Genomic DNA, 53,845 nt, shown 5'->3' on the forward strand with positions numbered 1-53,845 from the left:
GACTGGATCGAGGATTATTGCGAGGTCCACCCGCACTCAGGATTAAAGTTCCGCTCGCCGCGCGAGTTCATCAGGCTCAGTGCCTAAACCCAACCGCCGCTTGTCCGGCGAAATGGGGTGCACTCCAGGCCTTTTTTGCGATGATCCGTGCCACCGACTCAAGTCGTAGCATCAACCTAAGGAATAGCCAAAGCATTTCCTTGTGTATAAATCTGACCGTAGCCGTCTTCAGTAGGCCCCAGAGACGTGATTGGTTTTTACGCTTACGCTAGTGCGGACACTGTATTCAAGGCGCACAGCGGCCGTGGTCTCTCGGTCACAAGAGAAATCCTTAATACCAAACGCTGGAAAGGTACTGCTAGACATGGCCGATACTCGAGACGCCTGGTCGGCATTTTTAAGCCCAGACGTAGTTCGCTTGAAGCTTATCTCCGCCGGCCTGTTCCTGATTGGCCACGAAATGCTGGTCGACTCGATACAACGCCACCTTCGATCCTTCTATGCAGACGAATGGACAAAGGAGGGGCCAATTCCGGGCCCTGAATACGAGACCAAGGTGCTCGCTTTGGATCCGAGAGGGAAGAAAAATCCCGTGCGCGGGTCCATCGCTTGGCTGCGCCAAAGGGAAGCGATCAACAGTGACGACGAGGCCGCCCTACGAAAGGTGACCGACGCTCGGAACAACATCGCTCACGAGATGTCGTCAATGGTCAGTGCAGCGGACATGCCTGACTTCCTTGGCGAGTTTCAGACAATGATGTCACTTCTCAACAAGATCGAGCGTTGGTGGATCGTCAATGTCGAACTTCCGACCGACCCCGACTTCTGCGACAAGGAAATTGACGAAGATGGCATCGTTCCAGGTCCAGCGTGGATCATGCACATGCTATCGCAGGTCGCGTTGGGTGAAAAAGATGAGGCATGGGAGCTCCACCGTTTGTTTACGGAACAATGGCCAAGTCAAAATGGACGCTAGTTGTTTGTCTCACGGTGCCTCTTAAGAACGGCGGCATGACTTCCGAAGTGTCCTATCCGGTTGGGGCGACCTCGCACTGCCCAGCGCCGCCAGCGCTCCCACCTTCCGCCCCCACCGCCGAACCTGCTATGCCCCGGCGATGACCACCCCCGCCCCCCGCAGCGCCGTCTATGGCGCGCCGCCCGTTGATCTCGTGGAGGTGGCCGAGGGCGCCGTGCAGCTGTCGCCGCTGCGGCCCGGCGCCGAGGCGCTGGAGGCGCTGCCGGATGCCGCCGGGTCGTAGGCGAGCGTCTTCCAGTCGCTAACGAGTTGCGCCGCCCGCCCCGCAGGCGCCCCTCCTGCCACCCCTCAGTGCCTCACCGGCGCGTGGGCCGAGCCCTGCGCTGTCACCGAGCGGTCGATGCGTTCGCGGTCGAGGACGCCCGAGCGGCGCAGCTCGGCCTTCAGCTTGTCGATCGGCGGGGCGTAGAGGAAGCCGAAGGAGACGCAGTGGTCGCGCCCCTCGACGGCGTGATGCAGCCGGTGCGCCTGCACGAGGCGCTTGGCGTAGCCGCGATGCGGCACGTAGCGGAACGGCCAGCGCTGGTGCACCAGCCCGTCATGGGCGACGAAATAGAGCAGCCCGTAGAGCGTGATGCCCCAGGCGACCGCGAGGATCACCGGCGACAGCGCCTCGCCCACGAAGAACAGCGCGATGGCCATCAGGCTGAACACCACGGCGTAGAGATCGTTCTTCTCGAAGAAGCCCTCGGTCTCCTCGTGGTGGGATTTGTGCCAGCCCCAGCCGCTCTGCCCGTGCATGACGAATTTATGCATCGTCCAGGCGAACCCCTCCATCAGCACCACGGTGCCGAGGACGATCAGGGCGTAGAGGATGATCTGAAATAACATGGCGGCCCTGCAGGTTGCGGCACGCGCTGCGGCGCGTCCCAATCCGTTCCAATATGGCGACGACGACGGGGACTGCCAAGCGCCGCGGGGCGCGTGCAATCGGCGCAAGCAGGCGCCGGACCGGCTCAGACCAGGCGGAGCACCCGCAGCGTGCCGAGCAGCAGGCCGTCGTTGATCGACCAGAGTAGCACGATCTCGATCACGGCGGCGGCCAGCAGCGTGAGGCGCCAGCCGAGCAGCCGGGCGAGGAAGAAGCCTATGACGACGAAGGCGGTATCGCTCAGGGAGTTGACGATGCTGTCGCCGGCGTAGGCGCCCGGCTGGCTGGTTTCGTTGAACAGGGCGATCACCGGCGGCGTGTTCTCGACGATCTCCCACGCGGCGCTGCCGAGGACGACGACCACCAGCTTGGACCGGGCCGGCCAGAACGGCTTCAGCCAGTCGACGAAGACGAAGAGACCCGCGCCGAACAGCAGATGCATGAGGGAATAGGGATCGGCCAAATGCTGGGAGTTCGACACGAGCTCGAAGCTCGTGCTCCACAGCCGCAACGGTTCGTGGGGCGGCACGAAAGGCCGGCCGAACAGCCAGAGCGTGCCCACCACCAGGCCATTGGCCGCAAGGCAGATCAGCAGGCACAAGGCGAGCGACGGCCCGCCGGCTCTCGCGGACCCCTTGGTCGCGAGCGTGTCGAGCGGGTCGAGCGCAGGAGTGTCGGACGGCGTCTGGGTCATGCGTGGATGAATATGGGAGGATCGGCGAAATGTTCATGCGCGATGCCGCCGCCGATCCGCAAGCCGTCAACAGAAATTGCCGGAGCCGATGGCTGCGGGCAGCCGGCAGGGCGGACGAAACGCCGCATGCGGCTTTCCGGAAGGGCGCCCGGGTTTAAGTCTCGGCGCATGAGTGTCGACATCGTCTCCAGCGGCCCCGCTTCCCGACCCGCCGTCAGGCCCGCCGGGCCGCGCCTGCGCCCGTTCCAGGCAGCCATCGGCCTGACGCTGGCCGCCTGCGTGCTGCTCGCCTGGGCCGCGATCCATGTCGGCGGCGTGTTCTTCTTCGACGTTCGGTGGTCGACCATCGTCTTCGTGCCGATCCTCGTCGCGGTCCAGTGCTGGCTCACCGTCGGAATGTTCATCGTCGCGCACGATGCCATGCACGGATCGCTGGCGCCCGGATGGCCGCGGCTGAACGCCGCCATCGGCGCGTTCATCCTGACCATCTACGCGGGCTTTGCCTGGCGCCGGGTGCGCGACGCGCACATGGCCCATCACGACAAGCCGGGCACGGCCGAGGATCCGGACTTCTTCGTCGACGAGCCCGATCGCTTCCTGCCCTGGTACCGCGCCTTCTTCCTGCGCTATTTCGGCCGGCGCTCGATCGTCTTCGTGTTCACGGTGGTGGGTGCCTACATCCTGCTGCTGGGCGCCCCGGTGCTCAACGTCGTCCTGTTCTACGGGGTGCCGTCGCTGCTGTCGTCGCTGCAGCTGTTCTATTTCGGCACGTTCCGGCCGCACCGGCACGAGGAGGAGGGCTTCGTCGACCGGCACAATGCAAGGTCGAACGAGTTCGGCTACCTCGCCTCGCTCCTCACCTGCTTTCACTTCGGCTACCACCACGAACACCACGACGAGCCGTGGGTGCCCTGGTGGGGCCTGCCGGCGCAGTGGCGGCAGGCCCGGTCGTCCTGACGCGCACTACAAGCCGGCCGATCGTGACGACCTGACGCCCACTGGCCTTCATCCTCCCCGCGCCACCCGCGGCACGTCTGCGGCCGCGATAGCCTCACTTCCCGCCGGGCGACCGGCTGGCGGCGATCCGACCATCGGCCCGGCAGTAGCGGCGTCGCATGCGCGTCGCATGCGCGTCGGGCGCGATGGCACGGCCGGCGACCTGTCGCCGCCCGCCTTCCTCCCCCACCGCCAAAGCTGCTATGTCCCGCCGATGACATCCCCCACCCCCCGCAGCGGCGTCTATGGCGCGCCGCCCGTTGATCTCGTCGATGTGCCCGAGGGCGCCGTGCAGCTGTCGCCGCTGCGGCCCGGCGCCGAGGCGCTGGAGGCGCTGCCCGATGCCGCGCTGGAGGACATCGTCGTCGCCGCGCCGCCCGGCTCGATCGAGCGGCGCTTCGTGCTGGCGCAGGCGCTGCGGGCGCTGGTCCCAGGCGGCGCGCTGACCGTGCTGGCGGCCAACGACAAGGGTGGCCAGCGCCTGCGCGGCGAGCTCGAAGCCTTCGGCTGCAGCGTCGCCGAGCGGTCCAAGGCCCGCCAGCGCATCTGCACCGTCACTCGGCCGGACGCGCCGACAGGGCTCGACGAAGCGCTCGCGGCGGGCGGGCCGGTCATGGTCGAGGGGCTCTGGTCGCAGCCGGGAATCTTCTCGTGGAACCGGGTTGATCCCGGAACGTCCCTGCTGCTCGCCCATCTGCCGAAGCTCGCGGGCCGCGGCGCCGATCTCGGCGCCGGGATCGGCATCATCGCCGCGGCCGTGCTCGCCGCCCCGGCCGTCACGGAACTGACGCTGGTCGAGATCGACCGCCGCGCCGTCGAAGCCGCAAAGGCGAACATCGCCGACGAGCGCGCCCGGTTTCTCTGGGCCGACACCCGCGAGGCGGCGCTTGCCGATCTCGACTTCGTCGTCTCCAACCCGCCCTTCCATGCCGAGGGCATCGAGGATCGCGGCCTCGGCCAGGCCTTCATCGCGGCCGCCGCCGGGATGCTGCGCCGCTCCGGCACGCTGCATCTCGTCGCCAACCGCCACATGCCCTACGAGGCGGTGCTGCGGGCGAAGTTCAAGAGCGTGAAGACCGTGGCGGACGTCTCCGGCTACAAGATCTTCGAGGCCCACAAATGACCAAGGTGCCGACCGCCCGGCTCGACCGGCTGCTGGCCAATCTGGGCTATGCCTCGCGCCGCGAGATCCAGGCGCTGGCGAAGAACGGCCACATCACGCTCGACGGCGCCCCGCTCACGGCGGCCGACAGGCGGATCGCGCTCACGCCCGACCTCGAGACGCGGCTGGTGGTCGACGGCGAGGCGCTCGATCCGCTGCCGGGCTTTGCCCTGATGCTGAACAAGCCGCTCGGCGTCACCTGCTCGCGCAAGGAGGCGGGGCCGCTGGTCTACGATCTCCTGCCCGAGCGCTGGCGCCGGCGCGACCCGGCGATCTCGACGGTCGGCCGGCTGGACAAGGAGACCTCCGGCTTGCTTCTGATGACCGACGACGGCGCGCTGCTCCACCGGATCATCTCGCCGAAGCGGCATGTGGCCAAGCGCTACCGCGTCGGCCTCGCCCGGCCGCTCACCGGCGGCGAGGCCGACCTCTTCGCCGCCGGCACGCTGATGCTGGACGGCGAGGAGAAGCCGCTCGCCCCGGCGGAGCTGGAAGTCGTCGGCCCGCAGGAAGCGCTGCTCACGGTCCACGAGGGCCGCTACCACCAGGTGCGCCGGATGTTCGCCGCCGCCGGCAACCATGTCGAGACGCTGCACCGGGAATCCGTCGGCGGTCTCACCTTGCCGGCCGACCTCGCGCCCGGCGCCATCCGCCGCCTCGGCGAAGCCGATCTCGCCGCGATCTTCGCGTAGGCGGCCGACCGCCCCAGCCGTCAGCGGACGATGTCGGCCTCTTCCCGCGCCACAAGCGGCATCTTGCTCAGCCCGATCAGCCCGCCCTCCTTCTTGGCGACGCGCTGGTGGAGATGCACCATCAACGCCGCGGCGAAGAGCGGCGTCAAAAGGTTGAGCAGCGGCACGGCGAGGAAGCCGGCGATGACGAGGCCGGCGAAGAACACCGTGGTGCCGTAGCGGCCGCGCAGCGCCTTGGCCTCGGCTTCCGGTCGGTAGCGCAGCGCCGCGAACTCGAAATATTCCCGCCCGAGCAGATAGCCGTTGACCACGAAGAAGGCGGCGATGTTGATGCCCGGCACCAGCAGAAGGGCGAAGGCCAGCAGATTGCCGAGGATCACCACGCCGAAGAACTTCACCGACAAAACGAGGCCGGGCAGGATCGCCATCGCCTCGCCCTGCGGCGCCTCCGGATAGCTCTCGCGCTCCACCACCTCGGCGACGTCGTCGAGGAACAGGCTGGCGATCACCGCGCTGACCGGGCCGATCAGGAAGGCCAGCAGCAGCGCCAGCGCAAGCCCCGCGGCGAAGCCCGCCACGGTGCCGGCCTGGTCGACCCAGGGCGCGTCGGGAACGAGATCCGTGAGCAACGGCAGCGCCAGCCATTCGAACAGCCAGCCGACGCCGAACCACAGCGCGATCAGCACGACGGCGGCAAGGCCGAGCGTCTTCCACAGCGCCGCGCGAAACGGCGCCGAGAAGATGTCGCGAAAGGCGAGGGCGGCGGAAGTGAGGATCATCGAGGCATCTCTCCTGGCGTCCGCTCGCAGATAGGCGCCGCACCGCGCGCCCGCAACGCTGCCGGTTTCGGCGCTGGCCATGGACGCCCGCAGCCTCTAGAAGAGCCGGCAATTCACCAGTAACGGAACAGTTCATGGCCGACTACGACGTCCTGACGATCGGCAACGCCATCGTCGACATCATCTCCCGCACCGACGACGCCTTCCTCGAACGCGAAGCCATCCAGAAGGGCGGCATGACGCTGATCGACACGGCGCGCGCCGAGCATCTCTACGGCGCCATGGGCCCGGCCATCGAGACCTCCGGTGGCAGCGCCGGCAACACCGTCGCCGGCCTTGTCAGCCTCGGCGGCACCGGGGCGTATTTCGGCAAGGTCGCCAACGACCAGCTCGGCGACATCTTCAAGCACGACATCCGCTCGCTCGGCGTCCACTTCGCCACCACGCCGCTCGAGGGCCATCCGCCGACGGCGCGCTCGATGATCCTCGTCACGCCCGACGGCGAGCGCTCGATGAACACCTATCTCGGCGCCTGCGTCGAGCTCGGCCCCGAGGACATCGATCCCGCCATCGTGGCAGCCGCCAAGGTCACCTATTTCGAGGGCTATCTGTGGGACCCGCCGCGCGCCAAGCAGGCGATCGTCGAGGCCGCCGGCATCGCCCACGCCAACGGCCGGGAAGTCGCGATGACGCTGTCGGATTCCTTCTGCGTCCACCGCTACCGTGACGAGTTCCTCGAGCTGATGCGCTCGGGCACGGTCGACATCGTCTTCGCCAACGAGAGCGAGGCGATCGCGCTCTACGAGACCGAGACGCTCGAGCCGGCGCTCGATTTGCTGGCTGCGGACGTCAAGCGCTTCGCCGTCGTCACCCGCAGCGAAAAGGGCTGCATCGTCATCGATGGCGACAAGCGGATCGCGGTTGCCGCTACGCCGGTCGCCGACGTGGTCGACACGACCGGTGCCGGCGACCTCTTCGCCAGCGGCTTCCTCAGGGGCTACACGATGGGCCTCGACCACGAAAAGAGCGCCCGGCTCGGCGTCGCCGCCGCCGGCCACATCATCGGCCAGGTCGGCCCCCGCCCGCAGACCCCGCTCGACCGGCTGCCCGAAATCGCGGCGCTGCTCGCCGGCTGAGACTCGCCGCGCGGCATCGCCTGCCCACATTCCCCGTCGTCCGCATCCGGCCGCGCCTGGCCGGATGCCTGATCCCGGAGAAACGCGATGCTGAACTGGGGAATCCTCTCCACCGCCAAGATCGGGCGTGACCGCCTGATCCCGGCGATCGCCGGGTCGCGCAACGGCTCGCTGGCGGCGATCGCCAGCCGCGACGGCGAGCGCGCCTTCGAGGTGGCCGCGACCTATGGTATCCGCCAGGCACTCGGCAGCTACGAGGCGCTGCTGGAGTCGCCCGACGTCGAGGCGGTCTACATCCCGCTGCCCACCGCCCAGCACGCCGAATGGACCCTGAAGGCCATCGCCGCCGGCAAGCACGTGCTCTGCGAGAAGCCGATGGGCATGAACGCCGGCGAGATCGCCGAGATCGCGGCGGCAGCCGCGGCGGCCGGCCTCGTCGTCGCCGAAGCCTACATGGTCACCTACCACCCGCAATGGCTGATGGTGCGCGACCTTCTCGGCGCTGGCGCGATCGGCCGGCTGCGGCACGTCGAATCGACCTTCAGCTACCACAATGTCGACCCCGCCAACATGCGCAACCGGCCTGACCTCGGCGGCGGCGCGCTGCGCGACATCGGCGTCTATCCGCTCGTCGGGGCACGCTTCGCGACTGGCCTCGAGCCCCGGCGGGTCCGCGCGACCATCGCGGTCGACCCGGCCTTCGGCACCGACAGCTTCGTCACCGGCACGGTGGATTTCGGCGATTTCGCCATGAGCCTCACGCTCGGCACCGGCATGGCGCATCGCCAGACCATGGTCTTCCACGGCGAGGACGGCGTGATCGAGATCGCCGCGCCCTTCAATGCCGGCCTCTACGACGGCGACAGCGTCACGCTGCACGACCGCTCGCGCCGCCGCGCGGAGATCTTCCGCTTTCCCGGCGTCGACCAGTACGTCCTGCAGGTCGAGGCCTTTGTCGACAAAGTGCGCGGCCACGACGTTGCGGTCTTTCCGCTGGAATCCAGCCGCCGCAACCAGGCGGCGATCGACGCGCTGTTCGCCGCCGGCGAAAGCGGCGACTGGGTCGACGTCGCCGGCTGACGCCCCGCCTTCAAATCGGCTCATCGTCCCGGCAGGGTCTCGCCTCGGCCGCGGCAAACGCGGTCGCCGACAGATCGCGGCACGAGGCGCGCAAGGCTCGGACCATGAGCCTGCGCTAGCCTCGCCGCGAGAGACGACAGGGAAGAGCCGACATGATGGCGACAGGACGAAAAGCCGGGCGCTTGGCTGCCACGCTGCTGGCGCTCGCCCTTGCCACGGGCGCCGCCCATGCCGAACCGCCGGCCAAGGAACTCTTTGCCGCCAAGGGCAGTCCCGCGGCCCTCGCGCCGGAGAGCGTCGGCTTCTACTCTAAGGGCTGCCTCGCGGGCGCTGCAGAACTTGCGCCGGACGGGCCGCATTGGCAGGCGATGCGGCTGTCGCGCGAGCGACGCTTCGGCCATCCCGCCACCGTCGCCTTTCTCCAGCAACTGTCGGAGGAAGCCGCGCGGCGCGGCATCTGGCCAGGGCTGCTGGTCGGCGACATCTCCCAGGCCCGCGGCGGCCCGCTGCCCTACGGCCACGCCTCGCACCAGATCGGCCTCGACGCCGACATCTGGCTGCAGCCGATGCCGGCGCAGCGCCTCACCCAACAGGCGCGCGAGGATTTCGCCTTCCGCTCGGTGCTGCGGGAGGGAACGCTCACCGTCGACGACCGGGTCTGGACCGACAATTACCGCGACCTGATCCGCCTCGCCGCCGAGGATTCCAAGGTGCAGCGTGTCTTCGTCCATCCGGGCATCAAGAAGAAGCTCTGCGAGACCGCCGGAAGGGACCGCGCTTGGCTCAACAAGGTGCGGCCGATCTACGGCCACCACGAACACTTCCACGTCCGCCTGCGCTGCCAGCCGGGGTCGGACGGCTGCACGCCGCAGGAATCCACCGGCAGCGGCGACGGCTGCGGTGACCTCGGCTGGTGGTTCAACGTTGCGCTGAAGCCGCCACCGCCCAATGCCAAGCCGGGCAAGCCGAAGCCGCCGATGCGGCTCGCCGACCTGCCGAACCAGTGCCGCGTCGTCCTCAACGCCCCCGGCACCGGCGCGGGCAATCCCCTCCTCATGGCTGCGCCCCGCGACGCCGCCCCCGCCGCCCTCTCCTACGCCCCGATCGCGTCGGTGCCGATCCCCACCAGCCGCCCGATGCAGTAGACGCAGCTCTGCCGATTGTCGGCTCCGACGGTCAGTCGCTTCGCCCGATGCAGGTCCGATCTCCCCCCTTGTGGGGGAGATGTCCGGCAGGACAGAGGGGGGTCCTGCGGCCCCTCGGCCTGACAGAACAGGCACGGGACACCCTTTCGGCGAAAACCCGGCCACCCAGTAATCCCCGCTCCTCGCCACCGCCCCCATACTCCCCTCATCGCCGCCCGGGCGGGCACGGACGATCGCCGGGATCGGTCGGGGCGGCGAGCGGTGTCCGCGACGGACGCGCCTTCCGGAGGCGTGCCCGGCCCGGACGGTTTCGAGGTGCCGCCGGACCGTCTCCCACCACGAGGAGGCTGCGGATCGGTCCGCTTGACCGGGGACACCCGGGAAGAGCCGGCCGCCAGTGCCCCCTGCCAGCGTCGCGGTGGCGTCGCATCACGGCGGGGAAGCGCTCTTTCGGAACCGCAAAGACATCGCGCGGATCGCCGGGGGCGTGCCGCAATACTCATTCTTCCGAGGGCGCGCCCTCGGCGATCCGCTGCTCCGCGCGAGCAGCCAGCGTGGACGCAAACCGCCGGCCCGGCTGCCAGCCGGGCGCGGCGCCGCTCCGGCGCGTCCGGTCGCTGCCCCGGCTCGTGACACCGAATTTTTCCGAGCCGTGGAAATTTTGCGTCGGGCGCCGGGAAGCGCTATGGGACGAGCCTACCAACCCAGACAGGCGGGCACCATGGCGGAGCGACGCGGCGGCAACGACGCCCTGAAATTTCCGATCCTGATCGGCGATATCGGCGGCACCAACGCCCGTTTCGCCATCCTTCTCGACGCCTTCGCCGAGCCGAAGATGTTTCCGGTCGTCCAGACCGCCGACTTCGAAACCATCGACGAGGCGATCCAGGCGAGCGTGCTGGACAAGACTTCGGTGCAGCCGCAAACAGCGGTGCTCGCCGTCGCCGGGCCGGTCGACGGCGACGAGATCGACCTGACCAACTGCCCCTGGGTGGTGCGGCCGCGTCAGATGCTGACCGGCCTCGGACTCGGCGAGGTCATCGTCCTCAACGATTTCGAGGCGCAGGCGCTGGCGATCTCGTCGCTGCCGCCCGCCTCGCGCAGCCAGATTGGCGGCGGCGTCGTGCATGAAGGCGCCAGCCGCGCGGTGCTCGGGCCCGGCACCGGGCTCGGCGTCGCCGGCCTGGTGCGGGCCCGCAACATGTGGATCCCGGTCGCCGGCGAAGGCGGCCACATCGATCTCGGGCCCCGCACGGCGCGCGACCTCGCCATCTGGCCGCATCTGAAGACGATCGAGGGCCGGGTCTCCGCCGAGCAGGTGCTGTGCGGGCGCGGCCTGGTCAATCTCTACCAGGCGATCGCCACGGTGAACGGCAGCGAGCCGGCCCACACCACCCCCGCCGAGATCACCGACGCCGCCGTCCATCGCCGGGACGAGGCCTCGATCGAGGCCGTCGACCTGTTCGCCATGTATCTCGGCCGCGTCGCCGGCGACATCGCGCTGATCTTCATGGCGCGCGGCGGCGTGTTCATCGCCGGCGGCATCGTCCAGCGCATCATCCCGATCCTCAAGGCCGACCAGATCCGCGCCGCCTTCGAGGACAAGGCGCCGCACAGTGCGCTGCTGCGCGACATTCCGCTCTACGTGGTGACCGAGCCGCTGGCGGCGCTGGCGGGGCTCGCCGCCTTCGCCCGCACGCCGCGCTTCTTCGGGCTGGAGACCACCGGCCGCCGCTGGATCGCCGTCCCCGGCGGCTGAGCCTCGCGATGCCGCCGTTGCCGGATGGGCACGACGGCGCTACCTCAGGCGAAACCACCCCTCCCTCAGTCAAGGACTGCCGCCATGGCGCTCAAAGTCGCCGTCCAGATGGACCATGTTTCCTCGATCTCGATCAAGGGCGACTCCACCTTCGCGCTGTGCCTCGAGGCGCAGCAGCGCGGGCACTCGCTGTTCCACTACACGCCCGATCGGCTGTCGCTGCGCGACGGCCGCGTCACGGCGCGGGGCGAGGCGATGGAACTGCGCGAGGAGGAGGGCAACCACTTCACCCTCGGCGCCACCGAGAAGGTCGACCTCGCCGACATGGACGTCGTCCTGCTGCGCCAGGACCCGCCCTTCGACATGGCCTACATCACCTCGACGCACATCCTGGAACGGGTGCATCCGAAGACCCTGGTGGTCAACGACCCCGCCTCGGTCCGCAACGCGCCGGAGAAGATCTTCGTCACCGAGTTCGCCGACCTGATGCCGGAGACGCTGATCACCAAGGATCCGGAGGAGGTCGCGGCGTTCCGGGCGGAATTCGGCGAGATCATCATGAAGCCGCTCTACGGCAATGGCGGCGCCGGCGTCTTCCACATCACCCGCGAGGACCGCAACCTCACCTCGTTCCTCGAGACCTTCGCCCTGATGTTCCGCGAGCCGTTCATCGTCCAGCGCTATCTCAAGGACGTGCGCAAGGGCGACAAGCGGATCATCCTGATCGACGGCGAATATGCCGGGGCGATCAACCGCGTGCCGTCCGAGACTGATGCCCGCTCCAACATGCATGTCGGCGGGCGCGCCGAGGCGACCGAGCTGACGGAGCGCGAGCGGGAGATCTGCGCCCGCATCGGACCGGCGCTGAAGGAGCGCGGCCTGCTCTTCGTCGGGATCGACGTGATCGGCGACTACATGACCGAGATCAACGTCACCTCGCCCACCGGCATCCGCGAGATCAAGCGCTTCGGCGGGCCGGACATCGCCGCGCTGCTCTGGGACGCGATCGAGGCCAAGCGCCGGGATCGGCGAAGCTGAACCCCAGCTAACAGCCGCGTTCCGGAACCGTACGGGATACGTATGGCTTAGTGCTTCCAGAAACCGGACGGGTTTCGGATCATTCCGAGGAAAGCACATCATGAAAAAGATGCTCATCGCCGCGCTGGCTCTGGCGGGCGCATTCACCATCACCGCCGAGGCGCAGGCCCAGTCGCGCGCCATCGCCGTCACCGACGTCAATTTGCGCGCCGGGCCGTCGACGTCCTATCCCGCGGTCAACGTCGTCGGCGCCGGCCAGGGCGTGCGCGTCTTCGGCTGCCTCGACACCCGCTCGTGGTGCGACGTCGGCTTTCAGGGCCAGCGCGGCTGGATGTCGTCGAATTATCTCGCCGACGCCGGCGAGCGCCGCTACACCGGCCCGCGCTATGTCGAGCGCATCCAGGCACCGGTGATCAGCTTCTCGGTCGGCAGCTACTGGGACAACCACTATCGCGGCCGCTCCTTCTACAACCAGCGCAACCGCTTCGACGATCGCGGCGGCCGGCGCGTCGGGCGCCGCGAAGACCGTCGCGACTTCCGCGAGGATCGCCGCGACGACCGCCGGGATTTCCGCGAGGAGCGCCGTGACGATCGCCGCGACTTCCGAGACGACCGGCGTGACCGACGCGGGGATCGCGCCGAGCGCCGGGACGACCGGCGCGACGTGCGCGGCCCGGCCCGCGCCGAGCCGGTGGTGCCGCTCTACCGCGTCGACTAGGATCACCGCTTCATGAGACCGACGGCGCGGGCGGCAACGCCCGCGCCGTTTCTCGTTGCGGCTCTGAGACTGGTACAATCTTCAAGAAATCTTCATCTCCGGCCACGCCGAATCGGAGCCATCGATTCGTCGTGGATTTGTTCCGCTCCCGTTCTTGTTTCATTCCTCAGATCGTGCTTACCTAGGGGCACATTGGAGAGTGTGCTGCCATCATGGCGGCGGACGACAGGAGAGTGTCGGCATGGTCTCGCGCATCAAGACCGTCGCCTTCCAGGGGGTCGATGCGGTCCCCGTGGACGTGCAGGTGATGGTCGCCCCCGGCAAGGTCGGCATCCAGATCGTCGGCCTGCCCGACAAGGCGGTGGCCGAGAGCCGCGAGCGGGTGCAGGCCGCCCTGCACGCCTCCGGCCTGTCGATGCCGCCGAAGAAGGTGACGGTCAATCTCGCGCCGGCGGACCTGCCCAAGGAAGGCAGCCATTACGACCTGCCCATCGCGCTCGGCCTGATGGCAGCGCTGGGGGCAATCCCCTCCGATGCGCTGACCGGCTATCTCGTCCTCGGCGAGCTCTCCCTCGACGGCATGACCACGGCGGTGGCCGGCGTCCTGCCCGCCGCGATCGGGGCCAACGCCCTCGGGCTCGGGCTGATCTGCCCGGCCGAATGCGGCGCCGAGGCGGCCTGGGCGAGCGGCGACATGGACATCGTCGCGGCACGCAGCCTGATCCAGATCGCCAACCACTTTCGCGGCACGCAGCTGATCGCCCGCCCCGAGCCGTCGATCCGCGCCGCGCCCGCCAACCTGCCGGACCTCGCCGAGATCAAGGGTCAGACCGTCGCCAAGCGGGCGCTGGAGATCGCCGCCGCCGGCGGCCACAATCTTCTGATGGTCGGGCCGCCGGGCTCCGGCAAGTCGATGCTGGCGCAGCGCCTGCCCTCGGTGCTACCGGCGCTGGCGCCCCGGGAACTACTGGAAGTGTCGATGGTCGCCTCCATCGCCGGCGAGCTGTCCGGCGGCAAATTGTCGGACCGGCGGCCGTTCCGCGCGCCGCATCATTCGGCCTCGATGGCAGCGATGGTCGGCGGGGGCCTCAGGGCCCGGCCGGGCGAGGTGTCGCTGGCGCATCGCGGCGTCCTGTTCCTCGACGAGCTGCCGGAATTCTCGCCGGTGGCGCTCGATTCGCTGCGCCAGCCGCTGGAGAGCGGCGAGAGCGTCATCGCTCGCGCCAACCACCGGGTCACCTATCCCGCCAAGTTCCAGCTGGTCGCGGCGATGAACCCCTGTCGCTGCGGCATGGCCGGCGAGCCGGGGCGCAGCTGCGCCCGCGGCCCGCGCTGCGCCGCCGACTACCAGGCCCGGATCTCCGGGCCGCTGCTCGACCGGATCGATCTCAGGGTCGACGTCCCGGCGGTGACCGCGGCGGACATGATCCGCCCGCAGCCGGCCGAGACGTCGGAGACGGTCGCGGCCCGCGTCGCGGCGGCCCGGGCGCTGCAGGCCGAGCGCTATCGCGGATTGGGCCTGCCGGCGGAGACGCTCAACGCCCATTGCGCCGCGGCTTTGGTAGAGACGGTGGCGGAGCCCGACGCCGAAGGGCTGAAGCTGCTCCGCGACGCGGCCGAGCAGATGAAATTCTCCGCCCGCGCCTATCACCGCATCCTCAAGGTGGCGCGCACCCTCGCCGATCTCGACGGCGACGAGGCGGTCCGGCGCATCCACCTCGCCGAGGCGATCTCCTACCGCATGGCCGGCGAACGGCTGCCCGTCGCCGCATGACCGCGCGGGCGATGCCATCGCCGGAAGGAAGCGACCAGCACCCTGCCGTCGCCGGCTACGACGTCATCGCCGACGCCTTCGAGGCCGCCCGCAAGGTGAAACCCTGGGAACTCGCCTATTTCTCGGGGCTCGCCGAGCGTCTGGCGCCCGGCGATCATCTGCTCGACTGCGGCTGCGGAAACGGCCATGCCGGCCTTGCCGCTCTGGTCGAGGCGGGGCTGTCGATCACCGCCCTCGACGGCTCGGCCGGCATGCTCAGGCACTTTCGCCGGCGCTATCCCGGCATCGCGACGATCCGGTGCGACATGCTCGCCCATGATCCGGCCGAGCCCTTCGACGCGATCATCGCCTGGGACAGCTTCTTCCATCTCACGCATGACGAACAGGCGCGGATGATCCGGCATTTCGCCGCCTGGCTGCGACCGGGCGGCCTGCTGCTGTTCACCAGCGGGCCGGGCCACTCGACCATCGACGACGCGATGTTCGGCACGCGCTTCGCCTATGCCAGCTACAGCGACGCGGCCTATCGCGAAATGCTGGGCGCAAACGGCCTGTCGATACTCGCCAGCGACTTCGACGAACCCCACGCCGCGATCCACAAGGTCTGGCTGGCGCAGAAGGAGTGACGGCAGGGAGGACTGATGGGCGGAGGGACTCATGGGAGGAGCGACGGCGCAGCGGAGCATGCTGCCGAGAGACGGGGCGACGACATGCCCTCGCGCGGCCGTCGTCCTCGGGCCCCGTCCCGAGGATCCACCGTCCCGTGCTCGGCGCTATTCGAGAGGCCCTCGCAGCCCGATGGCCAGCCGACGAGCCAAGACACCCGCCGCCCTGGATCCTCGGGACGGGGCCCGAGGCTGACGACGCTCACATGCTGGCCGTCACGCGTCCGGTCGCGGGGCTGGCCTCAGCCCCGCAGCGTGCCGCCGGTGGCCTTTTCGACCTGCGCGACGATGGTGCGCGAGACGGCGTCGAGGTCCTCCTCGGTGAGGGTGCGATCCGACGGATTCAGCGTCACCTCGATCGCGACGGATTTCTTGCCCTCGCCGAGCGCCGCGCCGGTGAAGACGTCGAAGACCCGCACCTCGCCGACCAGCTTCTTGTCGGCGCCCTCGGCGGCCCGCACAATCTTCAGGGCCGCGACCGCCTCGTCGACCACGAAGGCGAAGTCGCGGCGCACCGGCTGGAACGGCGACAGGATGAGGATCGGCTTGGTGCGCGTCGGCTTGGCCTTCGGCTCCGGAATGGCGTCGAGGAACACCTCGAAGCCGCAGGCCGGGCCGGCGACGTCGAGGCGCTTCAGCGTCTGCGGGTGCAGTTCGCCGAACTCCGCCAGCACGATCTTCGGGCCGAGCTTGATCCTCCCCGACCGGCCGGGATGGTACCAGGCGCTGGTCGGCGCCTCGATCATCAGCTTGTCGACCGGCGCGCCAGCGGCTTCCAGCGCGGCGATGGCGTCGGCCTTGGCGTCGAACACCGAGACCGGGCCGGCGCTGCCGTCCCAGGCGCGGCCGGCACCGGCCAGGCCCGCCGTGCCGCGGCGGATGCCGCCGGCAACGCGCTTCTGCCCGTCCGGCTGGTCGCTCAGATAGATGCCGGCGACCTCGAACAGCGCCGTGTCGCCGTGCCCACGGGCGGCATTGCGGCCGGCGGCCGCGATGAGGCCCGGCAGCAGCGAGGGCCGCATGTCGGACATGTCGGCGGCGATCGGGTTCTCCAGCTTCAGCGCCTCGCTGCCGCCGCCGAAGGCTTCGGCGTGGGCGGCCGGGATGAAGCTGTAGGAGACCGTCTCGACCATGCCGCGGGCGGCCAGCGCCCGGCGCGCGGCGCGGTCGCGGTTCTGCGGCAGCGTCAGGATGCGCCCGTTCACGGTCGCCGCCGCGGGCAGCGGCTGCGGGGCGACGCGGTCGACGCCGACGAGGCGCATCACCTCCTCGACGAGATCGGCCTTGCCGTCGATGTCCGGGCGCCAGCTCGGCGGCGTGACCTCGGCCGTATCCGTGGCCGGCCGAACCGCGAAGCCGAGGCGCTCGAGGATTTCGACCTGGCGGTCGGTCTCGACGCCAAGGCCGGTCAGGCGCTCGACCTCGGTGAAGGGCAGGGTGATCGACCGCGCGTGGAACGGCCGCTCGGCGACGACGAGGCGCTCCGACGGCGTGCCGCCGCAGAGCTCCAGCACCAGGGCGGTCGCCAGATCGAGACCGGGCTCCATGAAGGCCGGATCGACGCCGCGCTCGAAACGGTAGCGGGCGTCGGTGACAATGCCGAGCGCGCGGCCGGTGCGGGCGATGTCGAGCGGCTCCCACAGGGCCGATTCGATCAGCACGTCGGTGGTCGTCTCGTCGCAGCCCGAATGCTCGCCGCCCATGATGCCGGCGATCGACTCGACGCCGTTATCGTCGGCGATGACGCACATGCCGTGGCTGAGCGTATAGGTCCGCCCGTCCAGCGCCAGCACCTCTTCGCCGGCCTTGGCGCCCCGCACGACGAGGTCGCCCGCGACCTTGGCGGCATCGAAGACATGCAGCGGGCGGCCGCGGTCGAAGGTGACGTAATTGGTGATGTCGACGAGCGCGTTGATCGGGCGAAGGCCGATCGCCCGGAGCCGCTTCTGCATCCAGGCCGGCGACGCGCCATTGGCGACGCCCGAGACGCGGCGCAGGGCGAATCCGGTGCAGGTTGGGCTCTCGACGCGCACGGCGACGGGGCAGGCGCCCTCGCCTTCGATCCGGGCCGGAGCCTTCGTAAGGAGCGTGCCCATGCCGGAGGCAGCGAGGTCGCGTGCGATGCCTGCAACGCCGGTCGCGTCCGGCCGGTTCGGCGTCAGGTTGATCTCGATCACCGGGTCGGCGAGATCGGCATAGTCGGCGAAGCGGGTGCCGACCGGCGCGTCTTCCGGCAGGTCGATGATCCCCTCATGCGCGTCGGAAAGCTGCAACTCGCGCTCGGAGACCATCATGCCGTGCGATTCGACGCCCCGGATGCGGCCGACCGACAGCGTCGTGTCGATCCCCGGCACGTAGGTGCCCGGCAGCGCCAGCACGCCGACCAGGCCGGCGCGGGCGTTGGGGGCGCCGCAGACCACCTGCACCGGCTTGCCATCGTTGACCGAAGGCCCGGCGTTGACCGTCAGCACCCGCAGCTTGTCGGCGTCGGGATGCTTCTCCGCGGTCAGGACGCGCGCGATGTGGAACGGTGCGAACACGGCACGATCGTCGACGGCTTCCACCTCGAGCCCGATCATCGTCAGGCGCTCGCAGATCTCGGCCAGCGTGGCGTCGGTGTCGAGATGGCTCTTCAGCCAGGAAAGCGTGAATTTCATCGGGCTCGATCTTGTTGCGGCGGGCACGCCCTGCCGGCGGGGCGTGACGATCTCAAACTACGGCGATGCCGTGCGGGAAAGCGGGTCGGGTCGGCCGTTTCGTAGGCCGTGCCGGGCAGCCGCGTCAATCGCGGCGGCCGCCTCCCCGGCCGTTCAGGACGGCGGGCCATCCCGGCCGGCGACGTCCGCGGCGACCTTGCGCACCGTGCCGTTGGCGTGGACGAAGCGATAGGTGGACAGCGCGACGAGGGCGAAGACCGCGTAGAGGAACAGGATGGTTCCCCAGGAGAACACCGTATCGAAGCCGAACTTCTCGATCACCGAAGGCAGGCCGACCCCGGTGAAGAACGAGGCGAGCGCCGCCGGCGTTGGCGGCATCGAGCGGTAGTAGAAGGCGAACAGCCCGACGGTGACGAGCGCGACCAGCAGCCTTCCGAGCGAAGCCAGCATGGTGAAGGCGGCGTTCTCGGCAAACACGAAGCTGAGAAGGTCGACGACCAGCGTGCCGATGACGGCACCGGCGACCACGGCGATGACTTCGATCACGAACTGGCGGGGCGACATGGCGGCTCTCCTCATCCCGATGCACGGGCGACTGTTTCAGGCCAGGCTAGTCAGGTCGCCTGACGCTGACACCTGGGAAGCTCGGCAATTCGTCGTTCAAATGCACGAACGGCAGGCGCTCCGATACGTACCCTTCGTGCGTCGGTGGATAGCGGCCCGGCTCGTCCATCGCCCCCAGAACGAAGAATATCTGGTCCGGCAGTTGCTCGTCCCGGTAGGCAATGGGCGTTCCGCACGTCGCACAGAAGGACCGGCGTACCGATCCTTCACCGTAAAGTTGCTCATCGCTACCGCTAAACGTCACGTCACGCCGATAAAAGCCGACGAAGGCCAGCATCGGCGCACCCGACGCCCGACGACAGTCATCGCAATGGCAGATGCTCGCGAAGTGCGGATCGGCCGACGCGCTGAACCGGATCGCCCCGCAGCGGCAACCGCCGGAATGCACCATTACGTCGACAGCCCCCCGAACAAGGTCGGCATGTCGAGCGGGCGGAAGCCGTAATGCTGCAGCCAGCGGATGTCGGCATCGAAGAAGGCGCGCAGGTCCGGCATGCCGTATTTCAGCATGGCGATGCGGTCGATGCCCATGCCCCAGGCAAAGCCCTGATACTCGTCCGGGTCGAGCCCGCCATGGCGCAGCACGTTCGGATGCACCATGCCGCAGCCGAGGATCTCCATCCAGTCGCTTCCCTGGCCGAAGCGCACTTCGCCCGGGTTGGAGCGGTCGCACTGGATGTCGACTTCGAGCGAGGGCTCGGTGAACGGGAAGAAGGACGGCCGGAACCGCATGTTCAGCGACGGCACCTCGAAGAACGCCTTGCAGAACTCCTCCAGCACCCACTTCATGTTGGCGACGTTCGCAGTCTTGTCGACCACCAGCCCTTCGAGCTGGTGGAACATCGGCGAGTGCGTGGCGTCGGAATCCTGCCGGTAGGTCTTGCCGGGAATGACGATGCGGATCGGCGGCTTCTGCGCCTCCATGGTGCGGATCTGCACCGGCGAGGTATGGGTGCGCAGCACCTTCCGCTCGCCGCTGGCGTCCGCCTTCAGGAAGAACGTGTCGTGCATCTCGCGCGCCGGATGGCCTTCGGGAAAATTCAGCGCGGTGAAATTGTAGTAGTCGGTCTCGATGTCCGGACCTTCGGCGATGGCGAAGCCCATGTCGGCGAAGATCGCGGTGATCTCGTCGATGACCTGACTGATCGGATGGATGCGGCCGCGGGCCGCTGGACTCGGGCGGACCGGCAGCGACACGTCAACGGTCTCGGCCGCGAGCCGCGCGGCGATGGCGATGTCCGCCAGCGCCTCGCGCTTGCCGGCAATTCGTTCCGCGACCCGGTCCCGGAGGCCGTTCAGCACCGGGCCGGCCTCGCGCCGCTCGTCCGGGCTCATCCGGCCGAGGCCCTTCAGGAGCTCGGACAGTTCGCCCTTCTTGCCGAGCGCGGCGACGCGGACGGCTTCCAGCGCCGCCTCGTCCGGCGCGTCGGCGATTGCGGCGGTCAGCCTTGTTTCGAGTGCATTGATGTCGCTCACCCTGTCACTCCCTGCTCATGCTGTCGTCCGGCTGCGGCAAACCGCTCCGCCGGAGCGCCGTTGCCGGCGCCGAACACAGAAAGGCCCGCGCGGCGGTGTGCCGGCGCGGGCCTTCGAGATCAAGCGGCCGACAGTGTCAGGCCGCGCGCTTCTCGCCGACGGCGCGCTCGTAGGCGCCCTCGAACTCGGATTCCTTCAGATAGGCGAGAGCCGCCTTGGCCTGCTCGACCAGCACCGCGAACGCTTCCGGCTCGTGGATGGCGATGTCGGACATGACCTTGCGGTCGACCTCGATCCCGGCCTTGGCCAGACCGTCGATGAACCGGCCATAGGTCAGGCCATGCTCGCGGACGGCGGCGTTGATGCGCTGGATCCAGAGGGCGCGGAAATTCCGCTTCTTCACCCGGCGATCGCGCGTCGCATACTGCTTCGAGCGGTCGACGGCGGCCTTCGCCGCGCGGATGGTGTTCTTGCGACGGCCGTAGAAGCCCTTCGCCTGCTTCAGCACCTTCTTGTGCTTGGCGTGGGACGTTACGCCCCGTTTCACTCGTGCCATGATATCGCTCCTGAAATTCGCTCGTTACCCACGCCGCTCAGCGGTTGTAGGGCATGTAGATCTTGACGATCCGCTCGTCGGGTTTCGACAGGATCTTCGTGCCGCGTGCGTCGCGAATGAAGTCTCTGGAACGCTTGATCATGCCGTGGCGCTTGCCGGCAAAGCCTGCCTTGACAAGGCCGCTGGCCGTCATCCGGAAGCGCTTCTTGGCGCTCGCCTTGGTCTTCATCTTGGGCATTTTGCTCTCCATCGTGTGGGGATCGCGACCATGTCGGGCTGCCCTGGGGCCAGCCCGGCTCGTTCCGTCATACAGTCGGAAGGGTCGCGAAAGCATTATGAACCGCCACGGCATGCCCTGCCGGCCAGTTCTGTTTCGACGGTGCGCTTATAGGCGGGACGCCGCCCCGGCGCAAGGCCCTGCCAGGTGTGCCTCCAGGCCGGCGATACAAGTATCCGTCACCGATCGGCTTCACCCGTTCTTGCGTCGACAAATATTGTCGAGATTCCGGCTCACCGTAGCTTGCCACGAACGGTCTCAAGTGAGATCATGTCGTCAGGGCATAGGAATGATAAGCAATGGTGCTCATTAATTTTCCTGGCCGCCTCGATTATGTTCGAGAGCGCGTCGTTCTTGCATCCATCCTTCCGTCATCATGGCCGCTAGTGCTGCGTTGCATCGAAGAATTCTTCCCGCAGGCGTCCGCAAGGGTCGAGCGGATGCCCGTGCATCAATCCGCGAAGGCGGCGCCGATGCTGCTGGCCGGCAGGCGGCGCGTGGAAAGCTGCTCGTTGACCCAGGACGCGCGCGTTCCTCTTGAAGATGGCGACCGGCTCGTCGCCGGCGCGGTGGTCAGGCTGGATTCGACAGGCCCGCTGCGACCCCTGTCAGCGGCGGACGGCGCCGGGCTGGTCATGGCGGTCGAGGCGGATGAGGCCGTTCTGCTCGCCGTGCACTTCCCGGAGCGGCTCGGCCAGCAGTACTACGCGGCGATCGCGACGCTGCTGCGCCGCCTTAGCGACGATCTCATCCTCAGCTATCGCGTGACGCGGACCTTGGCCCAAGGGGGTCGCGTCGACCGTGTCGTTCTCGAGGCCGGCTGGGACCGGCTGATGGCGGGGGTGGTGCTGCTGTCGTCGCGCCTGCGTGTTAGGGCCGCGAACATAGCGACCGACGATCTGCTGGCCGACCGCCGCTTCTTCCTGCCGCCGGTGGCCGGCGTGCTGCGACCGGCGGTCAGGTCCGATGCCGATCGGCTTCTTGATGCTGCGGAACGCGTCCTGCGGAGCGGCAGCGAGGGGGAGAGCCTGAGCTTCGCGGCGCTTCGCGGTCCGCGGCGCCTGCTGGTGCGCCTCCACCGGCTGGACCAGACCTCACCGTTCGGCGGATTGGCCGCGGCCGTGCGGCGCGAGGACCACCGGTTGATCGCCATCATCGAGCCGGAGCAGTCCGGCGGGACGGCGCAGACGAGCCCGCTCGCATCCCCTCTCGCCTCCCTGACATCGGGGACGGAGGCCAGCGACCCCCTGCAGACGAGCCTCTGCCGCGCTTGAGCGGCAGGCTCGGCAGCGTCGCCGAAAAGAAACGACCGGTTGCCGTCGATCCTGGGCACCGATTGGGCAGAGGCATATCTTGGAAGATGTCAGCCGGCCCGGATGCCTGCGCCGGGCCGGCGCCAAGGCGGAACGCGGCGTCTCCCGAAGGATCGCCGCGCCAGCATCATCCGCGCGGGGCGAGGACCATCATCATCTGCCGGCCTTCGAGTTTCGGCTCGGCCTCGACCTTGGAAATTTCCGCCGTCTCCTCGCGGACCCGGTTGAGCAGTCGCATGCCGAGTTCCTGATGCGCCATCTCGCGACCACGGAAACGCAGCGTCACCTTGACCTTGTCGCCATCGTCGAAGAACCGGCGAACCGCCTTCATCTTGGTCTCGTAATCATGCGCGTCGATATTCGGACGCATCTTGATTTCCTTGACCTCGATGGTCTTCTGGCGCTTGCGCGCCTCGGCCGACTTCTTCTGGTTCTCGTATTTCAGCTTGCCGAGATCGAGGATCTTGCAGACGGGCGGGTTGGCGGTCGGCACGATCTCCACGAGATCGAGACCAGCCTCCTCTGCCATCGACAGGGCTTCCTGAGTCGCGATCTGACCGAGGTTCACGCCCTCGATGTCGATCAGCTGAATCATCGGAACGCGAATCTCCTTGTTGGAGCGCGGTCCTTCCTTTTGGGTCGGTGGGGCACGAAATGGTCTGCGAATGGTCGTTGACTCCGGTTGTTGACGACGCTTGGCGGGTGGAAAACACGCAAGGGCCACCGGCTCCGCAAGGGAGCACAAGGCGGCCGACAAGGAGCGGTGCCTCCACGCGAGGAACTTCTATAGCATCGGCAGAGCCGTTTGGCACGCCGCGCCGCCATAAAATGTGGCCGGGACGGCCCTCCGACAAGGGTCGGCCTGCAATCGGCGATCGATTCGTCCCGCCCCGCGACGTCGCCGGCTGGTCACCCGAAGGGCTATCGGTCCGCGGCTTGGACGGCTAAACGCGTTCCTTCACCTTGGAGCACGCCCATGGACATCGCGCCCGAACGCGCCGGCTCGGTCATCGCCGGATCTGGAGAAGACGCCCGCCGGATCGCCTATGAGCGCCGCGACGGCGAGGGCCCGGCCCTCGTCTGGCTCGGCGGCTTCCGCTCCGACATGCGCGGCACCAAGGCAGAGCACCTGTCGCAACTGGCCGGCGCGAACGGGCTCGCCTTCTGCCGCTTCGACTATTCCGGCCACGGCGAATCCGGCGGCCGTTTCGAGGACGGCACGATCAGCCGGTGGGTCGAGGACGCCGCCGCCGTCATCGCCGCGGCCGTCGACAGACCGGCGATCCTTGTCGGCTCGTCGATGGGTGCCTGGATTGCCCTGCGGCTCGTCCAGCATGCGCGCGCCGCGCGCGGCGGCGTGCCGATCGTCGGCCTGCTGCTGCTGGCGCCGGCGCCCGACTTCACGCAACGGCTGATGGAGCCGAAGCTGACCGACGCCCAACGCCGGGAACTTGCCGAAAACGGCTTCCTCGCCGAGCCCTCGGCCTATTCCGACGAGCCGACGATCTACACGAAGGCGCTGTTCGAGGACGGCGCGGCGAACCTTGTCATGGACGGGCCGATCGACACCGGCTGCCCGGTAACGATCATCCAGGGCATGGCCGACCCCGACGTTCCCTTCGAGCACGCCCTCGCGCTGGTCAGCCACCTTCCCTCGGACGGCGTCGTGGTCACGCTTGTGCGCGACGGCGACCACCGGCTGTCGCGCCCGCGCGACCTGCAACTGATCGAACGGGCCGCGCTGGACCTTGTCGCTTCCGCCCGCGAAGCTGGATCAACAATATAGTTCCCAGCGTCTACACGGAATTTGGCGATTGTGATCAAATTGTCACCTGCGCCGATGACGTGCCTCAGAACCGTGCAGTTTCCATATGTTAGGCGGCTGACGACCGGTCTGCCGCCCGTCTCGGACGAGCGCGGCGAAGGGTTTTCCACCTACAAGCTTGCTTGAACCTGCCCTCTGTCACCCGAGCGACGCACCGGGTGCGTTGACAGGTTTGTGCGTTGCACCGAACATCCTTCGATCAGGTCAGAAATCGTTCGCTTCTTTGGGGGTGCGAATGTCAAGACTTCGCGCATTCGGCGCCACGCTATCGCTTTGCCTCACGCTGATTGCGGGCCCCGCAGCAGCCGATGCCACGGCAAAGTACATGACAGTGGGTCAGAGAACGACGCAGCCGATCGGCCATCATCTGTTCTGCCTCGAGAACAAGGATGAGTGTCGCCCTGGCGAACCGCGCGGCCTGGTGGCGCCGCTCAAGCTGGATCGCGAGCTGATCCTTGCCGTGGCCGAGGTCAACACGCGGATCAATGCGCGGATCGAACCGCGCTCTGATCAGGATCTCTACGGCACGGAAGAACGCTGGACCTATCCGGCCGATGCCGGAGACTGCGAGGATTATGCCCTCCTCAAGCGGCGCACGCTCCACGCGATGGGCATCGACCTCGCCAATCTCCTTCTCACCGTGGTGCGCAAGGGCAACGGTGAGGGGCATGCGGTCCTCACGCTGCACACCGACCGCGGCGACTTCATCCTCGACAACCTCAACTGGCGGGTGGAGGCCTGGAGCGATACGCCGTACAAATTCGTGAAGCGCCAGAGCAAGACCGATCCCGGCAGATGGCTCGACATCGACGTCGCCTCGGACGTGGTCGTGGGCGCCGTCGCACGGTAGGACGGGGGCGTCGGTGTCCGTCCGGGCCGGAACGCCTGTGGGGCAACAGCAGCCGGGCCGGTTTCAGCTGCCGGATTCGCAGCCTATTTTCCGGAAATATGGCCGATCGTTTAAACCACTTGATAGTCGGCGCGGTAGGACCCGTTACGGTGGGGACATGACTTGTCTATCACCGCAAGGACCTCCACCCGTGTCCCATGATGACGACAGGCAACTCGCCGGCGAGATAGAGGAGGCGCTTCGCGCCCTCGGCATCGCCAATCCCCGCTTCAACGACGACCGCAGGGTCGAACCTTTCGTCCGCGAGCTTCGCGGGGGAGAGATGAAGTCGGCCGGCGCGAGCGGCTCGGGGCAGCAGGACATCGACTCCGAAATCTGAGCCCGGTCTTCGTCACCGTCGGGGGTACAGAACGTCCGGCCGCACGTCCTGGAACTCAGCCCTCGTCGTCCGTCTCCGGGCCGGATGGTTCTTCCTCGCTGGCCGGAATGACGTAGGCCCCCGTCAGCCATCGGTTGAGGTCCACCGACTTGCAGCGCGCCGAGCAGAACGGATAGTTCTCGCGGTCCGATTGCCGCCGGCATTCGGGACATTGCCGCCGCGGCCGCAGCGGCGTGACCGTCGCGGGGCGGCCGGTCATGCGTCTTCCGCTTCGACCGTCGCGGCCTTCCACCGTCCGTGGATGTCGTAGCCTTCGCCGGCGAGCAGCGACAGCGTCTCGTAGAGCGGCAGGCCGACGACATTGGTGTAGGAGCCGACCATCCGGACGACGAAGCTGCCGGCGAGGCCCTGGATGGCGTAGCCGCCGGCCTTGCCGCGCCACTCGCCGGAAGCGAGATAACCATCGATGTCCTCGCGCGACAGGCGCTTGAAGCGCACGCGGGTCTCGACCAGGCGCTGGCGCAGCGCGCCCTTCGGCCCGACCAGGCAGACCCCGGTATAGACCCGGTGCGTGCGGCCCGACAGCGTGCGCAGATTGGCCATCGCATCCTCGACCAGCTCGGCCTTCGGCATGACCTGCCGGCCGACGGAGACGACCGTGTCGGCCGACAGCACGAAGGCCGGGCCGAGATCCATCTCGCTCAGCGTCGCGATCGCCGATTCGGCCTTCGCCTTGGACAGCCGCTTGGCCAGCGAGCGCGGATGCTCGTTGCGCTGCGGCGTCTCGTCGAGATCGGCCGGCAGCAGCCGGTCCGGCTCGATCCCGGCCTGGTTCAAGAGTTGCAGCCGCCGGGGCGAACCGGAGGCGAGCACCAGAAGGGGGCGCGCTGGCATCGATCCGTCCCGGTTCGGGTTACTTGAAGCGATAGGTGATGCGACCCTTGGTCAGGTCGTAGGGGGTCATCTCGACCAGCACCTTGTCGCCCGTCAGGACGCGGATGCGGTTCTTGCGCATGCGGCCGGCCGTGTGGGCGATGATCTCGTGCTCGTTCTCGAGCTTGATCCGGAAGGTCGCGTTGGGCAGCAGTTCGGTGACCACCCCGGGAAATTCCAGAACTTCTTCTTTTGCCATCGGGTAAATGCCTTGAATGTTGTTTGGGGCGCGGTGCCGCAGCATCGCGCACGACTGCCACCGCGAAAGCGGCGACGAAACGGAAATCGGGGCCCTAGATCGGAGGAAACGGCTGAAAAAGCAAGCCACCGCCGATTTCGGCCGGGCCGGGCCGAATCGAAACGATCAAGAACTGATGCGAACGATGTCGGCGCCGCAATTGCCGAGCTTCTCCTCCAGGCGCTCGAAGCCCCGGTCGAGATGGTAGACGCGGTTGACCGTGGTCTCGCCCTCAGCGACGAGGCCTGCGATGACCAGCGACACCGAAGCGCGCAGATCGGTCGCCATGACCGGCGCGCCGCGCAGCCGCTCGACGCCCTCGACCGTCGCCACCTGGCCCGACAGGGAGATGCGGGCACCCAGCCGCGCCAGTTCCTGCACATGCATGAAACGGTTCTCGAAGATCGTCTCGGTGATGTGCGAGACGCCGCTGGAGCGGGTCATCAGCGCCATGAACTGGGCCTGCAGATCGGTCGGGAAGCCTGGATAGGGGTCGGTCATCACGTCGACCGGCGAGATGCCGCCGCCATTGCGATAGACCCGGATGCCGTTCTCGACGCTCTCAACGGTGACGCCGGCGTCGCGCAGCGTGCCGACGGCCGACTGCAGCAGCGCGGCGCTGGTGCCGGTGAGCGTCACGTCGCCGCCGGTCATCGCCACGGCCATGGCATAGGTGCCGGTCTCGATGCGGTCCGGCAGGACCGGATGGCGCGCGCCGGACAGCGCCTCGACACCCTGGATCGTGACGGTCGACGTGCCGGCGCCGGAGATCTTGGCGCCCATGGCATTGAGGCACTTGGCGAGGTCGACGATCTCGGGCTCGCGCGCGGCGTTCTCGAGGACCGTCTCGCCCTTGGCCAGCGACGCTGCCATCAGCATGACGTGGGTCGCGCCGACCGAGACCTTGGGGAAGACGAAGCGATTGCCGACGAGGCCGCCCTTGGCCTCGGCGACCGCGTAGCCGGCGTCGATGTCGATCGTCGCGCCGAGCGCCCGCAGCCCGTCGATGAACAGGTCGACCGGTCGCGTGCCGATGGCGCAGCCGCCGGGCAGCGAGACCTTCGCCCGGTGCATGCGCGCCAGGAGCGGGCCGATGACCCAGAAGCTCGCCCGCATCTTGGAGACCAGCTCGTAGGGGGCGGTCGTGTCGACGATGGTGCGGGCGTTGAAATGGATAGTGCGGCCGAGGCCCGGATCCTGATGCAGGCGCTTGCCGGCGACGGCGTAGTCGACGCCGTGATTGGCGAGGATGCGGATCAGCTGCTCGACGTCGGCCAGATGCGGCACGTTCTCGAGCGTCAGCGTGTCGTCGGTCAGCAATGCAGCGATCATCAGCGGCAAGGTGGCGTTCTTGGCGCCGGAAATCGGGATCGTCCCGTTCAGCTCGTTGCCGCCGCGAATGCGAATGCGATCCATGAAGTGTCCTGATCCAGCCCGTCGAAGTCCCCGCAACGGCGGTTCCTACACCAGCCGACCCGGCGAGACAAATGCCGCGACGGCGCGCGGGAAGCGCGCCCTGCTATTCCGGGCGCATCAGCACGACGGCGCCGAAGACGAAGAGGCCGATCAGGGCGATCTTCCAGAAGTCGCCGCGCCGCCGCAGCCCCGGCAGTCCCAGCGGGCGGACGAGATGGACCGCCATCAGCAGGATGAAGAGGATCGAGAAGAGCTTGTTCATTGCCCAGCGACGTAGCCGATCCCCCGCCCCCGCGCCAGCGATGGCAGTCGGACGGCGGCGTCAGATCGAATGCAGCGCCCCGGAGGCGACGACCGGACCGGTCGGCAGGCCGGTCGGCGAGCCGCCCTCCGGCTCCATCGACACGGCGAGCGCCGCGTCGGGCATGCCCAGCCCACTGCCCTCCAGCGCCACGTGCAGCGGCCGCGCCATGTCGATCAGGCCGAGCGATATCGGCGCGGCGCCGCCCGGCGGCACCAGCCACAATTCCGGCACCCGGCCGGGCTCCTCGGCATGGACGACGGGAATCAGCGTCGCCATCGAGGTGGCGGTATCGATGACGACGGTGACGAGCGGCGTGCCGTCCTCGGTGGACAGCGTCGCCGTCATCATGCCGTCGGCCGGCGGCGCCAGATCGCGGCCGGCGACGAGGATCAGCGCCGCCAGGCTCGCGACGGCGAGCCCCATGCCGGCGAGCCCCAGCCATTGCCAGATCGCCGAAACACGGCGGCCCTTCGGCCGGTCCGCCGGCTGCGTCGCCTGGCTGCGGGTCATCCGGCCGAGATCCGCCTCGATCCGCGACCAGATCCCTTCCGGCGGCGTCGCCGGCTCGACGGCACTGCTCATCGGCCCGAGCAGTTCGGTCCACTCGGCGAGGACGGCCGCGAAGGCGGGATCGCGCAGCGCCCGGCGCTCGACCGACCGGCGTTGACCGCCACTCAGGACGCCGAGCACGTACTCGGCGGCCAGATGCGCATCCTCGCGTCCGTGATCGACCGCGTCGCTCATGACGACAGGCACTCCTTCAAGCGCATCAATCCCCGCCGGATCAGGCTCTTCATCGTACCGAGCGGCACGCCCGCCGTCTCGGCCAGTTCCTCATAGGTGCGGCCGCCATAGAACGCCGTGACGATCGCGCCGCGCGTGCGATCGTCGAGTGCGCCGAGGCATTCGGCCAGCCGGCGTGTGTCCTCCGAGCGGTGCAGCAGGGCCAGCGCATCGGGCGACGCGTCGGCGATGTCCACCGCCTCGTCCACCGGCCGGTCGAAGGCGCGCGGGCCGATCTGGCGGCGGCGGTCGATGGCGCGGTTGCGCGCGATCGTCGCCAGCCAGGTAATGGGGCTCGCCCGCGCCGGATCGAAGCTGTCGGCCCGGTTCCACACCGTCAGATAGACGTCCTGCAGCACGTCCTCGGCCTCTTCGCGGCTGTCCAAGATACGCAGGCAGACGCCAAAAAGCTTCGCCGCCGTGCGTTCGTAAATCTGTCGCAGGGCCGCGCGGTCGCCGTCCGCGACGGCGCGCAGCCGATCGACCAGATAGGCGCGACCCTCGCCAGGGCTCATCCTGGACATGCAGCCCGCGGCAGGATCGTTTCACCGTTCATGGCGCCAGCCGAACAGGCTTGCGGGCGGAAAGTCAACGACGGCGCCTCTCGTCTGCGCTGCAGGGCGTATCCGGGTGGCCGCGCCTCAATAGGGTGCCTCGCTGGTGCCCATCTCGACATAGACGGACTTGACCTGGCTGTAATGCGCCAGGGCCTCGCGGCCATTCTCGCGACCGATGCCGGAGCGCTTGACGCCGCCGAAGGGCATCTCGACCGGGGTGAGGTTGTAGGCGTTGATCCAGCAGGTGCCGGCCTGGAGCTTCGCCACCACGCGGTGGCCGCGCTGGATGTCGCGCGTGTAGACGCCGGCGGCGAGGCCGAATTCGCTGGCATTGGCCCGGGCGATCGCTTCCGCCTCGTCGTCGAAATCGAGGACGCACATCACCGGTCCGAAGATCTCCTCGCCGGCGATGCGCATATCGTCGGTGACGTCGGTGAACACCGTCGGCGCGACGAACCATCCCTCGGCGAAGCCCTCGACGGTCGCCGCGCTGCCGCCGCAGGCGACCGTCGCGCCCTCGCCGCGGCCGATGTCGAGATAGGACAGCACCTTGTCGTACTGTGCCTTCGAGACCAGCGGCCCGAGATCGGTGGTCAGCTTCATCGGATCGCCGAGCGCGATCGCACGGGTGCGCTCGACCAGCCTCTCCACGAAGGCCGCGCGCACCGAGCGCTCGACGAAGACCCGGGTGCCGTTCGAGCAGATCTGGCCGGTGGAGTAGAAATTGCCGAGGATCGCGCCGGAGACGGCAGCGTCGAGATCGGCATCGGCGAAGACGAGGATCGGCGACTTGCCGCCGAGCTCCAGCGTCACGTGCTTGGTGGTGGCGGAGGCGGCCAGCATGACCCGTGCGCCGGTCGGCACCGATCCGGTAACCGAGACCTTGGCGATGCGCGGATGCGAGGCGAGCGTCGCGCCGACGGGGCCGAGGCCCTGGACGACGTTGAAGACGCCGGCGGGCAGCCCGGCCTCGGAGAGGATCTCGGCGAGTTTCAGCGCCGTCAGCGGCGTCGTCTCCGACGGCTTGAAGATCATCGCGTTGCCGCAGGCGAGTGCCGGCGCCGCCTTCCATGAGGCGATCTGGATCGGATAGTTCCAGGCACCGATGCCGGCGCAGACCCCCAGCGGCTCGTGCCGCGTGTAGGCGAAGGAGCCGCCGAGATCGATGTAGTCGCCGCGCAGGTCGGCGGCGAGCGCGCCGAAATATTCCAGCGCCTCGGCGCCCGAGGCGGCATCTGCCACCAGCGTCTCGGCCAGCGCCTTGCCGGTGTCGAGCGTCTCGAGTTCCGCCAGCGCCTGGTTGCGGTCGCGCATGATGGCGGCCGCGCGGCGCAGGATCCGGCCGCGCTCGGCGCCGGTCATCGCCGCCCAGACGGCCTGGCCGCGCTCGGCGGCCGCCACCGCCTGCTCGATCAGCGCGGGGGTCGCCGCATGCAGCCGGGCGATGGTCTCACCGGTCGCCGGATAGACGCTGTCGAAGGTCTCGCCGGCTTCGTCCTCGACATAGAGACCGTCGATGTAGTGGGAGGCCGGGGGCTGGGCGCGCATGGGAGATCCTTCGGCGAGACGTGTTTCCCGGCTTTCTACGCGTCACAGGCCGGTTCGGCTACACGCTGCGTCGCGCCGGGGCAGCACGGAGCCGGGCGGTCGTGGCCGATATTGACGGGACGGCGGCGAGCCCCCATCTGGGCAAAGGGCCGAGGGACCCTGCCGCTCGCGGGCGAAAGCCATGGTGAATTCCCTTCCCCGTCATCCGTGATGTCTTATCGAGAGGCATGCGGCCGGCCGGCAATCGCGAGCTCCCGTACTTCCAGCGCCGCATGCGATGACCTCGAAAGGTTCAGCAGATGACCGGCATGACTTCGACAATTCCCGCCTTCAAGGCTCAGGCCCGGCGCTTGCGCACCGGCCTTGCCGATGGCGGCCACACGCTCAGCCATGGCGCGGCGCTCGAACTCGTCGCCCGCCAGCATGGCTATCGCGACTGGAACACACTCAGCGCAATGGCCGAGCGCGGCCCGACCGTCGCCGACCTGACGATCGGCGCAGCCGTCTCCGGCCGCTATCTCGGCCAGGACTTCACCGGCCAGCTGATCGGCCTGCAGGTGCTCCCCAAGGGCGGGCGCTACCGGGCGACGATCCAGTTCAACGAGCCCGTCGACGTGGTTGCGTTCGAGAGCTTCTCGGCGTTCCGGCGCCGCGTGACGGTGGTCGTCGACGCCACCGGCGCGACGGTCGAGAAGACCTCGAACGGCCAGCCGCATCTGGCGCTGACGTTCTAGGCGGAATGGCAACGCGGGGCCGGGAGCCATGCTTCCGGTCCCGCGGCGATTCTGCAAGGAAAGCCTTGAAGCGGAACCGGCTGCGGCGTTGCCGCGTAACGCAGACAACGCCGCGGCAACGATCCGAGGATGCCATGACGACCCACCCGACCGACACCGACGCATACATCACCATCGAGCCCTATGACGGCCCGGTGGTCGTGAATTTCCATGGCGCCATCGTCGCCTCCACCACGAACGCACTCCTCCTGAAGGAACGCGGCTACGAGCCGGTCTTCTACATCCCGAAGGACCGGGTGGAGATGGCCTTCCTGCAAGCGAACGACCACCGCACCACCTGCCCGCACAAGGGCGAGGCGCGCTACTGGTCGATCACCGCCGAAGGCGAGGCCGCAGACAATGCCGTCTGGGCCTACGACACGCCGCATGAGGGTGTGGCGGCGATTGCCGGCCATGTCGCCTTCGACCGGCGCCACGTGACGATCGACGCCGGCTGACCAGGCTCTGCGACCGCTGCCTCAGCGGTCGTTGTGGCCGAGGTCGCGTTCGGGATCGAGACGGTCCCGGACCCTTTGCTTGAGGATCTTCGCCTCGGGAAAGCCGCCGTCGGCCTTGCGCTCCCAAATCGTCTCGCCGTCGTAGCCGATCTCGAAGACACCGCCGGTGCCCGGCACGAGGGCGACCTCGCCAAGGTCGGGGCCGAAGGTCGACAGCAGTTCCTGCGCCATCCAGGCGGCGCGCAGCAGCCACTGGCACTGCGTGCAGTAGGTGATGGCTATCCGCGGGCGGCCGGGGATTGCGGTCATCGGCTGTACTCCTCATCGATCCTGCGCTAGGTCCGTCGCGACCCGAAACGGCGTTCTGCCGACCCGCCTCGCTCAACGATCGGCTGCCATGGCGCGCTCCGTCCGTTCAATTCCCGGCATGCGCCGGCGCCGGCTGCGTACCCGCTTCACGCGTGCCCGCATCCGCCTGCGCCGGCTCTATCATGGGCGTCGGCCGAACGCGTTGCGTTTCCAGATGGCGGTGCTCGTCGTCGATCTGGTCATCATCGCGTTCTTCATCGCGAGCCCGGTGCTGCGCGAGAGGCCGTCCTTCCTCGTCATCGATTATTCGGTGGCGGCAATTCTCGGGATCGACATCGCCGCCCGCTGCTTTGCCGCGCGCGAGCCGCTGCGCTGGCTCCGGCAACCCTTCGTCCTGCTCGATCTCATTATCCTGGCGACGCTGCTCTTTCCCAACGAGCTGATCAATTTCGGCTTCCTGCGCATCGTCCGGCTGTGGTCGATCTCCCAGAGCGGCGCGCTCTGGCGGCCTTTGCGCCGGTGGGGCCATCCCGAGTTGGAGACGCCCGGGCGGGCGATCGTCAACCTGATGACGTTCCTCTTCCTCGCCACAGGCTTCATCTACACGACCTTCTTCCGTTACGGCTCGGGCCTCGAGGGCTACATCGACGCCTTCTATTTCACCGTGACCTCGGTGACGACGACCGGCTATGGCGACATCATCCTGCCGGGCACATGGGGCAAGCTGACCTCGATCGTCATCATGATCATCGGCATCTCGCTGTTCGTGCGCCTCGCGCAAGCGGTGTTCCGGCCGTACAAGGTGATGTTCCCCTGCCCCGATTGCGGCCTGCAGCGGCACGACGCCGATGCGGTGCACTGCAAGGCCTGCGGCCACATGCTCAAGATCCGCGACGACGGCGCCACCTAGGAAAGCCGCACCACCAGCGCGAGGTGGCTTGAACCCTGCAAGTTTCCTTGTATGGTTGCAGCATGATCGATGAGACCGCCGTCGCCGCGCTCGCCGCCCTCGCCCATGCCGACCGCCTCAGCGCCTTCCGGATGCTGGTGCGCGCCGGACCGAACGGCATGCCGTCCGGCGAGATCGCGACGCGTCTCGCCATCGCGCCCACCCGCATGAGCTTCCACCTCGCCGCGCTCGAGCGCTCCGGCCTCGTGCGCTCGTGGCGCGATGGACGGCGCATCCGCTACGCCGCGCATTTCGACGCAATGCGCGGGCTGCTGGCGTTTCTCACCGAGGATTGCTGCGAGGGCCATCCGGAGATCTGCGGCATCACGGCCGATCCGTGTGGCTGCGACGAAGAGCAGAACAACGCCAAATCACAACAGGTCCGGGCGTTCGTCCCGGCCGGGGAGGAGAGACGATGACGACCGAAGACCGCCCGATGAACGTGTTGTTCCTGTGTACCCGGAACTCGGCGCGTTCGATCATCGCCGAGAGCATCATGAACCGCACCTATGGGCCGCGGTTCATGGCCTATTCCGCCGGCAGCGATCCTTCCGGCGAGGTCAATCCGATGACCATCGACCTCTTGAAGCGCCTCGGCTTTCCGACCGAGGATCTTGCCTCGAAGCCCTGGGAAGAGTTCGCCGAGGACCGCGACGGCGCGCCGAAGCTCGACTTCGTCTTCACCGTCTGCGACGACGCGGCCGGCGAGACCTGCCCGGTCTGGCCGGGCCAGCCGATGACCGCGCACTGGGGCGTGCCGGATCCGGCACGGGTCGAGGGCACGGTCAGCGAACGAGCCTTCGCCTTCGCCGACACGTTCCGCATGCTCAACAACCGCATCTCGATCTTTGCAAGCCTGCCGTTCTCCAGCCTCGACAGGATCAGCCTGAAGCGCCGGCTCGACAAGATCGGGGCCGTCGACGATGCTGAGACCGGCCGAGAAACCGCCGCCTGACGAAAGACCCATCATGACCGTGACGATCTACCACAACCCCGATTGCGGCACCTCGCGCAACACGCTGGCGATGATCCGCCAGGCCGGCGAGGACCCGGAGGTGATCGAGTATCTCAAGAACCCGCCGAGCCGCGAGACGCTGGTCGAACTCCTCAACATGATGGGCATGAAGCCGCGCGAAGTGCTCCGGCAGAAGGGCACCCCCTATGCCGAGCTCGGCCTCGACGATCCCAAGCTCAGCGACGAGGAACTGCTCCAGGCGATGATGGAGCATCCGATCCTGATCAACCGTCCGATCGTCGTCACCGAGAAGGGCGCGCGGCTCTGCCGCCCGTCCGAAGCCGTGCTCGACATCCTGCCCGACCCCGCCATCGGCCGCTTCGTCAAGGAAGACGGCGAGATCGTCAGCGGCGGCGCATGACCCACAGCATGAGCGATGCCGCGGCCCTCGATCTGCCCAACATTGCCCTCGATGAGCTGCACCGGATCGACGCCCTCGCGCTGGCCGGGCCGGACGCGCCGGCGCACCCGCCGCGGGTCTTGGTCCTCTACGGCTCGATCCGCGAGCGATCCTATTCGCGCCTGGTCGCGGAGGAATCGTCTCGGCTGCTGCGGTGGTTCGGCTGCGAGGTGAAGACGTTCGATCCACGCGATCTTCCCTTGCCGGACGGGGCGGAGCCCGACCATCCGCGAGTCAAGATGCTGCGCGACCTCGCGATGTGGTCGGAAGCCATGGTCTGGGTGAGTCCGGAGCGCCACGGCGCGATGACCGCGATCATGAAGGCGCAGATCGACTGGCTGCCGCTGTCGCTCGGCGGCGTTCGCCCGACCCAGGGCAAGACGCTCGCCGTCATGCAGGTCAGCGGCGGCTCGCAGAGCTTTAACGCGGTCAACCAGATGCGCATCCTTGGCCGCTGGATGCGGATGGTCACCATCCCCAACCAGTCTTCGGTCGCCAAGGCCTTCAACGAATTCGACGAGGCCGGGCGGATGCGCCCCTCGCCCTATTACAACCGCATCGTCGACGTCTGCGAGGAGCTGGTGAAGTTCACCCATCTCATCCGCGGTCGTTCGGCCTATCTCACCGACCGGTATTCCGAGCGCGTCGAGAGCGCGGAAGCAGTCTCCCTTCGCGTCAACCAGCGCTCCATCTAGGCCGGATCCCCACCCATGCTCGCCTTCGTGATCTTCATCGCCACGCTCGTTCTCGTCATCTGGCAGCCCAAGGGGCTGGGCATCGGCTGGAGCGCGCTCGCCGGCGCCGCCGTGGCGCTGGCGGTCGGCGTCGTCGATCTCGCCGATCTTGTCGTCGTCTGGGACATCGTCTGGGATGCGACCTTCACCTTCGTCGCGCTGATCATCATATCGCTGATCCTCGACGAGGCCGGCTTCTTCCACTGGGCGGCGCTGCACGTGACGCGCTGGGGCGGCGGGCGGGGCCGGCGGCTGTTCCCGCTGGTCATCGTGCTCGGCGCGGCGATCGCTGCCGTCTTCGCCAATGACGGCGCGGCGCTGCTGTTGACGCCGATCGTGCTCGCCATCCTGCTGCGGCTCCAGTTCAAGCCGGCGGCGGCCTTCGCCTTCATCATCGGCACCGGCTTCGTGGCGGATACGACCAGCCTGCCGCTGGTCATCTCCAACCTCGTGAACATCGTCTCGGCGAATTATTTCGGCATCGGCTTCGACCGCTACGCCGCCGTGATGGTGCCGGTGAACTTCGTCGCGCTGGCGGCGACGCTCGTCGTCCTGTGGGTCTATTACGGCCGCAACGTCCCGGAAACCTACAAGGTCGACGACCTCGAGCCGCCGCGCAGCGCCATCCGCGACCATCACGTTTTCCGCGCCGCCTTTCCGCTGCTCGGGGTCCTGCTCGTCGCCTATTTCGTCACCGCGCGCTTCGAGGTGCCGATCGCGCTCGTCACCGGCGCGGCGGCGCTGATCCTCGTCGCCATCGCCGGCCGGTGGTTCTCCGGCAACGAGCCCGTCGTCTCCGTACCGCGGGTGCTGCGGAATGCGCCCTGGCAGATCGTGCTGTTCTCGATCGGCATGTATCTGGTGGTCTACGGGCTGGGGAATGCCGGGCTGACGGAGCTTGCCGCCGGGCTGCTGGTCTGGCTCGCCGGTCAGGGCACGTTCGTCGCTACGGTCGGCACCGGCTTTGCCGCCGCCATCCTCGCCTCGGTGATGAACAACATGCCGTCGACGCTGGTCGGCGCGCTCGCCATCGACCGTGCCGACGTCGCGCCGCTGACGCAGGAGCTGATGGTCTACGCCAACGTCATCGGCAACGATCTCGGGCCGAAATTCACCCCGATCGGCAGCCTGGCGACGCTGCTCTGGCTGCACGTCCTCGCCGGCAAGGGCGTGCGCATCAGCTGGGGCCAGTACATGAAGGTCGGCCTGGTGATCACGCCGCCGGTGCTGCTGGCGACGCTCGTCGGCCTGTGGCTGTGGCTGCCGGTGATCAGCGGCTGACGGTCGTCAGACCGCCGGCCACTGGTGGTGGAACACGCCGTCCTTGTCGAGGCGGTGGAAGGTGTGCGCCCCGAACAGGTCGCGCTGCGCCTGGGTGAGATTGGTGGTGCCGCGCGGCCGACGGTAGTCGTCGAGATAGGCCAGCGCCGCCGACAGCGCCGGCACCGGGATGCCGGCGAGCATCGCCCTGGCGACGATCCGGCGCAGCGCCCCCTGGCCGGCCGAGACGCGGGCGACGAAATCCGTCGCCTGCAGGAGGTTCACCACCGTCTCGCCGCTATCATAGGCGCGGGCGATATCGTCCAGGAAGCGCGAGCGGATGATGCAGCCGGCGCGCCAGATCCGGGCGATCTCCGCCAGCGGCAGGTTCCAGGAAAACTCCTGCGACGCCGCCGCCATGGTGGCATAGCCTTGCGCATAGGCGATGATCTTGGCGGTCTCCAGCGCCTCTTCCAGCTCGGCCAGGCCGGCCGCGTCGCCGGCGAACCCGCCGGCCTGGGTGGCGATGCCGGCATAGAGCGCACCCGCATCGGCGCGTTCGGAACGCCGCGATGAGACGCCGCGCGCCGACACGGCGGCTTCGATCGTGGTTGCGCCGACGCCGAGCTTCTGCGCCTCGATGACCGCCCAGCGGCCGGTGCCCTTCTGGCCAGCCTCGTCGACGATCACGTCGACCATCGGCTTGCCAGTCTCCGGATCGGTCTCGGCCAGCGTCACGGCGGTGATTTCGATCAGATAGGAGGACAGGCCTCTCGTGTTCCAGTCCTCGAAGATCGCGGCCATGGCCTTCGGCTCGAGGCCGATGCCGTCGCGCATGATGCCGTAGATCTCGGCGATCATCTGCATGTCGGCATATTCGATGCCGTTGTGGATGGTCTTGACGAAATGCCCGGCGCCGTCCGGCCCGAGCCAGGCGACGCAGGGCTCGCCCTCGTATTGGGCGGCGATGCGCGTCAGGATCGGCGACAGGAGGCCGTAGGTCGCCTCGGCGCCGCCGACCATGATGGAGGGCCCGTGCCGCGCCCCGAGCTCGCCGCCCGAAACGCCCATGCCGACGAATTGCAGCCCGGTTTCCTCGACCGCCTTCGAGCGGCGGATCGTGTCGTTGAAATCGGCATTGCCGGCATCGATCATCACGTCGCCGGCCGACAGCAGCGGTGCGATCGTGGCCATCTCGTCGTCGACGATCTTGCCGGCCGGCACCATGAACAGCACCAGCCGCGGGGTCTTCAGCGACGCGACGAAGTCTTCGAGCGAATCGGCGGGCACGACATTGTCGCCGATGCCCGGATTGTCGTCGCGCAGGGCGAAGGACTTGGCGATCGTGCGGTTGTGGACCGCGACCGTGAAGCCCTTCTGGGCGATGTTGAGCGCCAGGTTCGACCCCATTGTGCCGAGCCCGACGACACCGATATCGGCGGTTCTCTCAGTCATCCGTCATACTCCTGTCCGGCCATAACGGCCGCCGAAAGACATGCGCCGTCAGCTCTTCAGCCGCCATCCGGTGCGGAAGATCCATGCGATCACCAGGAGGCTGGCGACCATGAAGGCCAGCGTCATGGCGAGGCTGATGCCGATCGACACGTCCGAGGTGCCGTAGAAGGCCCAGCGAAACCCGCTGATCAGATAGACGACCGGATTGAGCAGGCTGACATTCTGCCAGAACTCCGGCAGCATCCGGATCGAGTAGAAGCTGCCGCCGAGAAAGGCGAGCGGCGTCACGATCAGCAGCGGCACGACCTGCAGCTTCTCGAACCCGTCCGCCCAGATGCCGATGATGAAGCCGAACAGCGCGAAGGTGATCGCCGTCAGCAACAGGAAGACGATCATCCAGACCGGATGCTCGATCCGCATGTCGACGAACAGCGTCGCGGTCGCGAGGATGATCAGCCCGAGCATCACCGACTTGGTCGCCGCCGCGCCGACATAGCCGAGCACGATCTCCATGCCGGAGATCGGCGCCGACAGGATCTCGTAGATCGTGCCGGTGAATTTGGGGAAATAGATGCCGAACGAGGCGTTGGTCAGGCTCTGGGTGAGCAGCGACAGCATGATCAGGCCGGGCACGATGAAGGCGCCGTAGGAGACGCCGTCGATCTCGGTGATGCGCGAGCCGATGGCCGCGCCGAAGACGACGAAATAGAGCGAGGTCGAGATGACCGGCGAGATGACGCTCTGCATGATGGTGCGGAAGGTCCGGGCCATCTCGAAGCGGAAGATCGCGGCGACGGCGGGGTAATTCATGCCTTTTCCTCCACCAGGCCGACGAAGATTTCCTCGAGCGTCGACTGCTTGGTCGACAGGTCGCGGAACCTGATGCCGGCTTCCGCCAGCAGCCGCATCAGCGTCGCGATGCCGGTGCGCTCGGCCTGGGTATCATAGCTGTAGGTCAGGCGCGTGCCGTCCGCCGAGATCGCGAGGTCGTAGTCGGAAAGGCTCTCGGGCAGGCTGGCGATCGGGTCCTGCAGATGCAGCATCAGTTCCTTGTGGCCGAGCTTGCGCATCAGCTCGTTCTTCTCCTCGACGAGGATGAGTTCGCCGCCGGTGATCACCCCGATCCGGTCGGCCATCATCTCGGCCTCCTCGATGTAATGGGTGGTGAGGATGACGGTGACGCCACCCTCGCGCAGGCGTTCGACGACAGCCCACATCTCCCGGCGCAGCGCGACGTCGACGCCGGCGGTCGGCTCATCGAGGAAGAGGACCTCCGGCTCGTGCGACAGCGCCTTGGCGATCATCACCCGGCGCTTCATGCCGCCGGAGAGCGTCCGGATCTTGGCGTCCTTCTTGTCCCAAAGGGACAGGTCGCGGAGCACCTTCTCGATATGGGCGGGGTTCTTCGACTTGCCGAACAGGCCGCGGGAGAAGGACACCGTGTCCCAGACCGATTCGAAGGCGTCGGTGGTCAGCTCCTGCGGCACCAGGCCGATCATCGAACGCACCGTTCGATAACCCTTGTCGATGTCGAGGCCGGCGACCGTCACCGTGCCAGTGGAGCGGTTGACGATGCCGCAGATGATCGAGATCAGCGTCGTCTTGCCGGCGCCGTTCGGGCCGAGCAGCGCGAAGATCTCGCCGGGCGCGATGTCGAGATCGATCGATTTCAGCGCCTGGAACCCACCCTTGTAGGTTTTCGAGACGTTGCGGATGGACAGGATCGGCGGGGGAGATTGGGTCGTGGACATGGTGCCATGGGTTTGGGCAGGCGCTGGCTGGGCCTGGCCGGGTTCGGCCTGGTGGCGTGCCGATCCGGCAGATAGGCAGTTCGGCGGCGAGGAAAAGACCGGCCGCCCTGCCTTGTCGCCCGCGCAGCGGCGCGTGGCGCGCTTCGGGGCCTTCCGGCCCCGACGGTCATCGTATCAGAACGGGTAGTTCTTGGCCCGGAAGCGGCCGGAGTCGATCTCGCGCTGGCGGCGTTCCAGATCGGCGAGCGAAATGGACTGGTCGAGATAATCCCGGACGACGTCGCGGCGGTGGTTGCTGCGGAACAGGCCGCGAATGGTGTTGGTGATGGTCATGGCATGTCTCCTTTCAGCACTGAAGCTAAGCGCCATGGTGCAACGCAGCAATGCGCCGAAACGCAACGCTGCCATGTGGTTGACGGGTAGCGGCGTTAAGATCGGCTTAACGTCCGGCGTGGACGCGGCACGGTGTGCGTTGCCTCCGTCGCCCGCCCCGACTAGATGTCGGACGATCGACGCCCACCAACGAGGCAGCATGGCCGCCCCCCTCTCCCGCGACGCCTCCACTGTCCGTCTCCGCGAGCCGGCGTCGTCTGCCAGCGTCACGACGCCATGAGTCTGGCGGGCAAGAACGTCCTGCTGATCATCGGCGGCGGCATCGCGGCCTACAAGTCGCTCGACCTGATCCGGCGGCTGCGCGAACGCGGCGCCGTCGTCCGGCCGGTGATGACGAAGGCGGCGCGCGAGTTCGTCACGCCGCTGGCCGTCGGCGCGCTGTCGGCCTCGAAGGTCTTCGGCGAGCTCTTCGACCGCGAGGACGAGCACGATGTCGGCCATATAAGGCTGGCCCGCGAGGCCGAGCTGATCCTCGTCGCGCCGGCGACCGCGAACCTGATGGCGCGGGCGGCGAACGGGCTCGTCGACGATCTGGCGACGGCCATCCTGCTGGCAGCGAAGGCGCCGATCCTGATGGCGCCGGCGATGAACCCGGCGATGTGGGCGCATCCGGCGACGCGGCGCAATCTCGCGCAGCTGACCACTGATGGCGTCCGATTCATCGGCCCGAATGCCGGCGAGATGGCCGAGGCCGGCGAGGCGGGAACCGGGCGCATGGCCGAGCCGACCGAGATCGCCGATGCTGCCGAGGCGCTGCTTGGCCAGCCACAGACGCTCGCCGGCAGGCACATCGTCGTGACTTCCGGACCGACGCACGAGCCGATCGACCCGGTGCGCTACATCGCCAATCGCTCGTCGGGGCGGCAGGGGCACGCGATCGCCGCGGCGCTCGCGGCGCTGGGTGCGAGGGTGACGCTGGTGAGCGGGCCGGTGACCATCGCCGACCCGGCGGGCATCACGGTGCGGCGCGTCGAGACGGCGCGCGAGATGCTGGCGGCGGTAGAGGACGCGCTGCCGGCGGATGCGGCGGTCTTCGTCGCCGCCGTCGCCGACTGGCGCGCCGAGGAGACAGCAACGCGCAAGCTGAAGAAGGCGGCGGGCACCACGCCGGCGCTGGCGCTTACCGAGAATCCGGACATTCTCGCGACGATCGGCCATCGTCCGGATCGGCCGCTCCTGGTCGTGGGCTTTGCCGCCGAGACCGACGACCTTCTCGCCAACGCGCGGCGCAAGCTGGATCGCAAGGGCGCCGACGCGATCGTCGCCAACGACGTGTCGAGCGAGCATGGCGTGATGGGCGGCGCCGATAACACCGTCCATATCGTCACGCGCGACGGCGTCGAGGCCTGGCCGAAGCTCGACAAAAGCGAAGTGGCGCGGCGGTTGGCGGCATGGGTCGCCGAGCGCCTCCAGGGCGGGGATACGGCATGACCAACCCGCCGACGATCGGCGTCAGCCGCCTGCCGCATGGCGCCGAGGCGATGCTGCCGGCCTTCGCGACCGCCGGGGCAGCGGGCGCCGACATCCGGGCCGCGCTTGTCGAGCCGCTGACGCTGGTGCCCGGCGGTCGGGCGATGGTGCCGACCGGCCTCGCCTTCGAGATTCCTCGCGGTTTCGAGGTGCAGGTCCGCCCCCGCTCCGGCCTTGCGGCGAACCATGGCGTCACCGTTCTCAACGCGCCCGGCACGATCGACAGCGACTATCGCGGCGAGGTGAAGGTGATCCTGGTCAATCTCGGCGATGCGCCGTTCAAGATCGAGAACGGCGACCGGATCGCGCAGCTGGTCGTCGCGCCGGTGACGACGGCAAGCTTCGAGGTGCGGGAGACGCTGGGCGAGACCGGCCGCGGCGCCGGCGGCTTCGGCTCGACCGGGCGCGGCTGACGCCGCATTACGTTTGGCACGCGAAAGAGGACGGTTTTCCTCGGCTCCGCGTCGTTTTGGGCGGTCCGACCTCACAAACCGCCCCTATCCGTCCTACCTTGATGACCAGACAAGGGTCGCGGCCTTGATGGCGCGCGACGAGGGAAGGAGGCGACCATGGACAGACCAGAGACCGAAGCCACGGCCCGCACGCACGGGCGCGGACGCATCTACGACTCCATCGTCGACACGATCGGCGACACGCCGATCGTTCGGCTGCAGAAGCTCGCGAGCGAGAAGGGCGTCAAGGCGAACCTTCTCGCCAAGCTGGAATTCTTCAATCCGATCGCCAGCGTCAAGGATCGCATCGGCGTCGCGATGATCGAGAAGCTCGAGGCCGACGGCACGATCACGCCGGGCAAGACGACGCTGGTCGAGCCAACCTCCGGCAATACCGGCATCGCGCTGGCCTTCGCCGCGGCGGCCAAGGGCTACAATCTGATCCTCACCATGCCCGAGACGATGTCGGTCGAGCGGCGCAAGATGCTGCGCCTGCTGGGTGCCGAACTGGTGCTGACCGAGGGCGCCAAGGGCATGAAGGGCGCCATCGCCAAGGCCGAGGAGCTGGTCGCGGGCATCCCGAACGCGGTGATGCCGCAGCAGTTCGAGAACCCCGCCAACCCGCAGATCCACCGCGTCACCACGGCGGAGGAGATCTGGAACGACACCAAGGGCGAGATCGACGCGCTGGTCTCCGGCATCGGCACCGGCGGCACGATCACCGGCGCCGGCCAGGTGCTGAAGGCTCGCAAGCCGGGCGTCTGGGTCGTCGCCGTCGAGCCGGAATCCTCGCACGTGCTGTCGGGCGGCGCGCCCGGCCCGCACAAGATCCAGGGCATCGGTGCGGGTTTCGCACCGGCCATCCTCGACCGCGAGGTCTATGACGAGGTCGTGCAGGTGACCAACGAGGAATCCTTCGAGCTCGCCCGGCTCGTCGCCCGGCTGGAGGGCGTGCCGGTCGGCATCTCCTCGGGCGCCGCTCTCGCGGCGGCGATCAAGGTCGGCCAGCGGCCGGAGATGGAGGGCAAGAACATCGTCGTGATCATTCCCTCCTTCGCCGAGCGCTATCTGTCGACCGCCCTGTTCGACGGGCTCGGCGACGACGAAGAGGCGGAGCCGCGCAAGGGCGCGCCGTCGATCTGACAACGATGACGGGGGTGGGCATCGGTGCCCGCCCCTTCGAACCCCGGATTCCGATGGACCTGTTCGCGGCGCTCGAGCGGCTGATGCGGATGGACGAGCGGGCCTGGCAGCGTCATGCCAGCCCGTGGAGCGTCTGGACGCGCGTCGCCGCCTTCCCGCTGCTGGTCCTGGCGGTCTGGAGCCGGGTCTGGATCGGCTGGTGGGCCGCGCCCGCGGTCGTCGTGGTCGTCGTCTTTCTGTTCGTCAATCCGCGCCTGTTCCCACCGCCGCGCCAGCCCGACAACTGGGCTTCCAAGGCGACGTTCGGGGAACGGGTCTACCTTGCCCGCAAGACTGTGCCGATCCCTGCCCATCACGAGCGTGCGGCGACCGTGCTCACCGTCATCTCCTTCATCGGGGCGGTTCTGCTAATTTACGGGCTGGTGGCCTTAAAGGTCACGCCGGTGCTGGTCGGCCTGCTCCTCGCCGCTGGCGCCAAGCTCTGGTTCGTCGACCGGATGGTCTGGCTCTACGAGGACATGGCTCGGATCAGGCCGCGGTATCGCGACTGGCTGATCCCTGCCCCCGGCCGAGGCGAAGCACGGCCGGCCGACGAAGAGCCGTAGCCTAGGAGAACGGGCCGACCGGACGCATGGCATTTCCGAGGGAGAGCGGGGGCACACATGCCATCGCCTCGCCCAGACTTTCATCAGCCCAACCGAAAGCGCCGCGCGGCGACACTGTCGCACGCACGGCTTCAAGGCGGTCGACGGCCCCTGAAACGACAGGAACCGGAAGCGCAAGGCGGGTCGATCAGGACCGGCTAGCGAGAAGGCAAGACCTCTCCCGCGCGCCGGGCGACGTCGTCAGCCGTAGGACGGACGCGGCGTCGCAGGAGCACCCGCGCGGGCTGCACCTGGGGCGCCCGGTGCGCCGGGACGCAGCTTGCGCTTCGGGCCGGGCAGCAGGCCTTCGCGCTGCGCCTGCTTGCGAGCAAGCTTGCGCGAACGGCGGATGGCTTCCTGCTTTTCGCGGGCGCGGCGTTCCGACGGCTTCTCGTAGGCGCGACGCGCCTTCATCTCGCGGAAAACGCCTTCGCGCTGCAGCTTCTTCTTCAGGGCCCGGAGGGCCTGATCGACATTGTTGTCTCTGACGTCGACTTTCAAAACAGCTCCTTCGTTCTAAAAACGGCAAATGCCCGCCGACGCGGGTCATTGCTTTCACGTGGGTCGGAAGACCCTTGTTGGATCAGGCGGCGGGCTTCTTGGCGCGCGCAGCGGGTTTAGCCGCCTTTGGCGCTGCCTTGGCCTTGGTCGCCGTCTTTGCCTTCGCTGCCGGCTTCTTCACCTTCGCAGGTGCCGGCGGTTCGGCGGCATCCCGCTCCAGCCGAAGCTGCTTGAGACGGGCCGTCTTCTCGCCGCGGGCCTGAGTCTCCGCGGCAATGATCCCGACCGCCGAACCTTTTACGGGACGGTCCGGAGGACCGGAAAGGACGGCTTCGGCGCGTTCGCGCGCCCTTCGAGAGTTGTCCATCGTATGGACCTTCTGTTCGTCTGTGTCGAAGCGCAGCACGCTGCGACAGGAAGGAAACGGCTGAGGCGGCCAACGGATCCCGTCGCCGCCTCAGCCGGTATCAGTTAGGCGCGCTGGACGTTGATCGCCTTCGGGCCCTTGCCGCGCGTGTCCGGCTCGGTGTCGAAGCTGATCTTGTCACCCTCGTTGAGCGAGGAGATGCCTGCGCGCTCGAGAGCAGATACGTGAAGGAACACGTCCTTCGCGCCGCCATCGGGCGTCACGAACCCAAAACCCTTCGCCTCGTTGAAGAATTTGACGGTACCAGTCTGGCTCATAGAATGACCTTCTGTCGCTTTGCCGGCCGCTTCCGGACACGGCTGAAGCCGTCGCAGTGCGAACGTCTTCCAGGTTGCTTATAGACGCGGCAAGCCGCGGCCGAAGTTCGGAAGTTCACAAGGATTCGGCGCAAGGGTCGGTTCCCTCGGCCCATCGGATCGAGTCCAAGGGCGACCCCTTGCGTGGTCGGAACGTCTGCCAAACTCCGGGTCTGCAAAATACCCGAAGCTCCATTATGAGCCGCGCCAACGCCGGACGCAAGGGCATCGCTGCCGCGCCGGCTGCTTCTGCCACGGTGTCGCGTCCCTGACGGACTTTTTACCCCGTCGGGAAGCCCTTCTCAGGCCGCGCCGTTCAGCGCCGCGAGACCCGCATCGGCATGCCGCCGAGCGGCTGGATGGTGATGCGCTGCACGACTTCCGGCGCCGCCCCGCCGGCATAGTCGAAGCGCAGACCGCGCAGCAGGCTCGCGAGCGCGATGACGCCCTCGTGAAGGGCGAAACCGGCGCCGATGCAGACTCGCGGGCCGATTCCGAAGGGCAGATACTGGAACCGGTCGATGGATTCGCGGTTGCCGGGCAGGAATCGGCTCGGGATGAAGTGATCAGGTCGGTCCCACAGCATCTCGTGGCGATGGATGAGCCAGGGCATCACCAGCACCGTCGAGCCGGCGGGAATGTCGACGCCGCCGGTGCTGTCGGCCGCCAGCGCCGTGCGGTTCAGCGACGGGGCCGGCGGATAGAGCCTGAGCGCCTCCTCGAAGGCGGCGCGCGTGTGGACCAGCTTGTCGGCCCATTCGTTCGGATCGGTCAGCGTCGGCAGCAGCGTGTCGAGCTCGGCCTCGACCAGCGCCCGCTCGTCCGGCGCCTGGCTGAGCAGATACAGCGTCCAGGTCAGCGAGCGGGCGGTGGTCTCGTGGCCGGCGCCGATGAAGGTGATGATGTTGTCCTCGATCTCGCCCGAGGAGAGCCCGTCCGCCTTGACCAGCAGCGACAACAGATCGTTCGGCGCGCCGTCCGGGTCGCGCTCGATCTGCACGCGGCGGCGGGCGATGGTGTCGGCGATCAGGCCGCGGAAATAGAGCATCGACTTCCGTCCCTTCAGCCGCCGGAGGCGGGGCAGGAAGGCGGGCGCGCCGAGCAGGTCGAGCGGGTCGATCCGGCCCATCGAGCCGAGGAACTGCTGGGTCGAGCGGGCAAAGGCCTCCGGCTCGCTGGCGATGTCGTCGGAGAACAGCGTCGCCTGGAGAATGTCGAAGGTCAGCAGCGTCAATTCATGCGCCGCGTCGGTGACAGTCCCCTCCTGCTCCGCCAGACGGTCGGCGGCGCGGCGCGAGCGCACCTCCATGGCGTCGGTGAAGCCGGCGATGTGGCGCGGCGTGAACACCGGGGCGATGGCCTTGCGGGTGCGGCGCCAGAGCGGCCCCTCGGCGGTCAGCAGCCCGTCGCGCAGGAGCGGCCGCAGGAGGCGCTGGCGCAGCGGCTGCATGACGTAGTTGCGGGCGTTGTCGACCATGCAGTGGCGCACGCCCGCCGGATCGTTGATGACGATGTTCGGCACGCCGAGCCAGCTGCCGCGGATGTAGGGCTCCTTGAAGGCGCGGGTGCCCCAGATCTCCAGCGGGTTGCGCGTCGCGGTGCGCAGGAAGCCGGCAAAGCCGAGTGGCGTTGCATGCGGCACCGGGGCGGGCGCGCGAAACGGTCGGGCTGACGGGTCGATGGGATTGTCCATGGGCGCGGGTATCCTTGCGTTCTCCCGCATATGGGAGCCGCGATGCCCTGCGTCGACAACGGCAAGCCTGCGCCAGCCGGCCGGCCGGCCCCTTCGCCTTTCAAAAGCCCTTGCGACACTCTATATACGGCGCACGCGAGAGGCGATTCGTCGCGGCTTGCCGTGCCTGTCCGAACCCAAGGAACATCATGTCCGCTGCGAACGATACGAACCCCATCTCCGAATCCGACTACGGCGCCGATTCGATCAAGGTGCTCAAGGGTTTGGATGCCGTTCGCAAGCGTCCCGGCATGTATATCGGCGACACCGACGACGGCTCCGGCCTGCACCACATGGTCTACGAGGTGCTGGACAACTCGATCGACGAGGCGCTGGCCGGCCACGCCACCGGCGTCACCGTCACGCTGAACCCCGACGGGTCCTGCACGGTCACCGACAACGGCCGCGGCATCCCGACGGACATCCACACCGGCGAGGGCGTCTCGGCGGCCGAGGTCATCATGACCCAGCTGCATGCCGGCGGTAAGTTCGACCAGAATTCCTACAAGGTCTCCGGCGGCCTGCACGGCGTCGGCATCTCCGTCGTCAACGCGCTGTCGGTCTGGCTGAAGATGACGATCAAGCGCCAGGGCAAGATCCACGAGATGTCGTTCAGCGAGGGCGTGCCGGACGCGCCGCTGAAGGCGATCGGCGAATCCGGCGGCGAGACCGGCACGACCATCACCTTCCTGCCCTCGACCGCCACCTTCACCGGCGTCACCGGCTTCGACTACGCGACGCTGGAGCACCGGCTGCGCGAGCTCGCCTTCCTGAACTCGGGCGTGCGCATCGTCCTTTCCGACCGGCGCCACGCCGACGAGAAGCGCACGGAGCTGTTCTACGAGGGTGGCCTCAAGGCGTTCGTCGAGTATCTCGACCGCGCCCGCAAGCCGCTGATCGGCGAGCCGATCGTCCTGCACGGCGAGAAGGACGGCATCGTCGTCGAGGCGGCGCTGTGGTGGAACGACAGCTACAACGAGAACGTCCTCTGCTTCACCAACAACATCCCGCAGCGGGATGGCGGAACCCACATGGCCGGATTCCGCGGCGCGCTGACGCGCCAGGTGACCGGCTATGCCGAGGCGTCCGGCGTCCTGAAGAAGGAAAAGGTCTCGCTGACCGGCGACGACAGCCGCGAGGGCCTTTCCTGCGTCCTGTCGGTGAAGGTGCCGGACCCGAAATTCTCCTCGCAGACCAAGGACAAGCTGGTCTCCTCCGAGGTCCGGCCGGTGGTCGAGAGCCTCGTCAACGAGACGCTGTCGAGCTGGTTCGAGGAGCATCCGCAGGAAGCCAAGATCGTCATCGGCAAGGTGGTCGAGGCGGCTTCCGCAAGAGAAGCCGCCCGCAAGGCGCGCGAGCTGACGCGGCGCAAGGGCGCGCTCGACATCACCTCGCTGCCGGGCAAGCTCGCCGACTGCCAGGAGCGCGATCCCGCCAAGTCCGAGATCTTCATCGTCGAGGGTGATTCCGCCGGCGGCTCGGCCAAGGGCGCGCGGTCGCGGCAGAACCAGGCGATCCTGCCGCTCAGGGGCAAGATCCTCAATGTCGAGCGGGCGCGCTTCGACCGGATGCTCGGCTCCGACCAGATCGGTACGCTGATCACTGCGCTCGGCACCTCGATCGGCAAGGACGAATTCAACGCCGACAAGCTGCGTTACCACAAGATCATCATCATGACGGACGCCGACGTCGACGGCGCCCATATCCGCACCCTGCTGCTCACCTTCTTCTTCCGGCAGATGCCGGAGCTGATCGAGCGCGGCCATATCTTCATTGCCCAGCCGCCGCTCTACAAGGTGACGCGCGGCAAGCAGAGCCAGTACCTGAAGAACGAGAAGGCGCTCGAGAACTACCTGATCGAAGGCGGGCTCGACGATGCCTCGCTGACGCTTCAATCCGGCGAAGTGCGGGTCGGCCGCGACCTGCGCGCCGTGGTCGACGACGCGCTGCAGCTGCGCCAGGTGATGGCCGGGCTGCATTCGCGCTACGACCGCAGCGCCGTCGAGCAGGCGGCCATCTGCGGCGCGCTGACGGCGGAAATCGCCGAAGATCCGGCAAGAGCGCCGGCCATGGCCGCGCGGATCGCGGAACGGCTCGACCTCGTCGCCGACGAGACCGAGCGGGGCTGGGCCGGCGAATCCGTCGACGGCGGCTACCGCTTCACCCGGACGGTGCGCGGCGTGACCGAGGCGCAGACCGTCGACGCGGCGCTCATCAATTCCGGCGACGCGCTGCAGCTCAACCGCCTCGCCGGGCGCCTGGCCGAGATCTACGACGGCATGCCGGTGCTGCGCCGCAAGGAGACCGAGCGGCCGCTGGCAGGGCCGCTGGAGCTGCTGCTGGCGGTGTTCGAGGTCGGCCGCAAGGGCATCGCGACCCAGCGCTACAAGGGCCTTGGCGAGATGAACCCGGAGCAGCTCTGGGAGACGACGCTCGATCCGGACGCCCGCACGCTGGTGCGGGTGAAGATCAACGACGCCACCGACGCCGACCAGCTGTTCTCGCGGCTGATGGGCGACGAGGTCGAGCCGCGGCGCGAGTTCATCCAGGAAAATGCCCTGTCCGTCGCCAATCTGGACATCTGATCGGGCGCGTGTAGCGAGGCTGGGAACCCCGACTCAAAGGGGGTCGGTGTCTGACTCGGATCCCGAAGAAGCCTGACTCTCGAAGCATGGCCTTGGTCCCTCCGGCCTGGGCCACGAGCTTTTCAAGACGTGCGTGGTGTTACGACGGCGGGGGGATAACCGATGTTCACAATCGGAAGACGTGCGAAACCGGACGTTCACTCTGAGGCGCGGTGCGCGGCGAACCCGGTGAGGTGCACGGGGACCGCCTCGGGACGCAGTTCCATCGCCGGGATCACGTAGTCTCCCGCGTTCTGCTGGCGGAAGGGGATCGGCGTCTCATTGAAGACGTTCCGCATTCGCTCGCGCAGGTCCTCCGATGTCACCTCGAAGCCTGTTTCGTCCATGCGGTCCGCCCTGTAGACCACAAAGGGCGGCAGCACGTCATAGCCGGGGTAAAACAGGACCCCGTGCTGGATCGGGAACAGCAAGTCTTCCATAGGCCCGTTGATGCCGCGCGGTCCGTAGTGGGAAGCCCATCCGCCCACCGTGACCAGTAGCATTGCCCTCTTTCCCGCCAAGCGCCCCTCACCGTACCGGTCGCCCCAGCGCGTGTCGCTGTGCTCGCCGACGCCATAGGCGAAGCCGTAGGCATAGACACGGTCAATCCATCCTTTCAGGATCGCGGGCATCGAGAACCACCAGAGCGGAAAAGCCAGGATCAAGGCATCTGCCTCTAGGAGGCGCTCCTGCGCCAACTTCACGTCCTCGGTCAATGTTCCTGAGGCGAAAGCCTCCCCGGAGGCGGCTGGCACCCGCAGGCGCTGCGATGGCGGAAGGGCAGAAAAGTCTTCTCGGTCGACCTCGCTCTTCCAATTCACAGCATAGAGATCGGTGATGCGTACGATATGGCCATCGGCGCGTAATTGCTCGACCGCCACATCGCGCAGGGCGTTCGTGAGCGAATTCGGATCAGGATGGGCGGATACGATCTGAATGTTCATGGCTATCTCTTTCGGTTCTCGCACCGCGGAGTTAGACACAGCCAGACTTATTCGGAAGATGTAGGAAATGCATATGACCGTTCCGGGCCTTGGATAAATCAGAAGTAACCCTGGAGCGAATGCGCAGCTTCGTTCGAGTGGCGGAGCGCGGCAACTTCTCCGCAGTTGCCCGCGAGCAGGGCGTTGGGCAGGCGACGATCAGCCGCCATGTGGCGGAACTGGAGCGGGCGCTTGGCACTACCCTGATCAACCGAACGACGCGCCATCTCACCCTGACGCCGGAAGGGACCCGCTACCACCAGGACGCGCGCGATATCCTAAGCCGGGTAGAGGAAGCGGGGGACGGAGTGCATCAGGCGACTGAAAGCCTCGCCGGAAGCATCCGCATCTCATGCACGGCCGCGCTCGCGATCCGCCATGTTGCCCCGGCTCTATTCGCATTCCAGGATCAGCACCCCAACGTCGCGATTGACTTCAACGTTTCCGACGTGCGGATCGACCTCGTTCAGGAAGCCGCCGACATCGCTATCCGGCTAGGGCGTCTCGAGGACAGCTCGATGCACCGCAAGTTCGTCGGCTCGTCCCGCCGCGTCCTCGTCGCTTCGCGCGAGTATATCGCTCGCCACGGCTCTCCCGACAGCCCTGACGACCTCCGGCACCATCGGGCGATCCGCATGAGCAACGTGGCGGACAGCGGGACGCTGGTCCTTCGAGGGCCCGGTCAAAGCATCGCCTCGGTGCCGTTCGGCGGCCAGCTTCTGGTGGATCACGGACTGGCGGCGCGGGAGGCGGTCGCCCATGGCCGGGGCATCGCGCCCACCCATCTCTGGCTGATCGACGACCTGATCGAAAGTGGTGCCGTCGAGGTTGTCCTGCCGGGCTACGCGCCTGAACCCGTTCCCCTGTCGATCCTCATCGTGCCGGGCCGTCTGCGCATCCAGCGTATCCGCCTGTTGGTAGACGAGCTGACTTCGTTCCTGCGCGAGCTCCCGGGCATCCACGTCTGAAGGTCTGCTTTCGGAACAGACCCCGTCTGCGAGGAAGGTCCTGAGTGGATCGTGAACGGAGCGGCAGCCATTCGCGAAGATATTCCGGAAGCGGACAGGCCACTGCATTCGGCCCTTTGTCCCATGCCCACGGCTCTTCAACTTAGCTGAAAGGTCTGGGTCACATCGTCGACGATCAAACCCCTGTGAGGCTCAAAGGCGAAAGCCGGACCGGCGCCGTCCGCGGTTGCGGCCGAAACCAGAACCACCGCCTCGCGGATGCCGACCACACCGCGGCCCGCCTGTTCGATTGCCTGTGCAACATTTACCGTCTGCCCGATGATGGTGTAGTCCATCCGCCCGTCGAAGCCGACGTTACCGACGGCCACCGGCCCCGTATGCAGGCCGATCCTCATTCGGCACGCATGCTGACCTTGGTCACGCCGCCCGACATTGAACGCTTCCACCTCTCGGGCTATAGCCATGGCGACGTGGCACGCAGCCGCGGCGTGATCGCTCCGTTCGTCGGGAGCCCCCCAGAATGCCATGACGCTGTCGCCGATGTATTTGTCGATCGTGCCGCCACCTTCCTCGATTATCGGCCCGATGCGTGACAGGAGCTCATTAAGGTAGTTCACGACATCATTTGCCGGGAGCTCCAGCGAGAACTGGGAGTAGCTTTCCAGATCGGTGAACATGACGGTGACATCGCGCATCTCGCTGAGCCGCACATCGGGGCCCGCTGCCATGAGGCGGCGCACGAGCGTCCTGGGAAGATAGGTTTCGAACCATGCGAGGCCGCCAGCCATGCGCTCGACGGCCCCGACCGCCTGGTTGATCTCCCGCACCGGACCGCGTGGCAATCCCGCGGCTCCGGAAAAATCCAGGACCTCGACGCGCGAGGCCACCTTCGCTAGCGCTAGCATGGGACGACCGAGCCGTCGCCCGACGAAGATGGCAACGAGGATAGCGACGGCCAGCAGACCGAGGCCGCCGATACCGATGGCGGTGACCATCCCGCGCTCGCGCCGGGTCTCGATGCCCGGCTAGTGGAACCCGACGGTCCACGGCTCAGTGCCGTAACCTGCAAGCGCGCGATAGACATAGGCGTTGGATTCGAACCCATCGGGTTCCAGCCAACTCCAATGCCCACGTGACCGTCGGAAAGGTTGCGCGCGCGACAGATCGTTGGCCTGTCGCGACCAGATCCTGGCCAATACCCGATCTCCGAATGCTCCGATCCGTGGGATCTGATCGCGCTGTCGACCGACGACCTGACTGGCTCTTGTCAGTTCCGGATGAGCGAGCACGCGACTGCGGCCGAGCAGCACGAAGGGGGTCTGACCGAAGTCATTCGCTGTTTCCATGAGATAACCGGAGAGCTTGTGGATCGGCACCATAGCGACCAAGGCGCCAGCATGATCCCGACGGGCAGATTTCAGGGCGGTGCCAAACGCGATCACCGGCTCTTCGAGAGCCGGGCTCCAAAACGGACCGAACCAGAGCGATCCCAAATCTGCGTTCAACTTATTCACGGCTTGTCGGACATGGGGCTGCTCCCCCATGGCTGCGCCGTGGTCGCGCCAGTTGCCCCCTTCGAGGATCAGCCAGGATTGGTCCGGCAGCGCGAGCGCAATCATGTCGACCTGCGGCGCCGCGGCGACGGCGGCAGCTAGGAAGGCACGCCGGACGTCGAGGTCTCGCGTGTCCAGCGAGGCGCCGCCCCCGGCTTCAACAGCATGGCCGAGCAGCGTTTCGACCTGTTCGAGCTGCGACACCAATGTCCCAACGATGCCGTCGAGGACGAGCTCACTGCGATCGCGCATGAGGCGGTCGGTATTGTCCCGG

The 53,845-nt window shown here is 67.7% G+C and carries 62 protein-coding genes (1 of these 62 cut by a window edge); 31 read left to right on the forward strand and 31 right to left on the reverse strand.

Annotated elements, in window-relative coordinates; all coding sequences use genetic code 11:
• The first annotated feature begins 364 nt into the window (after positions 1 to 364).
• Complete coding sequence (locus GTW51_RS06135) at positions 365 to 976, forward strand: hypothetical protein (RefSeq protein WP_163043035.1); 612 nt, start codon at positions 365 to 367, stop codon at positions 974 to 976.
• 139 nt (positions 977 to 1,115) lie between these two features.
• Positions 1,116 to 1,259, forward strand: a complete 144-nt coding sequence (locus tag GTW51_RS06140) for a hypothetical protein (protein ID WP_343033928.1) — start codon at positions 1,116 to 1,118, stop codon at positions 1,257 to 1,259.
• A gap of 65 nt (positions 1,260 to 1,324) precedes the next feature.
• Here GTW51_RS06140 and GTW51_RS06145 read toward each other — a convergent pair whose 3' ends face one another.
• From GTW51_RS06145 to GTW51_RS24320, 3 genes are all read right to left on the reverse strand, one after another.
• Positions 1,325 to 1,867, reverse strand: a complete 543-nt coding sequence (locus GTW51_RS06145; protein ID WP_163043036.1) for a sterol desaturase family protein — start codon at positions 1,865 to 1,867, stop codon at positions 1,325 to 1,327.
• Positions 1,868 to 1,992: 125 nt separating this feature from the next.
• Positions 1,993 to 2,601, reverse strand: coding sequence for a DUF2585 family protein (locus GTW51_RS06150; protein WP_163043037.1), 609 nt, complete (start codon positions 2,599 to 2,601; stop codon positions 1,993 to 1,995).
• Positions 2,598 to 2,729, reverse strand: coding sequence for a hypothetical protein (locus tag GTW51_RS24320; RefSeq protein ID WP_281354579.1), 132 nt, complete (start codon positions 2,727 to 2,729; stop codon positions 2,598 to 2,600). The genes GTW51_RS06150 and GTW51_RS24320 overlap by 4 nt, the downstream gene beginning before the upstream one ends.
• A gap of 40 nt (positions 2,730 to 2,769) precedes the next feature.
• Between GTW51_RS24320 and GTW51_RS06155 the strand changes: the two genes are divergently transcribed.
• From GTW51_RS06155 to GTW51_RS06165, 3 genes are all read left to right on the forward strand, one after another.
• The gene (locus GTW51_RS06155) at positions 2,770 to 3,558 is read left to right on the forward strand and encodes a fatty acid desaturase (protein ID WP_163043038.1); all 789 of its coding nucleotides are present in this window, start codon (positions 2,770 to 2,772) and stop codon (positions 3,556 to 3,558) included.
• Between the two features lie 253 nt (positions 3,559 to 3,811).
• On the forward strand, positions 3,812 to 4,720 hold the full coding sequence (locus GTW51_RS06160; RefSeq protein WP_163043039.1) for a class I SAM-dependent methyltransferase: 909 nt from the start codon (positions 3,812 to 3,814) through the stop codon (positions 4,718 to 4,720).
• Positions 4,717 to 5,451, forward strand: coding sequence for a pseudouridine synthase (locus GTW51_RS06165; protein WP_163043040.1), 735 nt, complete (start codon positions 4,717 to 4,719; stop codon positions 5,449 to 5,451). Before GTW51_RS06160 ends, GTW51_RS06165 begins: the two co-directional genes overlap by 4 nt.
• 20 nt (positions 5,452 to 5,471) lie before the next feature.
• Here GTW51_RS06165 and GTW51_RS06170 read toward each other — a convergent pair whose 3' ends face one another.
• Complete coding sequence (locus tag GTW51_RS06170) at positions 5,472 to 6,230, reverse strand: sulfate transporter family protein (protein ID WP_163043041.1); 759 nt, start codon at positions 6,228 to 6,230, stop codon at positions 5,472 to 5,474.
• A gap of 134 nt (positions 6,231 to 6,364) precedes the next feature.
• On the opposite strand from GTW51_RS06170, the gene GTW51_RS06175 reads away from it, so the two are divergent.
• From GTW51_RS06175 to GTW51_RS06210, 8 genes are all read left to right on the forward strand, one after another.
• Positions 6,365 to 7,366, forward strand: coding sequence for an adenosine kinase (locus GTW51_RS06175; RefSeq protein WP_163043042.1), 1,002 nt, complete (start codon positions 6,365 to 6,367; stop codon positions 7,364 to 7,366).
• 87 nt (positions 7,367 to 7,453) lie between these two features.
• On the forward strand, positions 7,454 to 8,446 hold the full coding sequence (locus GTW51_RS06180) for a Gfo/Idh/MocA family protein (protein WP_163043043.1): 993 nt from the start codon (positions 7,454 to 7,456) through the stop codon (positions 8,444 to 8,446).
• A gap of 152 nt (positions 8,447 to 8,598) precedes the next feature.
• On the forward strand, positions 8,599 to 9,591 hold the full coding sequence (gene mepA, locus GTW51_RS06185) for a penicillin-insensitive murein endopeptidase (protein ID WP_163043044.1): 993 nt from the start codon (positions 8,599 to 8,601) through the stop codon (positions 9,589 to 9,591).
• Positions 9,592 to 10,312: 721 nt separating this feature from the next.
• Positions 10,313 to 11,350, forward strand: coding sequence for a glucokinase (locus GTW51_RS06190; RefSeq protein WP_246232710.1), 1,038 nt, complete (start codon positions 10,313 to 10,315; stop codon positions 11,348 to 11,350).
• 84 nt (positions 11,351 to 11,434) lie between these two features.
• Entirely contained in the window at positions 11,435 to 12,388 is a 954-nt protein-coding gene (gene gshB / locus GTW51_RS06195; protein ID WP_163043046.1) for a glutathione synthase, read from the forward strand.
• A 100-nt stretch (positions 12,389 to 12,488) separates the two neighbouring features.
• Positions 12,489 to 13,106, forward strand: coding sequence for an SH3 domain-containing protein (locus GTW51_RS06200; RefSeq protein WP_163043047.1), 618 nt, complete (start codon positions 12,489 to 12,491; stop codon positions 13,104 to 13,106).
• A 241-nt stretch (positions 13,107 to 13,347) separates the two neighbouring features.
• On the forward strand, positions 13,348 to 14,880 hold the full coding sequence (locus GTW51_RS06205; RefSeq protein ID WP_163043048.1) for a YifB family Mg chelatase-like AAA ATPase: 1,533 nt from the start codon (positions 13,348 to 13,350) through the stop codon (positions 14,878 to 14,880).
• Positions 14,877 to 15,506, forward strand: a complete 630-nt coding sequence (locus GTW51_RS06210; protein WP_163043049.1) for a class I SAM-dependent methyltransferase — start codon at positions 14,877 to 14,879, stop codon at positions 15,504 to 15,506. Before GTW51_RS06205 ends, GTW51_RS06210 begins: the two co-directional genes overlap by 4 nt.
• 281 nt (positions 15,507 to 15,787) lie before the next feature.
• Here the strand turns inward: GTW51_RS06210 and pheT are convergent, their stop codons facing one another.
• The 6 genes from pheT to rpmI form a co-directional block, all read right to left on the reverse strand.
• The gene (pheT, locus tag GTW51_RS06215; protein ID WP_163043050.1) at positions 15,788 to 18,202 is read right to left on the reverse strand and encodes a phenylalanine--tRNA ligase subunit beta; all 2,415 of its coding nucleotides are present in this window, start codon (positions 18,200 to 18,202) and stop codon (positions 15,788 to 15,790) included.
• 153 nt (positions 18,203 to 18,355) lie between these two features.
• Entirely contained in the window at positions 18,356 to 18,766 is a 411-nt protein-coding gene (locus GTW51_RS06220) for a hypothetical protein (RefSeq protein ID WP_163043051.1), read from the reverse strand.
• Positions 18,767 to 18,812: 46 nt separating this feature from the next.
• Complete coding sequence (locus GTW51_RS06225) at positions 18,813 to 19,217, reverse strand: GFA family protein (protein ID WP_163043052.1); 405 nt, start codon at positions 19,215 to 19,217, stop codon at positions 18,813 to 18,815.
• Positions 19,217 to 20,302 (reverse strand): phenylalanine--tRNA ligase subunit alpha, encoded by a 1,086-nt coding sequence (gene pheS / locus GTW51_RS06230; RefSeq protein ID WP_163043053.1) that lies wholly within the window; start codon positions 20,300 to 20,302, stop codon positions 19,217 to 19,219. Before pheS ends, GTW51_RS06225 begins: the two co-directional genes overlap by 1 nt.
• A gap of 136 nt (positions 20,303 to 20,438) precedes the next feature.
• Positions 20,439 to 20,858 carry a 50S ribosomal protein L20 gene (rplT, locus tag GTW51_RS06235; RefSeq protein WP_163043054.1) on the reverse strand — a complete coding sequence of 140 codons (420 nt, stop codon included), beginning with the start codon at positions 20,856 to 20,858 and terminating at the stop codon, positions 20,439 to 20,441.
• Between the two features lie 37 nt (positions 20,859 to 20,895).
• Positions 20,896 to 21,096: a 50S ribosomal protein L35 gene (gene rpmI, locus GTW51_RS06240; RefSeq protein WP_163043055.1), complete on the reverse strand. Its 201-nt coding sequence runs from the start codon at positions 21,094 to 21,096 to the stop codon at positions 20,896 to 20,898.
• 512 nt (positions 21,097 to 21,608) lie between these two features.
• Here rpmI and GTW51_RS06245 point away from each other — a divergent pair.
• Positions 21,609 to 22,409, forward strand: a complete 801-nt coding sequence (locus GTW51_RS06245; RefSeq protein WP_203565931.1) for a hypothetical protein — start codon at positions 21,609 to 21,611, stop codon at positions 22,407 to 22,409.
• Between the two features lie 166 nt (positions 22,410 to 22,575).
• Here the strand turns inward: GTW51_RS06245 and infC are convergent, their stop codons facing one another.
• Complete coding sequence (infC, locus tag GTW51_RS06250) at positions 22,576 to 23,115, reverse strand: translation initiation factor IF-3 (protein ID WP_163043329.1); 540 nt, start codon at positions 23,113 to 23,115, stop codon at positions 22,576 to 22,578.
• Positions 23,116 to 23,424: 309 nt separating this feature from the next.
• On the opposite strand from infC, the gene GTW51_RS06255 reads away from it, so the two are divergent.
• The 3 genes from GTW51_RS06255 to GTW51_RS06265 all read left to right on the forward strand — a co-directional run bounded on the left by GTW51_RS06255 (position 23,425) and on the right by GTW51_RS06265 (position 25,502).
• Positions 23,425 to 24,234, forward strand: a complete 810-nt coding sequence (locus GTW51_RS06255; protein ID WP_163043057.1) for an alpha/beta hydrolase — start codon at positions 23,425 to 23,427, stop codon at positions 24,232 to 24,234.
• Between the two features lie 364 nt (positions 24,235 to 24,598).
• A complete protein-coding gene (locus GTW51_RS06260) occupies positions 24,599 to 25,123 on the forward strand; it encodes a transglutaminase-like cysteine peptidase (protein WP_246232715.1) in 525 nt (174 codons plus the stop codon).
• 190 nt (positions 25,124 to 25,313) lie between these two features.
• On the forward strand, positions 25,314 to 25,502 hold the full coding sequence (locus tag GTW51_RS06265) for a hypothetical protein (RefSeq protein WP_163043059.1): 189 nt from the start codon (positions 25,314 to 25,316) through the stop codon (positions 25,500 to 25,502).
• Positions 25,503 to 25,557: 55 nt separating this feature from the next.
• Here GTW51_RS06265 and yacG read toward each other — a convergent pair whose 3' ends face one another.
• The 8 genes from yacG to betB form a co-directional block, all read right to left on the reverse strand.
• Entirely contained in the window at positions 25,558 to 25,761 is a 204-nt protein-coding gene (gene yacG / locus GTW51_RS06270; protein WP_163043060.1) for a DNA gyrase inhibitor YacG, read from the reverse strand.
• A complete protein-coding gene (locus tag GTW51_RS06275; RefSeq protein WP_163043061.1) occupies positions 25,758 to 26,396 on the reverse strand; it encodes a Maf-like protein in 639 nt (212 codons plus the stop codon). Before GTW51_RS06275 ends, yacG begins: the two co-directional genes overlap by 4 nt.
• Positions 26,397 to 26,415: 19 nt before the next feature.
• Entirely contained in the window at positions 26,416 to 26,634 is a 219-nt protein-coding gene (infA, locus tag GTW51_RS06280; protein WP_062011982.1) for a translation initiation factor IF-1, read from the reverse strand.
• A gap of 165 nt (positions 26,635 to 26,799) precedes the next feature.
• Positions 26,800 to 28,089 (reverse strand): UDP-N-acetylglucosamine 1-carboxyvinyltransferase, encoded by a 1,290-nt coding sequence (gene murA, locus GTW51_RS06285; RefSeq protein WP_163043062.1) that lies wholly within the window; start codon positions 28,087 to 28,089, stop codon positions 26,800 to 26,802.
• Positions 28,090 to 28,192: 103 nt separating this feature from the next.
• The gene (locus GTW51_RS23500) at positions 28,193 to 28,351 is read right to left on the reverse strand and encodes a hypothetical protein (protein ID WP_203565932.1); all 159 of its coding nucleotides are present in this window, start codon (positions 28,349 to 28,351) and stop codon (positions 28,193 to 28,195) included.
• A gap of 60 nt (positions 28,352 to 28,411) precedes the next feature.
• Positions 28,412 to 29,137, reverse strand: coding sequence for an anti-sigma factor (locus GTW51_RS06290; protein ID WP_163043063.1), 726 nt, complete (start codon positions 29,135 to 29,137; stop codon positions 28,412 to 28,414).
• Entirely contained in the window at positions 29,134 to 29,700 is a 567-nt protein-coding gene (locus GTW51_RS06295; RefSeq protein WP_163043064.1) for a sigma-70 family RNA polymerase sigma factor, read from the reverse strand. The genes GTW51_RS06290 and GTW51_RS06295 overlap by 4 nt, the downstream gene beginning before the upstream one ends.
• A 117-nt stretch (positions 29,701 to 29,817) precedes the next feature.
• Positions 29,818 to 31,281 (reverse strand): betaine-aldehyde dehydrogenase, encoded by a 1,464-nt coding sequence (gene betB / locus GTW51_RS06300; RefSeq protein WP_163043065.1) that lies wholly within the window; start codon positions 31,279 to 31,281, stop codon positions 29,818 to 29,820.
• A gap of 308 nt (positions 31,282 to 31,589) precedes the next feature.
• On the opposite strand from betB, the gene GTW51_RS06305 reads away from it, so the two are divergent.
• Both GTW51_RS06305 and GTW51_RS06310 read left to right on the forward strand, forming a co-directional pair.
• Complete coding sequence (locus GTW51_RS06305) at positions 31,590 to 32,015, forward strand: glyoxalase superfamily protein (protein ID WP_163043330.1); 426 nt, start codon at positions 31,590 to 31,592, stop codon at positions 32,013 to 32,015.
• Positions 32,016 to 32,149: 134 nt separating this feature from the next.
• Positions 32,150 to 32,512: a DUF427 domain-containing protein gene (locus GTW51_RS06310; RefSeq protein WP_163043066.1), complete on the forward strand. Its 363-nt coding sequence runs from the start codon at positions 32,150 to 32,152 to the stop codon at positions 32,510 to 32,512.
• A gap of 21 nt (positions 32,513 to 32,533) precedes the next feature.
• Here the strand turns inward: GTW51_RS06310 and GTW51_RS06315 are convergent, their stop codons facing one another.
• The gene (locus tag GTW51_RS06315) at positions 32,534 to 32,821 is read right to left on the reverse strand and encodes an Rdx family protein (protein ID WP_163043067.1); all 288 of its coding nucleotides are present in this window, start codon (positions 32,819 to 32,821) and stop codon (positions 32,534 to 32,536) included.
• 88 nt (positions 32,822 to 32,909) lie between these two features.
• Here GTW51_RS06315 and GTW51_RS06320 point away from each other — a divergent pair, with 88 nt between their 5' ends.
• From GTW51_RS06320 to GTW51_RS06345, 6 genes are all read left to right on the forward strand, one after another.
• Entirely contained in the window at positions 32,910 to 33,731 is an 822-nt protein-coding gene (locus GTW51_RS06320) for a potassium channel family protein (RefSeq protein ID WP_425483231.1), read from the forward strand.
• A gap of 62 nt (positions 33,732 to 33,793) precedes the next feature.
• A complete protein-coding gene (locus GTW51_RS06325) occupies positions 33,794 to 34,189 on the forward strand; it encodes an ArsR/SmtB family transcription factor (protein ID WP_163043068.1) in 396 nt (131 codons plus the stop codon).
• Positions 34,186 to 34,725 carry an arsenate reductase ArsC gene (locus GTW51_RS06330; RefSeq protein WP_163043069.1) on the forward strand — a complete coding sequence of 180 codons (540 nt, stop codon included), beginning with the start codon at positions 34,186 to 34,188 and terminating at the stop codon, positions 34,723 to 34,725. The genes GTW51_RS06325 and GTW51_RS06330 overlap by 4 nt, the downstream gene beginning before the upstream one ends.
• A 13-nt stretch (positions 34,726 to 34,738) precedes the next feature.
• A complete protein-coding gene (gene arsC, locus GTW51_RS06335) occupies positions 34,739 to 35,146 on the forward strand; it encodes an arsenate reductase (glutaredoxin) (protein WP_163043070.1) in 408 nt (135 codons plus the stop codon).
• 8 nt (positions 35,147 to 35,154) lie between these two features.
• Positions 35,155 to 35,880: an arsenical resistance protein ArsH gene (gene arsH, locus GTW51_RS06340; protein ID WP_163043071.1), complete on the forward strand. Its 726-nt coding sequence runs from the start codon at positions 35,155 to 35,157 to the stop codon at positions 35,878 to 35,880.
• Positions 35,881 to 35,895: 15 nt separating this feature from the next.
• Positions 35,896 to 37,200, forward strand: a complete 1,305-nt coding sequence (locus GTW51_RS06345; protein WP_163043072.1) for an arsenic transporter — start codon at positions 35,896 to 35,898, stop codon at positions 37,198 to 37,200.
• A gap of 6 nt (positions 37,201 to 37,206) precedes the next feature.
• On the opposite strand, the gene gndA is transcribed toward GTW51_RS06345, so the two are convergent.
• The 4 genes from gndA to GTW51_RS06365 all read right to left on the reverse strand — a co-directional run bounded on the left by gndA (position 37,207) and on the right by GTW51_RS06365 (position 40,718).
• Positions 37,207 to 38,634 (reverse strand): NADP-dependent phosphogluconate dehydrogenase, encoded by a 1,428-nt coding sequence (gene gndA / locus GTW51_RS06350; protein WP_163043073.1) that lies wholly within the window; start codon positions 38,632 to 38,634, stop codon positions 37,207 to 37,209.
• A 48-nt stretch (positions 38,635 to 38,682) separates the two neighbouring features.
• A complete protein-coding gene (locus GTW51_RS06355) occupies positions 38,683 to 39,444 on the reverse strand; it encodes an ABC transporter permease (RefSeq protein WP_163043074.1) in 762 nt (253 codons plus the stop codon).
• Entirely contained in the window at positions 39,441 to 40,385 is a 945-nt protein-coding gene (locus tag GTW51_RS06360; protein WP_163043075.1) for an ABC transporter ATP-binding protein, read from the reverse strand. Before GTW51_RS06360 ends, GTW51_RS06355 begins: the two co-directional genes overlap by 4 nt.
• 174 nt (positions 40,386 to 40,559) lie before the next feature.
• Positions 40,560 to 40,718 carry a DUF3563 family protein gene (locus tag GTW51_RS06365; RefSeq protein WP_163043076.1) on the reverse strand — a complete coding sequence of 53 codons (159 nt, stop codon included), beginning with the start codon at positions 40,716 to 40,718 and terminating at the stop codon, positions 40,560 to 40,562.
• A 276-nt stretch (positions 40,719 to 40,994) separates the two neighbouring features.
• Here GTW51_RS06365 and coaBC point away from each other — a divergent pair, with 276 nt between their 5' ends.
• From coaBC to GTW51_RS06385, 4 genes are all read left to right on the forward strand, one after another.
• Positions 40,995 to 42,209, forward strand: coding sequence for a bifunctional phosphopantothenoylcysteine decarboxylase/phosphopantothenate--cysteine ligase CoaBC (gene coaBC / locus GTW51_RS06370; RefSeq protein WP_163043077.1), 1,215 nt, complete (start codon positions 40,995 to 40,997; stop codon positions 42,207 to 42,209).
• Entirely contained in the window at positions 42,206 to 42,661 is a 456-nt protein-coding gene (gene dut, locus GTW51_RS06375; RefSeq protein WP_163043078.1) for a dUTP diphosphatase, read from the forward strand. The genes coaBC and dut overlap by 4 nt, the downstream gene beginning before the upstream one ends.
• A gap of 156 nt (positions 42,662 to 42,817) precedes the next feature.
• Positions 42,818 to 43,843, forward strand: coding sequence for a cysteine synthase A (gene cysK / locus GTW51_RS06380; RefSeq protein WP_163043079.1), 1,026 nt, complete (start codon positions 42,818 to 42,820; stop codon positions 43,841 to 43,843).
• Between the two features lie 53 nt (positions 43,844 to 43,896).
• On the forward strand, positions 43,897 to 44,448 hold the full coding sequence (locus GTW51_RS06385; RefSeq protein WP_246232717.1) for a DUF6653 family protein: 552 nt from the start codon (positions 43,897 to 43,899) through the stop codon (positions 44,446 to 44,448).
• Between the two features lie 240 nt (positions 44,449 to 44,688).
• Here the strand turns inward: GTW51_RS06385 and rpsU are convergent, their stop codons facing one another.
• From rpsU to GTW51_RS06405, 4 genes are all read right to left on the reverse strand, one after another.
• Positions 44,689 to 44,988 (reverse strand): 30S ribosomal protein S21, encoded by a 300-nt coding sequence (gene rpsU / locus GTW51_RS06390; RefSeq protein ID WP_163043080.1) that lies wholly within the window; start codon positions 44,986 to 44,988, stop codon positions 44,689 to 44,691.
• Between the two features lie 82 nt (positions 44,989 to 45,070).
• Positions 45,071 to 45,355 carry a hypothetical protein gene (locus tag GTW51_RS23505; protein WP_203565933.1) on the reverse strand — a complete coding sequence of 95 codons (285 nt, stop codon included), beginning with the start codon at positions 45,353 to 45,355 and terminating at the stop codon, positions 45,071 to 45,073.
• A 104-nt stretch (positions 45,356 to 45,459) separates the two neighbouring features.
• Entirely contained in the window at positions 45,460 to 45,672 is a 213-nt protein-coding gene (locus GTW51_RS06400) for a cold-shock protein (RefSeq protein ID WP_163043081.1), read from the reverse strand.
• Positions 45,673 to 46,027: 355 nt separating this feature from the next.
• Positions 46,028 to 47,404: a cytochrome P450 gene (locus GTW51_RS06405; RefSeq protein ID WP_163043082.1), complete on the reverse strand. Its 1,377-nt coding sequence runs from the start codon at positions 47,402 to 47,404 to the stop codon at positions 46,028 to 46,030.
• 188 nt (positions 47,405 to 47,592) lie between these two features.
• Between GTW51_RS06405 and gyrB the strand changes: the two genes are divergently transcribed.
• On the forward strand, positions 47,593 to 50,028 hold the full coding sequence (gene gyrB / locus GTW51_RS06410; RefSeq protein WP_163043083.1) for a DNA topoisomerase (ATP-hydrolyzing) subunit B: 2,436 nt from the start codon (positions 47,593 to 47,595) through the stop codon (positions 50,026 to 50,028).
• Between the two features lie 197 nt (positions 50,029 to 50,225).
• Here the strand turns inward: gyrB and GTW51_RS06415 are convergent, their stop codons facing one another.
• Positions 50,226 to 51,011: an NAD(P)H-dependent oxidoreductase gene (locus tag GTW51_RS06415; protein ID WP_163043084.1), complete on the reverse strand. Its 786-nt coding sequence runs from the start codon at positions 51,009 to 51,011 to the stop codon at positions 50,226 to 50,228.
• Positions 51,012 to 51,100: 89 nt separating this feature from the next.
• On the opposite strand from GTW51_RS06415, the gene GTW51_RS06420 reads away from it, so the two are divergent.
• Positions 51,101 to 52,018, forward strand: coding sequence for a LysR family transcriptional regulator (locus tag GTW51_RS06420; RefSeq protein ID WP_163043085.1), 918 nt, complete (start codon positions 51,101 to 51,103; stop codon positions 52,016 to 52,018).
• A 137-nt stretch (positions 52,019 to 52,155) separates the two neighbouring features.
• Here the strand turns inward: GTW51_RS06420 and GTW51_RS06425 are convergent, their stop codons facing one another.
• Both GTW51_RS06425 and GTW51_RS06430 read right to left on the reverse strand, forming a co-directional pair.
• Complete coding sequence (locus GTW51_RS06425) at positions 52,156 to 53,013, reverse strand: adenylate/guanylate cyclase domain-containing protein (protein ID WP_163043086.1); 858 nt, start codon at positions 53,011 to 53,013, stop codon at positions 52,156 to 52,158.
• Between the two features lie 30 nt (positions 53,014 to 53,043).
• Positions 53,044 to 53,845, reverse strand: the 3' portion of a protein-coding gene (locus tag GTW51_RS06430) for a cache domain-containing protein (RefSeq protein ID WP_163043087.1). 146 nt of this gene lie beyond the right edge of the window; the window shows 802 of its 948 coding nt (coding positions 147-948); the start codon falls outside the window, past its right edge; it ends in the stop codon at positions 53,044 to 53,046.

Origin of the sequence: Aurantimonas aggregata (genome assembly GCF_010500835.1) — a bacterium.
Taxonomy (GTDB): Bacteria; Pseudomonadota; Alphaproteobacteria; order Rhizobiales; family Rhizobiaceae; genus Aurantimonas; species Aurantimonas aggregata.

Bases quoted from the DNA above. Each gene is read 5' to 3' on its own strand.
- GTW51_RS06175 (WP_163043042.1), top strand. From the start codon at position 6,365: ATGGCCGACTACGACGTCCTGACGATCGGCAACGCCATCGTCGACATC.
- GTW51_RS06365 (WP_163043076.1), bottom strand. From the start codon at position 40,718: ATGACCATCACCAACACCATTCGCGGCCTGTTCCGCAGCAACCACCGC.
- GTW51_RS06275 (WP_163043061.1), bottom strand. From the start codon at position 26,396: ATGCCAGCGCGCCCCCTTCTGGTGCTCGCCTCCGGTTCGCCCCGGCGG.
- GTW51_RS06260 (WP_246232715.1), top strand. From the start codon at position 24,599: ATGACAGTGGGTCAGAGAACGACGCAGCCGATCGGCCATCATCTGTTC.
- yacG (WP_163043060.1), bottom strand. From the start codon at position 25,761: ATGACCGGCCGCCCCGCGACGGTCACGCCGCTGCGGCCGCGGCGGCAA.
- GTW51_RS06225 (WP_163043052.1), bottom strand. From the start codon at position 19,217: ATGGTGCATTCCGGCGGTTGCCGCTGCGGGGCGATCCGGTTCAGCGCG.
- GTW51_RS06145 (WP_163043036.1), bottom strand. From the start codon at position 1,867: ATGTTATTTCAGATCATCCTCTACGCCCTGATCGTCCTCGGCACCGTG.
- betB (WP_163043065.1), bottom strand. From the start codon at position 31,281: ATGCGCGCCCAGCCCCCGGCCTCCCACTACATCGACGGTCTCTATGTC.
- GTW51_RS06135 (WP_163043035.1), top strand. From the start codon at position 365: ATGGCCGATACTCGAGACGCCTGGTCGGCATTTTTAAGCCCAGACGTA.
- GTW51_RS06400 (WP_163043081.1), bottom strand. From the start codon at position 45,672: ATGAGCCAGACTGGTACCGTCAAATTCTTCAACGAGGCGAAGGGTTTT.
- GTW51_RS06245 (WP_203565931.1), top strand. From the start codon at position 21,609: ATGCTGCTGGCCGGCAGGCGGCGCGTGGAAAGCTGCTCGTTGACCCAG.
- rplT (WP_163043054.1), bottom strand. From the start codon at position 20,858: ATGGCACGAGTGAAACGGGGCGTAACGTCCCACGCCAAGCACAAGAAG.
- GTW51_RS06305 (WP_163043330.1), top strand. From the start codon at position 31,590: ATGACTTCGACAATTCCCGCCTTCAAGGCTCAGGCCCGGCGCTTGCGC.
- GTW51_RS06205 (WP_163043048.1), top strand. From the start codon at position 13,348: ATGGTCTCGCGCATCAAGACCGTCGCCTTCCAGGGGGTCGATGCGGTC.
- GTW51_RS06425 (WP_163043086.1), bottom strand. From the start codon at position 53,013: ATGGTCACCGCCATCGGTATCGGCGGCCTCGGTCTGCTGGCCGTCGCT.
- GTW51_RS06385 (WP_246232717.1), top strand. From the start codon at position 43,897: ATGGACCTGTTCGCGGCGCTCGAGCGGCTGATGCGGATGGACGAGCGG.
- GTW51_RS06150 (WP_163043037.1), bottom strand. From the start codon at position 2,601: ATGACCCAGACGCCGTCCGACACTCCTGCGCTCGACCCGCTCGACACG.
- GTW51_RS06255 (WP_163043057.1), top strand. From the start codon at position 23,425: ATGGACATCGCGCCCGAACGCGCCGGCTCGGTCATCGCCGGATCTGGA.
- GTW51_RS23505 (WP_203565933.1), bottom strand. From the start codon at position 45,355: ATGGACAACTCTCGAAGGGCGCGCGAACGCGCCGAAGCCGTCCTTTCC.
- GTW51_RS06180 (WP_163043043.1), top strand. From the start codon at position 7,454: ATGCTGAACTGGGGAATCCTCTCCACCGCCAAGATCGGGCGTGACCGC.
- rpmI (WP_163043055.1), bottom strand. From the start codon at position 21,096: ATGCCCAAGATGAAGACCAAGGCGAGCGCCAAGAAGCGCTTCCGGATG.
- gshB (WP_163043046.1), top strand. From the start codon at position 11,435: ATGGCGCTCAAAGTCGCCGTCCAGATGGACCATGTTTCCTCGATCTCG.
- GTW51_RS06165 (WP_163043040.1), top strand. From the start codon at position 4,717: ATGACCAAGGTGCCGACCGCCCGGCTCGACCGGCTGCTGGCCAATCTG.
- dut (WP_163043078.1), top strand. From the start codon at position 42,206: ATGACCAACCCGCCGACGATCGGCGTCAGCCGCCTGCCGCATGGCGCC.
- GTW51_RS06355 (WP_163043074.1), bottom strand. From the start codon at position 39,444: ATGAATTACCCCGCCGTCGCCGCGATCTTCCGCTTCGAGATGGCCCGG.
- coaBC (WP_163043077.1), top strand. From the start codon at position 40,995: ATGAGTCTGGCGGGCAAGAACGTCCTGCTGATCATCGGCGGCGGCATC.
- cysK (WP_163043079.1), top strand. From the start codon at position 42,818: ATGGACAGACCAGAGACCGAAGCCACGGCCCGCACGCACGGGCGCGGA.
- GTW51_RS06345 (WP_163043072.1), top strand. From the start codon at position 35,896: ATGCTCGCCTTCGTGATCTTCATCGCCACGCTCGTTCTCGTCATCTGG.
- GTW51_RS06315 (WP_163043067.1), bottom strand. From the start codon at position 32,821: ATGACCGCAATCCCCGGCCGCCCGCGGATAGCCATCACCTACTGCACG.
- GTW51_RS06320 (WP_425483231.1), top strand. From the start codon at position 32,910: ATGGCGCGCTCCGTCCGTTCAATTCCCGGCATGCGCCGGCGCCGGCTG.
- GTW51_RS24320 (WP_281354579.1), bottom strand. From the start codon at position 2,729: ATGCGGCGTTTCGTCCGCCCTGCCGGCTGCCCGCAGCCATCGGCTCCG.
- murA (WP_163043062.1), bottom strand. From the start codon at position 28,089: ATGGATCGCATTCGCATTCGCGGCGGCAACGAGCTGAACGGGACGATC.
- arsH (WP_163043071.1), top strand. From the start codon at position 35,155: ATGAGCGATGCCGCGGCCCTCGATCTGCCCAACATTGCCCTCGATGAG.
- GTW51_RS06360 (WP_163043075.1), bottom strand. From the start codon at position 40,385: ATGTCCACGACCCAATCTCCCCCGCCGATCCTGTCCATCCGCAACGTC.
- gyrB (WP_163043083.1), top strand. From the start codon at position 47,593: ATGTCCGCTGCGAACGATACGAACCCCATCTCCGAATCCGACTACGGC.
- GTW51_RS06200 (WP_163043047.1), top strand. From the start codon at position 12,489: ATGAAAAAGATGCTCATCGCCGCGCTGGCTCTGGCGGGCGCATTCACC.
- GTW51_RS06295 (WP_163043064.1), bottom strand. From the start codon at position 29,700: ATGTCCAGGATGAGCCCTGGCGAGGGTCGCGCCTATCTGGTCGATCGG.
- GTW51_RS06190 (WP_246232710.1), top strand. From the start codon at position 10,313: ATGGCGGAGCGACGCGGCGGCAACGACGCCCTGAAATTTCCGATCCTG.
- pheT (WP_163043050.1), bottom strand. From the start codon at position 18,202: ATGAAATTCACGCTTTCCTGGCTGAAGAGCCATCTCGACACCGACGCC.
- GTW51_RS06170 (WP_163043041.1), bottom strand. From the start codon at position 6,230: ATGATCCTCACTTCCGCCGCCCTCGCCTTTCGCGACATCTTCTCGGCG.
- GTW51_RS06155 (WP_163043038.1), top strand. From the start codon at position 2,770: ATGAGTGTCGACATCGTCTCCAGCGGCCCCGCTTCCCGACCCGCCGTC.
- GTW51_RS06310 (WP_163043066.1), top strand. From the start codon at position 32,150: ATGACGACCCACCCGACCGACACCGACGCATACATCACCATCGAGCCC.
- mepA (WP_163043044.1), top strand. From the start codon at position 8,599: ATGATGGCGACAGGACGAAAAGCCGGGCGCTTGGCTGCCACGCTGCTG.
- gndA (WP_163043073.1), bottom strand. From the start codon at position 38,634: ATGACTGAGAGAACCGCCGATATCGGTGTCGTCGGGCTCGGCACAATG.
- GTW51_RS06330 (WP_163043069.1), top strand. From the start codon at position 34,186: ATGACGACCGAAGACCGCCCGATGAACGTGTTGTTCCTGTGTACCCGG.
- GTW51_RS23500 (WP_203565932.1), bottom strand. From the start codon at position 28,351: ATGAACAAGCTCTTCTCGATCCTCTTCATCCTGCTGATGGCGGTCCAT.
- GTW51_RS06415 (WP_163043084.1), bottom strand. From the start codon at position 51,011: ATGAACATTCAGATCGTATCCGCCCATCCTGATCCGAATTCGCTCACG.
- infA (WP_062011982.1), bottom strand. From the start codon at position 26,634: ATGGCAAAAGAAGAAGTTCTGGAATTTCCCGGGGTGGTCACCGAACTG.
- GTW51_RS06140 (WP_343033928.1), top strand. From the start codon at position 1,116: ATGACCACCCCCGCCCCCCGCAGCGCCGTCTATGGCGCGCCGCCCGTT.
- GTW51_RS06290 (WP_163043063.1), bottom strand. From the start codon at position 29,137: ATGAGCGACGCGGTCGATCACGGACGCGAGGATGCGCATCTGGCCGCC.
- GTW51_RS06220 (WP_163043051.1), bottom strand. From the start codon at position 18,766: ATGTCGCCCCGCCAGTTCGTGATCGAAGTCATCGCCGTGGTCGCCGGT.
- arsC (WP_163043070.1), top strand. From the start codon at position 34,739: ATGACCGTGACGATCTACCACAACCCCGATTGCGGCACCTCGCGCAAC.
- GTW51_RS06160 (WP_163043039.1), top strand. From the start codon at position 3,812: ATGACATCCCCCACCCCCCGCAGCGGCGTCTATGGCGCGCCGCCCGTT.
- GTW51_RS06325 (WP_163043068.1), top strand. From the start codon at position 33,794: ATGATCGATGAGACCGCCGTCGCCGCGCTCGCCGCCCTCGCCCATGCC.
- GTW51_RS06210 (WP_163043049.1), top strand. From the start codon at position 14,877: ATGACCGCGCGGGCGATGCCATCGCCGGAAGGAAGCGACCAGCACCCT.
- GTW51_RS06405 (WP_163043082.1), bottom strand. From the start codon at position 47,404: ATGGACAATCCCATCGACCCGTCAGCCCGACCGTTTCGCGCGCCCGCC.